This is a genomic window from Butyricimonas sp. DFI.6.44 (assembly GCF_022132345.1).
GTDB lineage: Bacteria > Bacteroidota > Bacteroidia > Bacteroidales > Marinifilaceae > Butyricimonas > Butyricimonas muris.
Map to the genome: position 1 here is coordinate 115344 of NZ_JAKNJD010000009.1, position 57202 is coordinate 172545.

Below are 57202 nucleotides of genomic sequence, written 5' to 3' on the forward strand. Positions count from 1 at the left end.
TACTGGCTGCGGGAAGTGATGAACCGGATGTACACGCCCGGACCGGACGGTTATTGCGGGGACGAGGATAACGGGCAGACATCGGCATGGTACGTGTTCTCGGCGCTTGGTTTTTATCCCGTCTGTCCGGGTTCGGAGCAATACGTGCTGGGTACACCGCTTTTCCCGAAAGCTACGATTCATTTCGAGAACGGGAAAAAGATGGAGATTGTTGCCCCGGGGACAGACGATACGCGTCGCTATATCGACCGGATGAAATTGAATAAACGAGTTTACACGAAGAATTACGTCACACATAAAGACTTGCATGGTGGCGGACGGATAGAGTTCCGTATGAGTGAAGGCCCGAATAAGTCGAGAGGAACCGGTGATACGGATTTCCCTTATTCTTTTTCTTTGGAAAAATAGGCAGGGCAAATGCGTCAAAACGCTTTTTGCCCTTTTAGTCAAAAGTTTATAAAGTCTATAAAGTTTATAAGGTTTATGGACCCTAGCGGGCGCTTTGTCCACGGCAGCTATGCTGCCGGTAAACCTTGTCCGAAGGACGCCCGTTACTTTATGAACTTTATAAACTTTATGAGCTGAAAGCTCAACTTTATGAACTGGGCGGGGCAAAAAGCGTTTTAATGCGTTTGCCCCGGAAAATAGAGGATATTGCTTTCTCGAAAGGAGTTTCTATATTTGTATGAATTATAAAACGATTTTATGGAGAAAGCAAATTTGACTCTTTACACGGTAATCGGTGATTTCGACCGGGTGGCACAATCTATGGAAAAGCGGTTCCGTGAGGTAACTAAAATATTCTCGCCTGACAATAATCGCTGGATGTTCGTGTTGCAGGACGATTCGGTGATTCGTTGTTCTATGATGCAGACCAAGGACGAGGCGGAGCGGGTGGCAGAACACACGAACGGGATGGCGAATTTTTTTGCGCAGGCGGAAACCGAATTGACCGCTATCAAGGAAGAAGTACTTCGTCAGGTCAATTGTTTCAATTGTGTCGTGGGTATAGAGTTCGAGGTTGATGATAATCGGGAGCGGACGAATTATATCGTGAATACTATTTTTGATGCTGCGGCAGATATAAACGGTTTCGTGCTTTACCCAAGCATGAGCCTGTATGACAGTAAGGGTAAACTGCTTTTTTCGGCACGGGGCGAGAGTGAGTACGAGACTTTTCGTCCGGTGGCAAACTCCGATTTGTTGGAAATCGGACGTTCGGCACCCGCAGATGTGGATCAATATCGTAGAGAGCGTTCCATCGTCCGTCTGGAAGAGGAAGGTGTACCTTATATAGAGCATTTGCCTTGCGAGGTATTGGACAGTGAAGCAGTTATTCGTACCCCGGAAGAAATAGCCCGTAGGGCGACAGCGTTGTTTGCCGTGGCATTGTATTCGGAGGTAATGTTGTCCGAGAATCCCGATCGGGAGGAAGGATTGAGTTTCGTGCAGAAAATAGATGAAAGTTATCATATTATGGACGAACTGACTCCCTTGGAGAAAACTTATCTTGAAAATCCTTCACCGGAACAGCATGACTGTATTCAATTCCTGTGGCGGTACGAGTGTTGTGCCGTGCTATTGTGGGCATTAGGGAGCGCGGAGTTGTCCTATCCCTCGGAGATTTGTGATGTCCCGTTTATAGCCCGGTTTTTCTTTGATAACCAAGAGAAAGGGACTATTTTAGGGGTAGGCGAAACACGGGGTAAAGAGGAGATTCTGGATGAGGCTGACTTGACATTGCGTTATGATTGGGCATGCGTGGATGCCCGTATCAAAGGGAAAGAAATGCCTGCTTCATTGGAAGGGGGAATAGTGATGGAACGTCATTACGCGTTTAACTGGTTGATAGGAGCGAATGGGGGTGCGGATTGGGATGATATTCGACCGACAACTTGACAAACTTCCAGCATATTTTGTTGTCCTGTCGTTTTATAGACGTTTGGAAACGGTTCAAGAACGGTTGAACAACGGTTCATGAACGACAGTACTTCTGGAAAAGGCTTGGAATGGTTCCCTTGCCATTAGCGTTTTGGGTGTTTAAGGTGTTGGATGCTTATTTTCTTTTTTCAGTCAAGTATTTCCAAAAGCGGGCGGGGAGATTCTGACGGTGTAGTTTCGGATTGAGGCGCTCTTTGATAGCGATCGTTTTAAAGTAGGTTTGCCAAAGTTGCTGAAAGAGCTTTTCGTCTTGGTCCATGATGCTCTCGTCGAGGAACCCGGTGAGAAGATGTCCCTCTTTTTGTTCGAAATGTACTTCCGTGACCGTGGTTAGATCATAGTAGTAACCGTACTCTCGTTTTAGGTCATAGAGTAACCATTGCTGGTCGGCAAAACGGTCTTGCAAGTAAGGGATAACCAACGAGAGAACATTATACAAGGGTTTCAAGGCGGCGAAGTACGTGCCGTCCGCGGCTTTTTGGAAACGCAGGAACTGGATAACTCGGAGGCGTTCGTTTTTCACTTGCTTGAATACTTTGGACAGTTCCAATACATCCGGATCGCCGAAGTTAAGTTCAATGGAGCGCGGTGCGTCTATCGCCTTGCGTATATAGCGGAATAACAAAAGATCAATCCCCGGCAGTTCCGATAACCAGCACGTTGTGAGTTGAGAAAGGGCTGGGGCTGACAATTTCTTTTGCAGTCCTTTCCATACCCGTTCACTCCTTTCCGTGTCCGTCGTTACCGTGAAACTTTTGTCATAAAATAGCGGTAGCGTTTCACCTTCCCCGAGCAAGACATCCGGATACTTTTTGTAACTATACGCGTCAAAAACCGTGGTCAGCAACCCTTCAAATGTCTTATCGTAGATGAAAATAACCATGTGTCAATTTTAGATTTAGTGATTTTTGATTTAAGATTCCAGCCACACAAGCTAACGCTTCTTCCTTTTCCATCTGCCAAGTTTTTTTAATCGTAAATCGTAAACCATAAATCATAAATTAATAAGATTTCAATTGACAAAGTCGAATGGAATAATCAGTTGCCCGTCGTCGATTTTCCGGGTTGCCCTTTGGGTTAGGATACGTCTAACATTCTCCGGTTTTAATTCATTGACGGTTTTGGTTGGCAATTCGTGGCAGGTGATGAAATATTGTGCTTTTTTCAACACGACACCTATCTGCTTGAGTTGAGCCATCCCTAAACGGGAATAACGGCGTGCCGTGACAATCATTTTAGCAGACTTCACGCCAAGCCCCGGGACCCGGAGCAGCATCTCGTAGTCCGCCCGGTTGACGTCCACGGGAAAGGCTTCGGGATGACGTAACGCCCATGCCAGTTTGGGATCAATCTCCAAGTCAAGATCGGGATAGGAATCATCCACGATTTCTTCCACCTTGAAATGGTAGAAACGAAGCAGCCAATCGGCCTGATACAATCGGTTTTCCCGAACAAGGGGCGGCTGTTTCAGAGCCGGTAACCGATGATCGTACGCGTTGACGGGCACGAATCCCGAATAATAAACCCGTTTCATGCTGGGGCGCTTGTACAGGGCGGAAGTAAGCCCGAGTATATCTTTATCCTTGTCGGGTGTGGCGCCGATGATCATTTGCGTGCTCTGTCCTGCCGGAACAAAACGGGGTGCATGTCGGTACTTCTTTCTGTCCTCTGCACTTTGCAACATCCCTTGTTGAATAAAGCGCATGGGAGTGAATACGCTCTGGAAGTCTTTTTCCGGGGCGAGAAGTTGCAGGCTCTGCTCGTTCGGAATCTCGATATTCACGCTCATCCGGTCGGCGTATAACCCCGCCTCGTTCACCAGTTCCTGACTGGCACCGGGGATACTTTTCATGTGGATGTACCCGTTGAATTTATATACTTGCCGGAGGTCTTTCACCACCCGAACCAATCGTTCCATGGTATAGTCCGGGTTACGAACGACTCCGGAACTGAGAAATAGTCCCTCGATATAATTCCGTCGATAAAACTCTATCGTCAAGTTGACCAACTCCGTCACGGAAAAAGTAGCCCGCGGCAGATCATTACTCCTGCGGTTTATACAGTAAGCACAATCGTATATGCAGTTATTCGTGAGCATGATTTTGAGCAACGAAATACAGCGTCCGTCTTCCGCGAAACTATGGCATATACCCCATCCCTCGGCACTTCCGATTTGTCCTTTTTTGTGAGAACGGGAAGTTCCGCTGGATGCACATGATACATCGTACTTCGCTGATTCAGCGAGGATTTTGAGCTTGTTGAGTACACTTTCATCCATGTCGAACGGGGTTTAGTCTTCCTCACAAAGATAGAATAAAAAATACTTGTCCGGATGGATGAAAGGGATTTTATCTTTTAGTTTTTCTATGCCAAAGTAATCGTTTTGTCCAGATACACATCTTGAATGGCGTTCAATAATTCTACGCCCTCTTTCATCGGTTTCTGGAAAGCCTTTCTACCGCTGATAAGTCCCATGCCGCCGGCTCGCTTGTTAATGACGGCTGTTATCACGGCTTCTTTCAGATCGGATGCACCTTTGGATTCTCCGCCGGAATTGATTAAACCGACCCGTCCCATGTAGCTGTTCGCGACCTGATAACGGCACAAGTCTATCGGGTGGGAAGACGTGAGGCGGGAATATACGCGTTCGTCCGTTTTCCCGAATTTTAAAGCGGTAAAGCCACCGTTGACCGTGGGGAGTTTCTGTTTCACGATGTCGGCTTGTATCGTGGCTCCTAAATGATTGGCTTGTCCGGTAAGGTCTGCCGCAGAGTGATAATCCGTGCCGTCTTTCTTGAAGTGTTCGTTTCGCAGGTAACACCAGAGGATGGTGGTCATGCCTAATTCATGGGCGTGAGCGAAGGCTTCCGAGATTTCCAGTATCTGACGCCTGCTTTCCGGGGAACCGAAGTATATCGTGGCACCCACGGCGGCGGCACCCATGTTCCAAGCTTCTTCTACCGTGCCGTACAAGGTTTGGTCATATTGGTTCGGGTAAGTTAGAAGTTCGTTGTGGTTGATTTTCACGATAAAAGGTATCTTGTGAGCGTATTTGCGGGCTACCGAGCCGAGTACGCCGTATGTTGAAGCAACCGCGTTGCAGCCACCTTCAATGGCGAGTCTTATAATATTCTCGGGATCGAAGTAGAGCGGGTTCGGGGCAAATGATGCACCTGCCGAATGTTCGATGCCTTGATCCACTGGTAGAATGGACACGTATCCCGTGTTTGCCAGACGTCCGTGTCCCAGAATGGATTGCAGACTGTTTAACGTGCGGGTATTTCTGTCGGAAGGTACCCATATATCGTCGATCGTGGTTGGCGACGGGGCGTGAATCAATGACTTGTCAATTGTCCTGCAAGTGTGATTTAGAAGAAATTCACTTTGATCTCCAAGGATTTCAGTTATTTTGTTTGTGTTCATACGGTAAAATTTTTACGTTACTCCCTATGAAACGTAAAAGTGGGAGAATATGTTGTCTGCATGAGAAAAAAAGTTTATTTTTACATTCATTAATTAACATTGATAATCATGGTGAAATCAATCTATATACTGGGGGTGTTATTGTGCACGTGTATTTTACCGGCGGGGGCGCAGAAGGGGAAGTTTTACGAGAAACAGGTATGTTTCCCGGGGCAGGCAACCTTGGAAGAGAAAGTGGATATGGCGTCACGGCTGATTCCCTCGAAAAAGCAATTGGCGTGGCAACAATTGGAGATGACCGCTTTTATCCATTTCGGGATGAATACCTTCACGGGACAGGAGTGGGGGGACGGTAAAGAGTTCCCCGCGATGTTCAATCCCGTGGCTCTGGACGCGGACCAATGGGTGCGGGTATTGAAAGCGGGTGGCTTCAAACTGGTGATCATTACCGCGAAACATCATGACGGTTTTTGCTTGTGGCCCACGAAGACAACCCGACATTCGGTGGCTTCTTCCCCGTGGAAAAACGGAAAAGGGGACGTGGTCAAAGAGGTGAAGAAAGCCTGTGAGCGGAACGGGATGAAATTCGGCGTGTACGTTTCCCCGTGGGACCGGAATGCTTCCTGCTATGGCGATTCCGTGAAATACAACGAGTTCTTTATACAACAATTGACCGAGTTGTTGTCCGACTATGGCAAGGTGGACGAAGTATGGCTCGACGGGGCAAACGGCGAGGGACCGAACGGGAAGAAACAAGCATATAACTGGGAAGCGATCATGAAGACAATCAATAAATTGCAACCCAATGCTGTCACGGCAATTTGCGGTGACGATGTCCGTTGGGTAGGGAACGAAAGAGGTCGGGGGAGAGATACGGAGTGGAGTGCCTCGGCATTGGTGCCGGAGGTGTTCCCGAGTGCCCGCGTGAGAAACGAGCGGTTGCATTTGGATTCCTATACCCGTGATCTGGGGAGCAGGCATGTACTTGCCCGTGCTACTGAGCTTTTTTGGTATCCGTCCGAGGTCGATGTGTCTATCCGTCCCGGTTGGTTCTATCATGATTATGAAGATAATAAAGTAAAGTCTTTGAAGGAATTGGTGGACATTTATTTCCATTCCGTGGGATGTAATTCTTCTTTGTTATTGAATGTACCGCCGGATAAACGGGGTGTGATTCACGAGAATGACGCGGCTCGCTTGAAAGAGTTCGGTGAATATATAGAAAAGACATTCTCGAAAGATTATACCTCTCGTTGGGCTCGTCCGTGGACAGCAAAACCGGGTGAGCAGAAAGAATATGCCTTAAATAAAGGTGCCGTGGTCAACACTGTTATGTTGCAGGAAGATATCAGCAAAGGGCAGCGGGTAGAAGCCTTCACCGTGGAAGTCTGCGTAAACGGGGAATGGAAACCCGTCGCGGAGGGCACCACGATCGGGTACAAGCGTCTTTTGCGCTTCCCGGATACGGAAACAGACGGCATCCGTGTAATAATCCGTGAATGTCGCGGTGTGGCAAATATATCGCGGGTAGGGGCGTTCTTGGCGCCGAAAATAAATTAGTTTATAAGGTTATTGACCCCGCGGGTGCTTTGTTTATGGCTGCAAAGCTGCTGATAAATTTTTCCGGGGAACTCCCGCGACCTTGTAGACCTTATGGTTTTCTACTTTATAAACTTTACAAACTTTATAACTTTACAAACTCATTTTACGTTTACCTGTAGAGATTAGAAAACAATATTAAAACTACAGGATATGGCGAAAAAAGTAGCAGAACAATTGGTCGAAATACTGGTAGAAGTCGGAGTGAAACGTATTTATGCCGTGACAGGCGATAGTTTGAATGAAATAAATGACGCCGTGCGGCGTAATGGTAAAATTCAATGGATACACGTGCGACACGAGGAAGTCGGGGCTTACGCGGCAGGAGCCGAGGCGCAGCTTCATGGGCAGTTGGCTTGTTGCGCCGGGAGTAGCGGACCGGGACACGTGCATCTGATCAACGGTCTGTATGACGCTCATCGTTCCGGGGCTCCGGTGCTGGCGTTGGCATCGACAATGGCGACCGAGGAGTTCGGTTCCCGGTATTTTCAAGAAACCGATACGATAAAATTATTTGATGATTGCAGTTATTATAATCAAGTGGCAGCTACACCGGCTCAATTGCCCCGTATGTTACAGGCGGCAATGCAAACGGCGTTATCCCGGCACGGTGTTGCCGTGGTCGGTATTCCGGGAGATGTGACGGCGAAAGATTCGGTAGATATTTTTTCATCTTTGCACCCTTTCCCGACTCAACCGTCTATCCGTCCTTCCGACAAGGAATTGGACGAGCTGTCAGCCTTGTTGAACAATAAAACGAAAATCACTCTATTTTGCGGGATGGGAGCGAAAGATGCTCATGCCGAGGTGGTGGAATTGTCACATCGGTTGAACGCTCCCGTGGCTTATTCTTTCAAAAGCAAAATGGAAATACAGTACGATAACCCGAACGAGGTCGGTATGACCGGGTTATTAGGTATGCCTTCCGGTTATGACAGTATGCACGAGGCGGAAGTTCTCGTAATGCTCGGTACGGATTTTCCCTATGCGCCTTTTATGCCGGAGAATAACACGATCGTTCAGATTGATATAAAACCGGAACGATTGGGACGACGGGCGAAGGTAGACATGGGACTTTGCGGCGACGTGAGAGCAACGTTGCAGGCTTTGCTGCCTCGGATCAAGCAAAAAGAAGACGATGATTTCTTGAAAAAACAATTGAAAGGGTACGAACGGGTAAAGGAGAATTTGAATGCTTACGTGGAAGTACACGGCGAGAAAGATCGGATTCACCCGGAATACGTGATGTCTGTCGTGGACAAGTTAGCGTCGAAAGACGCGATCTTTGCCGTGGATACCGGGATGACTTGTGTTTGGGGGGCCCGCTATCTGCACGGGACGGGACAACGGAAAATGTTGGGTTCGTTTAACCACGGTTCCATGGCAAATGCCGTTCCCCAAGCTATCGGGGCTTCGCTGGCGTATCCCGACAGACAGGTATGGGCATTGTGCGGGGACGGCGGATTGTCTATGTTGCTGGGAGATCTTTCCACGATTGTACAATATAAATTGCCCGTGAAAATCGTCGTGTTCAATAACCGTTCGTTGGGAATGGTGAAATTGGAGATGGAAGTTGCCGGGTTACCCGATTGGCAGACAGACATGGAGAATCCCGATTTCGCCCTCGTGGCAAAAGCCATGGGCATGGAAGGATTCACGGTAAACGATCCCGAGGAAGTTCAATCGACACTGGAAAAAGCGATGAAAATAAACGGCCCGGTGCTGGTGAACGTGATGACCGACCCGAACGCTCTCGCCATGCCGCCCAAGGTGGAGTGGAGCCAGATGCTGGGATTTGCGCAATCCATGTATAAGTTGATGCTCAACGGACGGACAAAGGAAATTTTGGATACGATCACGTCTAATTTCAGACACATGAAAGAAGTGCTATGAGATGAAAGATTGTATCTTTGTATTGTAATAAAGATAGAATTATATGATAGATTTTAAACCGATCAAAATTGAAGATAAAGAGTTAATAACGTCGTATTTTTTGGCCTGCGGGAACCGGGATTGCAACCTGTCATTCGTGAATTTGTACACGTGGCAGTTCCTGACTAACAGTTGCTATGCCGTGGTGGATAATTGCCTGATCGTGCGTTTCACGCTGGACGAGGAAAGTATCGTGTACACGATGCCCGTCGGGACAGGGGACGTGAAAGGAATCATCGGGATGTTGAAAGAGCAGGCAAAGGCTGAAGGGCATGTCTTGCGGATACATGGCGTGTTCCCGGAAATGGAAGAGTGGTTCAACCGGGAGTTCCCCGGACGATTTGATTACCGTCTGGATCGGGATTATTTTGACTATATATATCTAAGGAAAGAATTGGCGGAATTGAAAGGTAAGAATTTCCAGCCCAAGCGGAATCATGTCAACAAGTTCAAGCGGACGTACAATTATCGTTACACTCCCTTGACGGCGGACATGATTCCGCATTGCCTCGAACTGGAGGAGAAATGGTGCGAGCAACACGGTTGTGATGAAGAGCAGAGCTTGATTAACGAGCGAAAAGCATTGAACTCCGCGTTACGCCATTTTGACGAGTTGGAACTGACGGGCGGTGCGCTTTGGGTGGATGACGAGATTGTCGGTTTTACCTATGGCGCTCCCGTGAATAAGGATACTTTTGCCGTGCATATCGAGAAAGCGGATAGCCGTATCGACGGGGCTTATAATATATTGAATCAAGAATTTGCCTTGCATATTCCGGAAAAATATATTTACTTGAACCGGGAAGAAGACTTGGGATTAGTCGGCTTACGAAAGGCAAAGTTATCTTATCGTCCCGTGATTCTGTTGGAAAAAGGGTACGCTCAATTAATCGAAAATTGAAAATGGCATGAAACAAGAGGTAATGGATTTGTGGCGATTGTGTTTTGATGACACGGAAGAGTTTATTCGTTTCTATTTCAGTAAGAAATATAAAGACGAAAACACTCTTGTATATCGTGACCGGCAAGGTGATGCTGTCGCGGCGCTGCAAATGCCGCTTTACCCGATGACCTTCGCCGGAACCTTGTTGCAGACGGGGTATATTTCGGGCGCTTGTACCCACCCTCTGGCCCGTGCGCGGGGAATCATGACAAAGTTATTGCAGGAGGCCTTTGCCGTGATGAGAAAGCGGGATGTCCCCGTGAGTACTTTAATCCCGGCAAACGATTGGTTGTACGGCTATTACGAGAAGATGGGATATGCCGCTATTTTTGATTTCTCACCCGAACATTACACGATTTTCGCTCCTCCCGTGTCGGAGCATTACCGGGTGGAGGCGTTCCGTGACGAGGCTTTGTTGACAGACGAAGTGTTTCGTTATTTTGAAGATGCCATGCTCCGTCGTCCCTGTTGTATTCAACATGACCGGGAGGATTTTAACACAATTATGGAGGATTTGCGTATAAGCGAAGGTGCTTTGCTCGTGGCGTATAACCGTGAAGATCACCTTGTCGGCATGGCATTTGCCGAGCCGCGGGGGAATCATATTTTGGTAAAAGATTGGCTGTATGACTCCGGGGAAGTAAAACAGGCGCTCTTGTGGGGGATAATGACACGTTTGGATACTGCCGAAATATTCTGTCGTTCGCTACCGACGGGGAAAAATGACGAACATCGGGGGATGGCGAGAATCTTGGACGTGGAACAGGTGTTGCGGTTGTATGCTGTCCGTTATCCCGATCTGCATCTCGTGTTGAAAGTGACGGATGAACAAATCCCGGAGAACACGGGAATATATATCGTCGGTGAGGGCGCTTGTACCCGGAAAGTCGCCGAAGAAACACCCGTCGAATTGACCGTGCAAGAGTTAACCCGTTTGGTATTCGGTTATTACCCGGAACGTTTTCCCGGGTTAGCCTCTCGTTTCAAAGCCTGTCATCCTTTTATAAGTCTGATGCTGGACTGATTTTCCGATCCTGTTTCGGGTTTTTCGAGTTCACGATACCGTCGATCTCTTCGAGGGTAAGTTTCTTCACGTTTGTAATGATAATGTTTTCTTTCAGGAAATTACCATACGTGTTGCACTCGTTGATGATGGTTTCGAATATTTCTTTCAACCCGGCATCAATCGGCAACAAAAGGGTAAACATGATGTATTTATCGAAGTGCTCGGAACTCTCGATTTCTCCTTTAGCCTTGGTCACTACCAGTTCGGTTTCTTTCTTGGCAATATCCCATTGGAACGGTTGTATAACCACCCCCTCGTTGGCAATATAAACACAGAAATAACGTAATAGAGTCCCGTGGCCGCCCAATCCCGTGGAAACAAACACGGTAGATTCATCCAGCAGGGAAGATTGAATCAACATACGCGATTGTTGCAACGCCACGGTCGCCCATTTTTTCAACGGGGTGTCTTCCTTCTGGAATGCCTCAATCTTCCGGTATATCGCTATATCATTTATCGTGGCCAGTACAGCCAGAATCTTTCTCTTCTTGTCTTCACTGACGGACTCGTTGTACAATTCATCCGTCAACTGGGGAGCTTCTTCTATCAGCATCTTGAATTTCGTCTTGTCTTTCATCAAAAATTCAAGAAGTGCCATAAAGTGATGTTGCACCTCCACGTCTATTTCTTCTTCCATGATATTGAGTTGTGAAGCGTTTTTTGCCAAAAACTCGTTCACGTTACCCCATTTCTTCTCGTCTCTGTTGTCTTTATCTTCTGCTTTCATATTACAAAAATAAGCTATTTATTGATTATACGAATTAAAAAAGAAAAGTTTTCTTTTAATTCATGGAATGGTAATTCGATATTCTTGTATGCCCGGAAGAGAGCGAAGGAATTTCTGAAGAGAAAAGTTGCATCGGGGAATTGAATCTGCGCTTAAATCAAATTAAATGTCAATTGTTTTTTCATGTGAAAATTGTGTATATTTGTAATAGTCAGAAGTATTTTGTTTGACTATCAGTGTATTATATGAAACTCGCATGAGAATGGGCAACGGATAAGAAAAATGCAAACTGTTTAGAATCACTATATTCCTCATGCTGTCAAATAACTCTTTATCTTTCTGCAAAGATAATGTTTTTCCTCTGAATACCGGAATTTTCCGGGTATAATCTTCACGGTGATTTCAAAAATAATCCAAATCAAGAATGACATCTGTACCGTAGCCGAGTTCACGTAACTCACAGGCAAAGGTAACTCGTGTTCTTATCGTACAAGCAAGGTCAAGCCCTCCGGGTGGCGTGGAAAAATCATCCTCGCCCCGGAGGGCTTCGGTATTTTTCCCGCCAACCTTGCATGTACGGAACACGACCTTTTAAAGCCTGTAGTTACGGGAACTCCGGCCCCGAAAAGCCGGACTAACAAAAAAACAATGTCATGTTACAGGCAACAAAGAACAAGTACGGTATTGAAACGCTCAAGACACTGAATGTTTTGTACGACCATGAACATTGGCTGACGCAGGAGGATGTGGATATGGCCAACCGTTATGTCGAACTTATAGAGCAGACGCGCTCGGAAATCACACCGCAAACCGGTGACAGGCTGATTTATCTCAGCCGTCATGGGGACTATTACGGCAATGCACTCATAGACAGTATGGATGAAAAGAAAGGCCTGCTTTCCATCTGCGAACAGCCGTATGTCCCATTCGTATGGCAATCTGCGGATAATATCCGCCTGAGCGTCAGCGGTGGAGCTTTCCACCATGTAAAAACGGATGATCTGAAATTCAACGGTTGGACGGAAGGAGCATTCAAAGACTGGGGACATTGCGGATCGTGCGCTCACGGATCAGTTACATTCACGGCAAAAGTCCCACAATGGATTTACCGTGAGCCGGAACCGCTCTATGGTGATTTCACGACAGAGACATACCGCCGTTTTTATCTTCACAAAGACCTGGAAGCGAGAAACCTCTACCAAAGTCTTGATATCGCTTTTCACAATGAAGAGGACTTCCGGCAATTCCTGCAAGACTATGAGGGAACGGTATTCAAGGGGAATTGGAAAAACCAGATCGTGGTATGGTGCTTCCGCAGGGAATATGTCTTCCTGCCTCTGTCGGAATGGGAAAAGATTGATGTCCCGGCAGTGGAGCGAAGGCTTAATTTCCATCCCGAGCAGGTGAAGATTGTCAAGGACATGGAGAAGCACATCACCTATTTCCACCGTATCCAATCACAGGATTTCTAACACTTAAAATCAAACAGATATGCAAACGACAACATCATTCAAACCCGGCAACGCTCCCGACCTGCTTTCAGGAATATTGAGCGTACAAGTAAGAAACGAGGACAAGATTACCGAGCAAGACCGCCTGTTTTGTCAGAACCAGCAGGACATGCTCTACAAGACGCTTGACCGGATAGACCGCTGGTATACCATCTTCAAGGAAGAGGCGGAACAATACCGAACAGAACGGGACTTCTCATACGACGACAATGGGAAAATATCCATGCGTGACCTTTACTCGCTCAGAAACGGTAAGGACGATTATTCGCACAACGAGTTCAAGCCGTTCGATGTGCTGAACGATTTGGTAGACAAGAACCACAATGCCAACTCTAACTTCGCCAACCGTATCATCGCCTACTTCAACAGGACGTACAACGTGTCGGTGCCGGAACAAAGGATAAACGAAAAGACACTCCGCATGGGCTTCCGTCCGGTCTATGGGACATACGTGGATGCGGTTATCGAGCATTTAGGTGGCAAGAGTTTCCGGGAAACGGCAGTGGAAGAACTGCTTGCCAGAGTCGCAAAGGTAGTCAAGCCTTCCTGCTGGAGCAAGGTCAAAACGGAGCTGAAGAAGGACAAGATTGTCTTTCCCGAAATCATTCGCTTCGATGATTATTACATACAATACCACCAACGGTGCAAAATCAGTTACAATTACAGTGGAGAGCTGGAAACCCTATGCGCGGGTATCGCTTACGGTGCGGATGATGTACTGTGCGGCAACTCGAAAATGATTATCCGTTTCGATGACAATGATGTGTCTGTCAATGACTGGTACGACCTCACGACCACCAACGCCGAGCAAATCCGATTCTACAAGAACGGACGTATCGACGTCAAATTCAAGGACAGCGCGGCAGCCGAGAGCTGCTTCAAGCGTCTCCGATTGGATGAAATCACATTACCGGAGAACTGACCATGAGAAGAATCCCACAGCACCCCGTAAGGCAACTCTTGCGGGGTGTCTTCATTTCCAACCGTAAACTATTAAAGATATGTACGCCATCATACCCCAACAGATACCACAGGACAGGCGGGCCGAGGTCAACGAGAAGATTCTTTTCGCCATAGACTCCGGCAAGGATCTGATTCCGGCGGAGAGCATCTACAACTGCTATACCGGCATCGGCGGGCTGCACAACCTGAAACAGTCCGACTTTGCCAATTACAACGAGTACGCGGAGGCCAAGAAAGAGTATGAGATGGGACAGTTCTTCACCCCGCATGAAGTATGCAGAGACATAGTGGATATGCTGTCTCCGGCCTCTTCCGAGATGATACTCGACATGTGCTGCGGCATGGGAAACTTCTTCAACCACCTTCCGAACCATCATAACACCTACGGTTTCGACATAGACGGAAAGGCGGTGGCCGTTGCAAGGTATCTCTACCCGGACGCCCATATCGAGAAATGCGACATCCGGCAATATTACCCGGAACAACGCTTTGACATCATTATCGGCAATCCGCCTTTCAACCTGAAATTTGATTACAGGCTGTCACAGGAATACTATATGGAAAAAGCCTACGATGTGCTCAACCCGGCAGGCATCCTGATGGTCATTGTTCCCAGCTCGTTCATGCAGAGCGAGTTCTGGGAGAAGACACGCATAACGGGCATCAACAGCCGGTTCTCGTTCATCGGGCAAGTGAAGTTAAATCCCAATGCCTTCGCTTCCACGGGAGTCCACAACTTCAACACGAAAGTAATGGTGTTCCTGCGCAAGTCGCTGCATATCGAGATGCAGGCCTACAACGCGGAAGAGTTCATCTCCATGTCTGAATTGAAAGAGCGCATCCGCGAGGCAAGGCTGATGAAGCACAAAATACGCTTCGACCTGATGCGCGAGACCAACCGGATTGACAAGGAGGAACTGGAGGTATTCGAGTACAAACTCGCCAAGTACATGTACGAGTTGAAAGCCCACACCAAGCTGAACAAACACATAGACAAAGCGGAAGCACTGGTCACGAAGTTCCGTAACCAGAAACCGCCGGAAAATGCCACCCGGGAACAGGTAAACCAATGGGAGAAGAACAAGCTGACCACGACCAAAGTCCTCGGTATCATCCGCAGGTATATCACCTCGCAGAATACCGTACCACGCAAGGAAGTGGCCCTGGTGAAGACCTCCTACGGCTTCAAGCTGAAACAGTATGCACCCCGTCTGCTGGATAAGGTTTCACACAAGGCGGCAAGTATCAATGACCTTGTGCTGGGACGGAGCGAACTTCCCTTACCGGAACTGCCGACTGAAAAGAACATGCGCCAGATACGTGCAGCGGAAAAACTGATACGCAAGAAACGCAGGCAATACGAAAACCAGAACCGGCAGTTTACAGAAATGCAACCAGACCCATTTCTGCAAGAATACCTCGATCGCACCACTTTCAGAAACAAGGACGGTGAGATATGTGAGTTTACATCACTTCAAAAACACGACCTGAACCTGGTCTTGCAGAAGCGTTATGCTTTGCTGAACTGGCAGCAAGGTTCCGGCAAGACGGCAGCCGTGTATCATCGGGCAAAATACCTGCTTAAATTCCATAAGGTACGCAATGCCGTCATTCTGGCTCCGGCCATTGCCACCAATATGACTTGGATACCGTTTCTGACAATCAATCGGGAGAAATTCCGTATAGTCAGAAGTAATGCCGATTTGGAAACAGTACCTGAAGGTGTATTACTCATCCTCTCCACCTCCATACTCTCCAAACTGAAGCGTGGACTGTCAAAATTTGTCAGACGCACATCCGGGAAACTCTGCCTGGTTTTCGATGAATCCGATGAGATAACCAACCCGTCTTCACAACGGACAAGGCTTGTCTTGAGCATTTTCCGCCGTCTCAAATACAAGATACTCGACACGGGAACCACCACGCGGAACAACATCGCGGAACTGTACAGCCAATTTGAACTGCTGTACAACAATTCCGTCAACATGGTCTGCTGGTGCGACCGGATATACCACGAGAACAGAGACAAGGAGATAGAGGAAGAAAGCAACCGGCATTACGGAGAGCCGTTCCCGGCTTTCAGAGGCCATGTGCTTTTCCGTTCCTGTCATTGCCCCGGAAAATCCACCGTATTCGGCATAGAGAAGCAGAACCAGGACGTGTACAACAAGGAGGAACTGGCGGAGCTTATCGGAAAGACCATCATCACCCGCAAGTTCAGGGACTTCGCAGGCGAGAAGTACAAGATACGTACCCATACGGTCAGCCCGGCTGAAGGCGAGCACGAGGTTTACCGCGTCATTATCGAGGAATTCTGCCGCATTTGCGAGCTGTATTACAACAGTACGGGAGACGCGAAGAAGGATGCCGGGCTTAGGCTCATGCGACAGATCAAGCTGCTCATCAAGGCGTGCTCCGTCCCGCACCTGATAGATGGCTATTTCGGCGACGGGATTCCGAACAAGACAAGATATATCGAGAAACTGATACGGAAGATTCCCGGCAAGGTGGCTGTCGGCTGCACCTCCATAGCGGCGTTCGACCTTTACGAGAATCATCTCCGCGAATGCTTTCCGAACCGTCCGGTGTTTGTGGTCAAAGGCGACGTGACCTTCAAGAAACGGCAGAGCATCGTGACTGAGTTCGATTCCACCGTCAACGGCATACTGGTCTGCACACAGCAGAGTCTGAGCAGTTCGGTGAACATCCCGACCTGTAACGATGTGATTCTGGAATCGCTCCAATGGAATATCCCGAAGATGGAGCAGTTCTACTTCCGCTTCATACGTCTTGATTCCAAAGAACTGAAGGACGTACATTATGTCACCTACAAGGATTCCGTGGAGCAGAACCTGATGGCACTGGTACTTACCAAGGAGCGGCTGAACGAGTTCATCAAAAGTGGTGAGGTGAAAGAACAGTCAGACATCTTCGAGGAGTTTGACGTCACTATGTCCGTCATCGAGAGCCTGCTGGTCAGGGAACGTGACAGGGAGGGCAAGATACATATCAGCTGGGGAAGCCAGCGCATAACCGGCTAAAAATGAAAAAACATGAATAACCGCAGATTCCATTCCACAGGCAAAGGTAACTCCGCGCCTTTACCGGCTGGGCAAGGTCAAGCCGCAAGCGGTTTTCGGGAAAATCATCCTCGCCGGAGGCTCCGGTATTTCCCCGAAAAACCCTGCACAGCCGGGGCCCGGACCTTTTGGAGCCTGTGGAATAAAATCCCCGGTTCCGCATCAATAACTGTAATGAAAAAGATTATGGACTTGAATCAGGCAGAAGTGGCAGTGACCACGCAGCATCTCATCGACATCCGGCAGGAAAGGGACAGCCTGCTGCGTATGTCCGATTTCGGCGACATGGGAGAATTCCTATGCACCTGCTCCGAATTGTTTCCCGAAGAGGAAACACCGGAGTACAGGTATACGAAATGGGAGGAAATCCCGGACCCGCTTATCAACAGGGAATGGCTTTGTCCCAACTTCTTTGATATAAGGGAGGCAATGGAGCAGCTGGAGGAACCCGACAAGGATTTTTTCTTCGACTGGTGTGACCGTTACGGACACGATATCAGTACGGAAGACCCGCACCTGCTGGTAGCGCATTACCTGGAACTGTTCGGGAACGTGACCTATATCGACGATGACTCCTGCCCGGACAGCGGGGATGACAGCCTGCTGTATTATCCGGGCATATCAGGCAACTATTTCGATAACTGTTTCCCTCGTTTTGAAGTATTCGATGACAATTACGATTAAAAGACAAACGCTTATGAACATCAATTTTCTCGGACCGGTCTTACCGACAGACAGTTTCACGCAGATGGCTTTCGTGGAAATCCTGAACATCATCCTGACCTCCGACAACATCGTGGACGTGAACCGGATGCTTATCGGAAGAAACGTCAATCCCACCTTCGGCTCGCTGTCGGGACATTTCCGCTGGTCTTACGCAAACGACCATTTCACGCTGTGGCAGCGCATGGAGTACAATTCACCAATCTGCTTCGGACAGCGCATATTCAGCATCCATTTCGGTATGCTGGCAAGCCGCGACAGGAAAAGGAACAATATGATAATGAACTGAAAACATATATATCAACATGAGTTACCAGATAATCACAAAAATGGCATACAATGCCAAAAACAAGCAGATTGAGACCTGGCAGCATTCCAACAACGTATGGCCGAAAACAGACCATTTTTATGACTTGGATGTAAAAACGGACAAACAGATGTTTGAATTCATAAAATTGGTAGCAAGCGGTTCGTGGCAGGTTCGCAAATGGAGAAAAGCGTTCAATATCCTTTTTGAGGAATATCCGGAATTGGTCATGTCATCATACGAACACGAGCTTGAAGGCAGGCCCTGGAAGGAATATTGTGCTATTTGCCGAAAACATGAAGGGCTTGCCGAAAGCAAGTGCAATGAGATCGTAGCGCGGTTCAAACAACTGGCCGGGATTGTCTGACCCAAACAGATGAATATATGGAAGAGTTGAAGATTTCAAACCGGCAAATTGCAATGATGGCTTTCGACAGGCTTCGCAAGGAAAACAAGAAGGATTCCGCGCTCCGGCTTGCCCGTTGTCTGTTGCAAGGCACAAGCATATCACTCGGCATTGGTGATATTGACTGGGATATTGACACGGCAATACGACAATGCGGCGGAGAGCCAAGTACCGGTTACAGGTACACCGCATATTTTCACTTCAACCGTAAGACGGAGATGGTAAAGGAAAGGTATGACGAGATAGTGAAAGAACTGTATGGGTAATAGTAATACGGAGGCGGCCGGAAGGTCGCTTCTGTCATTTATAACGGTATGTACGGGAAACAGAACCCTGCCGTACACAGGTAAAGAAAAATGGAAGAACAGAGAACGCTTACGTTGGATTTCGTGAAATCCCTCATGGAACCATCCTACACGCTGGTATGGACGGATTATAACGACAACCTTGACAACCACCTTGACATCATCCGGAAATGTCTGGACAGGCGGAATTGCGATTGCCTGTGGGAAAAGGCGGGCGAATGGTATGGCGATGCGGAATATGAAGCTGTTCATGGGATTATGGAAAAGCTGAAAGAAGAATGCTTTGTATTCAACGACTTTGACGAACACGAGGTCGATGCCTTTTTCGATGAACATGAGGATGCAATCCGGGACGAGATTTACAGCAGGAACGATTCGGACGTAGTGAAAGACCTGATAAGGTACACGGATGACATTCCCATCCGGGTGGAGATGCTTTCCGACTACGACTGCATCAACTCCAACTGGTTTGAATCGCAGGGCGGTTACAGTTACGAGGAATCCTATTTCGGGGACATGGTAGACAGCCTGAACCTCAATCCGGCGCAAGTAAAGAAACTGCTGACGAGCCACGGCTACAAAGTTTACGGGCGTTTCCCGAACCGGAAAAGCAGGAACGGGAAAGAACAGGTCTCATACGAGCAATTCTACGAGGAACTTATCAATTCCTGTTGCGGTGCGAACCTGCTGACCTATATCGGAAAGGTAAGTCTGAAAGAGTTGTATGATGCAGACTTCTCGCTGAAAGAGGTCATTATCCCCAAAGGGAACTGTTGCGGGCTGTTCAGTTCCACGTATGGCGGCGGAAGCCTGCTTGAAATGGAACTGAAACAAGATGTGAAGCTCAAGCTGGAAGTCAAAGGCTGTAACGGCTTCCGTTTCCGTCTGGACGATGAACGATCCAAGTACGACTATTCCATACAGCATGTGTATGGCGTGGACGATTCATTTTTCAACAATCCTGTCAGCATAGTCTCTTAATGTTAAATCAATTACAAACAATCAAATCATAAGAATTATGGCAAAGTATGATGTAAGAGTAAGGTATGCCTTCGAGGGCACTTACACGGTAGTGGCTGAAGACCACGATGAAGCAAGACAAATGGTGTCTGAGGACTGTGGGCTGGTTCTGGGCGGCAATATCCACACTACTCTCGATGATGAAGATGTAGACTGGAATTTCGGGGTTCACCCCGACACACAGATTCTTTCTGTGGCTCAACGAAACGGGAAAGGGACTTCGGCATCCATTGATTTTAGCGGGAGAATTGAGGAATTACGAGCGGATATCATTGAAGCGATACGACAATTGCTTCAAGCACACTGCATGACCGAGATACGGTTCCCTGAAGATGATGGATACGACCCGGTCTGGGTGATATGGTTCAGTAAGAACGGTGATCCGTATGAATGTATGGTAACAGGACTTCGGGTAACGGAAAACAGCCTGACCGTTTTTGCCGAGGAGAAAGAGAGCGGTTATGAAGTGGAATGTCACAGTCCGTTTGAACTCGGAACGAGGAACATCGACTGGCTCCACGAAATGTATGATGTCGTATGGAGGCAATTGGAAGGCAAAGAAAATGTTGAACCTGAAACTGAAAAATCATGAAATACCACGCAGAAAATGCAGTCTCCAGCTTCTTCTACTATATGTGGAACGCATGGAGCAAGGAGGAATGTAAAGTCGTGTTCGGAGGTGACTACCTGCACTTTTGGGAAAAATGGAACGCACAGGCTGAAAATTCCATTTATGGTGCGGCGGAACGGTTCTATACCGAATTATCGGAATGCAGCCGGACTTTGCTGGTGGAACGTGCCGTATCGCTTTATGACGGCAAGGCTTTTAGAAAAGAGCCTGATGATTCTAAAGTTCTGGTATGCGAAGAATGTGGTTCAAGGCAAGTGGAGACACAGGCCTGGATAGATGCGAATACAGAAATGTATATCTGCGATACGGCACATGATTGTGATGGCAAATGGTGTGAAGAATGTGAGGAGAATGTTGACTTCTGTTCGTTGGAAGAATTCAAGCAGATAATGCAAAGTTGGTGGACCGGCAATGACATCAGGACTTTGGAAGGCATTACAGGACTGAAAGAAACGGATTATCTTTCCAACAATAGTTCACAGACATTTGCCGGTGCTACCGATAAATGGTGGTATAATCTGGATTACGACGGAAAGCGAAATGTCTATAACAAACATACCTCTAACAATGAATAATATGGGAGAAAATATCATTGACTTAATCTGCAACTCATGCAGTTGCGACAAGACAGAAGCGCAGGAGTATCTGGATTCCGAACTTCAATACCTGCACGAATTACAGGATGTGGATGATTTGAGGGAAGGCGACATTGAACTCGCTTGCAGCAATCTCGGTCTCGACCTCGACTATCAGGAATATTTTATCAATCGCCTTGCAGGGGCATAAAAACTTACGGTTATGACTTATTTTCAGAACATACACAGTCTGGCGGACTTGAAGAAAGAGTACCGCCGTCTGGCATTGCAGCACCACCCGGACAAGGGTGGTGACACTGCCGTCATGCAGCAGGTGAACGTCGAGTTTGAAAAACTTTATGACGTGTGGAAGGACTCCACTAATATGTCCGCTGACACCACCGGCTACGAATATGACTATTCCGGGGCCACGGCAAAGGAATATGCCGAGTATGTATATAACGAATACCGGTGGAAAGGCCGCAATTACAAGGGACAGCACGCTCCCGAGATTGTGGAACTGGTGCGGACCTGGCTCAAGGAAACCTATCCCAGATACAGGTTCTCCGTCAGACGGGAGAATTACAATTCCATTTACATCAAGCTGATGAGCGCGGACTTCGAGGCGTTCACCAAGGAATCCGGCAAGGTGCAGGACACCATCAACCACTACAACATAGAGTGGAATCCTGACCTTACAGACCGTGCGAAGGAGGTGATGATGAATGTCTGCGACTTTGTCATGTCGTACAACTTCGATGACAGCAATGCCATGACGGACTATTTCCACACCAATTTCTACCTGACATTGGGCATAGGCAGCTACCGGAAACCTTACAAGGTGGAATTGCCGAAACTCGCCTGCAAGGGAAAGGAGAAGCAGGAAGTGTTCAAGCACCCCGAAGGTACGGCGCACAAGGCCCTGCGGCAGGCATTGGGTACGGCACGGTTCGGTTTCATCGAACACAGGAGGCATATCGGCGAGATGATACTCGGGGAAGACCATTACGGCTCACAAGGCGAGCATTATTTCTGGCCGAAAGAGTATTCAAGTGCCAAAACCGCGCAAAAGCGGATTGACAAATTAGAACAGGCCGGAATGCGGTGCAGACTCACAGGGTATAATGGCGGATACATCCAATTCCTCGGATATACCCCGGAGACGAAGACTTTGCTGGAACAAGAACGCGAAGAGGTCATTATTGCACATCAGGCATGGCAGGCAAGGCGAATACAAACCAACTGAGACAACTCGAAATGTCAAAACAAGAATGAATCATGAAAGCGAAAGTATTGAAATACAAGTTTGACGGAAATACCGTCGTGGCTCCGTACATGGAACTGGAAGCGTATGCGGAAAACATCTATCTCTCGTTATCGGACAAGAACGAATACGGGAATGAAAACTATGATTATTTCTATGTGGTCTGCAAGGTTGAAAACATCTATTTCTCTTGCGGGCAGTATTCCAGGGAAATGCTTGGAAGGGAGGAACAAAAAGAAAAACTTGTCAAGTATTGCAAAAACTGGATTGCGAATATGCTTCAGGATGCGGAAAACGGGAACCATGTCTCCCTTTTGTCGATCCGTGTTTTTGAAGAACTCGGACTTGACACAGTTCCTTTGCTGCAAGCCCGTGAAGCGTACCGGAAGAAACAGGAACAAAGACGGCAGGAGCAAAAAGAACAGGAAGAGGAGAAACGCAGGCTGGAGGAAGCGAAGTGGCAACAGGAACTTGACGAGGAGAAACAAAAGTTTCTGAACGGGGAATACATCCCGGCAAATATGTTCCTTGAAATAACCAAACGGGACGGCTTTGAAATCCATATACGGACCAAAGGGACATTGAACCGTCATGTATGCGGGTTGAATAAGTCCGGGAGCATTCGTTTCTACAAGAAACGCGGTTGTCGCACGCCTGATTTTTCCGGCTGCCACAAGGCTATTGCCGCTTACCTGACATTTCTGGAAACAATTACCGAAAGCTGACCTTTCTCGATATGGCACAGGAACGAATGGACGACTGGATGGAATATGCCAGGGAACTGGCACGTGCCGAGCGTGAACTGCGGGTTGAACGCTGGGTATTCATTTCCATCGAATGCAAGGATGAAGCCGGCAATCCAATCCGGCTTCATTCGTATGACCTTCCGAGGGAACTGCACAAGCGTTACCGTTGGGTAGTCCGCTGGCGTGAAGCCCGGTTGCAATGCCTGTACCCCAAAAGGCAAATCAATACCTATTACAGCTATTATGACAGACGTACCGGACTGCGTACCAATTTCAACTCCTCACTGTCAAGACTGTCAGCAGCCAAAGCCCAAATCTCCATCGCGGAGCGTAAAGAACGTGAGTATATCCAATACCAGCGTACAAACAACCTGTTCTTTGATGAAAATACAGATGAACAGCTGGTAGGGTTTCGTGAAAAACTGCGTATGAAAAAGGAAAAATACACGGCATTGGAACATGAAATCCGTTCTGAGATGGAATCCATGCAAAAATTGAATCGTATCTGACAAAACAGGCAACAACGGGGCTATTATTTTATTTCCCACCCTGCAAAGGTAGCCCCGTGTCCTGTGTATCCTGCAAGGTCAGGTCCCTTCGGGGTTGGCTGAAAGAAAATCATCCTCGCCGCTGCTGCGGTATTTTCTTTCGCCAAACCTTGCCGGATGCGGACACGGGACAGTCAGGCAGGCGAGAAATAAAAATACCGGCTCCCGGAGCCGGACGTGTTTAACAGATAAAATGCAAAAGTCATGAAAATCCTGAATGAAGAACATTTCGAGAATGTAAAGCGCTATGCCGAGTCCATCGGCGACACCTCGTTCCAGAAGTGCCTGGACAGGCTGGAAAGCTGGGAGAAGAATCCCGACCATCCCAATGAAATATCGCTCTACTACGACCATGCCCCGTATTCGTTCGGCTTCACGCAACGCTATCCCGATGGAAGAACCGGCATCGTGGGAGGCCTGCTTTATCACGGAATACCGGACAGGTCTTTTGCCGTCACACTGGAACCGTTCCACGGATGGCAGATACATACCTGACCGGAACAAAAGGAAAAGTAACATCAACATAGTATTAACTTAATAAACTTCAAGATTATGGCAAATCTGGCAGTATTGGAAAGACAACAGCAGTTTGATTTCCAGCAGAACGGAATCGAAGTGATGGACTTCGAGACATTACAGCGTACCTACAAGGAGAATGACATTTACAACAATCCGGTACAGGGCATCTACCATTACCAGGTCATCCAGCGCATGATGGATATCTGTGAAAAGCACAACCTTGACTACGAGGTGGAGGAAATCTTCGCCGCACAAAACAGGAACAAGACACAACCCGGCGTGAGCATACTCCCGCAAGTGGAACAAATCCACGGGGAAAAGGCGGTGGAAGCGCATATACTCCGCCGTATCTTCACCACCATCCGCATCAAGGACTGGGAAACCGACGAGCTGACGACCACGCTTGTCGTAGCCTACCACCAGGACGGGGTACAGGCGGCCATAGGCCCTTGTGTGAAAATCTGCCATAACCAGTGCATCCTTTCTCCGGAAAGAAGCGTATGTAATTATGGAAAGAAAAAGGTGACTACAGAAGAGTTGTTCGACACCGTGGATGGCTGGATGGCAAACTTCGAGGTGAACATGAACGAGGACATCGAACGGATACAGAGATTGAAACGCAGAGTTATCCCTTTGGAAGAAATATATATGTATATAGGACTGTTGACGGCATTGCGTGTTTCCCACGACAGCGCGGACAAGAACCTTTCCTCCACCGTGGAGACCTATCCCTTGAATCAGGGGCAGATATCGGTATTCACGGAAGAGGTGCTGAAGCTGGTAATGACAAAGGGACAGATTACCGCCTGGGATCTTTACAATGTCGCTACGGAGATATACAAACCTGGTAAGACGGACTTTCCGGCTTTGATTCCGCAGAACGGGGCGATGGCGGAGCTATTGCTGTCACGCCTGCCAGAAGAAGCGGAAATCATGGACGCCATACCGGTAGGCTGAACGGATGGATTCCATTGAAATCACAAAAGAGGGAGAACCTGGCGGTCTGATGCCGAATGATTCTCCCTCTTCTTTTTTACTTCTTAAACAGTAGCATATATTCCACTTTTCTTCTCCGTTCAATGCTCGGTACCACTTTCCCCTTGTAGCACCGGAATGAGACATACTCGTTGTAAATGTCCCTGTCCCCGGCTTCCAACTTTTGAATAAGCCTGCTCTTGGGTATCTTGCCATAGCCGACCACACGGTAATATCCCACATTATAAGACAAGGTGGCGACTAAAAGGGCATCCTTTCCGAAACGGCTGCACATCCTGCACAGTTTCCTCAAATCCGCTCTGAGCAATGAATCCGCCTGTGCCTTGCTCATATCCGGTCTGAACGTCTCTCCCGGCAAAAGTTTGTGACCCCAGCCCACATAAGGCAGATGTTTTCCATGCCAACCCTCGAACCGCTTGATGCAGGCGATGGCCTGCTCGAAAAGCGAATCCGGGATTTCCGTGGCAGTGGGAGGCGAGCCACCGCCTCCCCGTGGATGAGCCGCCAGACAGTTACAGGTTAGAATCAGGCATATAGCCGCTACAATCACTCGCATACCGTAACCGTTTCAATGTTCACCAAAGGATTTTTCACAAGTTCCCCACCGGTTCGGGGAATTCTGCCGGTTCCTCCCGTATCATCTTCTGCGTCATCCTTTTTCTCGTTGTTGAAATCAAAACTAAGCAGGAATAATTGTGCAGGGGCACTGTTGTCCTCGAAATATATGTCAATACTCTGTTGGTCCTCGCACTCGGAAGTGTAGTACAGCCGGAACACCTCCCTGTCAAGCGGATAACGGTCGTTGGGCAGCAACACCATCCCGTCGTCCATGCGGAGCGAGCCTTTGCCGTCAGGCTGGAAATAACGGACGGTGTACCGTGCATCGGAGAACCGGCCCTCACGCTTGAGTTCGCACCGTATTTCCACGGTCTCGCCTTTCACGATACGTTTGGGTACTGGCATCGTCTCCACTGTGAAGGGATATCCCTGCTGCACATCCAAATCATTGTCACAGGATACCAGGGCTATTGCTACTACAGTCGCAAGCATTGCCGAAAAGATAGCGGCAAACGCGTTCATCTTATTTTTCTTTTTCATGTTCATTGTCATTTTAATGGTTTTTCTATTGTTCAATAATTCCTTCCCAATATTGCAGGTATTCGTTCAAATCCTTGAATCCCTTGTACAGGGAAGAACAGTCCTCTATCTTGTTGCCGTAGCGTTTGCGGAGGGCTTCCAGTGTCCTTCGCCCCGCTTCGTCACGGTCCAGGTAACAATTGACCCGGTCGTACTTGTCAAGGAAACCATACGAGCGTTCCAATAAAGCCACCGAGTTCAGCACGAGGTAGTCATCGCCGCATCCCAGGCCGAGCACCATCCATGAGAGATAGTCAATGAACCCCTCGAAAATGTTACAGGTGTCCGAACCGTTGTCGATGAGCGATATGTCCTTCGGCGACATACTGCCCTTGAACAGGCGGCTGCGCAACTCATACCCACCGCTGATGTTCCTGAATCCGATGGAGAAGTACCGCTTGCCATGCAAGGTATATCTGACTTCCTCACAGTTCGGCAATGCCACATCGCTGCAAATGCCACGCTCTTTCAGATAATTGAGCAGGATTTTGTTGTTCAATGGCTCAATGCGTACATTCACGAAGCAATTCTCTTCACCAGGTGTGGTGTCGAAACATTTTTCTTTCGGACGGAAAACTATTTCCGGAACAATACCACCCAATGATTCCGAAATGAATTTAGCCTGCGACTTGAAATCACCGCTGCCAATGATTTCTCCTGCAAGCGAGAATATATCCCCGCCACGCCCGATGCCGAAGTCCTGCCACACATTCTTTAGAATATTCACCCTGAACGACGGTGTCCGTTCTTCCCGATAAGGGGCGGAATACCACCATTCATTCCCTTTCCGGGCCGTCGGCTCATGTCCCATCCGTGCCAGAAAATCCGTAATGGGAATCTTCCTTATATCTTCTATATTCATAAGCCGTGATGTTTTAATTGATGATAAATTTCACGCCCAGCCCGAATTGCATAGTGAACACGGATAATGAACCTCCCCACATGGCGCGTTCCCGGACGCTGGCAAGCAGCACGATACGGTCCGTGACATAGGTTTCAAGCTCCAGTGTTATCGCCCCGCCATAGATAAAGGCATCCTTGGCGAGCAACTTCGAGCCGTCATACAACATCTTATTCCCCCAATTCACGGTTTCGTAACCGGCCAAAGCCGAGCCGCCGATGGAAAGGAACAGTGTTTTGGAAGGGTCGGACAGGAATTTCAGATAGTACCCACCCTCGGCAGTGAACTGCGCACGAGGAACGGACACGTTACGGTACTCGTAATTCTTCAACAGGTATTCCGCACCGACAATCCAGCGGTTGGCTTTCTTGGTATATCCCGATACCGCGAATCCCGCATAATGGTTCAAGGGTGATTTCGAGCCTTCCGCAAATCCGCCCCGCAGCTCCACGCCTTTCATGCCGGGGAGACAGCGTTGGGCGTATGCCTGCCCTGAAAACAGGGCAAGCGATACGACCGCTACTAACATATAGATGACCTTACGCATGGCTACTTCACTTTAAGTTCGTTGATCACTTTGGCTCTCACGATGTCCTCGCTCTCCACGGTGAACGACTGGTGACGCCCGCCGCTTTTCTCGTTCAGTTCCACGACCAGCACCTTACCGGCAGGGATGGTGAACTTGTCAAAAGTGAACATGGTACGTTCGTCCTTATTTCCAGCTACCAAAGTGGCATAGTTATAGGCTCTGAGAGGAAAAACAATCTGCTCCTGGATGGCTGTACGCTTCATTACCTTCTTATCCACAATCTTGAACGTCACGAAATCCACCTCGAAAGGCACATTCGACTGGTTGCGTACCTGCGTGTGGAAATAGAGCAGCCCGTTATGGGTATAAATACCGCGCAGGAGGTACTGGATGCCGAAAGCCTTGCTACCGATGTGCTTGACATGGCGTTTGTTCTCTTTGTGGATACTCTTGTTGATCAGTTGCACGAGTTTGGGGGATTCACTGCCCAGTTCCTTTAGATATATGTCAAGCGCGTTGTTCGGACGGTTCACCTTGCTGCCGTCATGGATGAAGTCCTTCATCTCGATGTTCAGCAACAACGGCTCGTCCGCATACTTGACATTGAACGTGTAGAAACTGCCGCTTTCGGTGATGACCGACATGTTCGTCTCGTCACGGAAATTCCTGACCACCGCCTTTACGCGGATAACATTCTCCGCACCGTCGGCCTTTCCCGCCACAAGATTCGGGGAACCGAGGTCCACATAGCGGACGGCGGAGGGGAAAATGATGTGCGTGGTCTTGTCGTAGGTCACTTCCAGCCCATACGGGGGAACCATCCTGTCAAAGGTGAGCTTCCGGGTCAGACCGTGGTAGAGGTCGCCATCCTCCTGCCCGGGATAGAGTTCCCTGGTCATTGTGACTCTGCCTGTTTCTGCCGATATAGAATCGGCTGCATTCTGTGCAAAAGCACTCACTGCGCCCGTCATGAGGGCAAACATTACAAAAATCTTTTTCATACTTTGTGAATTTTAATGGGTTATTGATTATCGTTCTGGTAAAGCATCAGGGTATAACCGGATTTGAGGTGTACTTTTTCCTCCCGCATCTTCCGGGATATGTATTGCGACACTCCCTGTATGGCACCCCTGCCGAGTTCGGAGAGCAGCTGGTCTCCGGCTGACTGGTTGGTGATGGATATGCTCGTGCCAAGGTTTTGTCCCAAGTTGGCCGCTACCTCCTTGGCGGCATTCGCTTCCATCGAGCCGGGAATGAAGATGCCCTCCTGTCCGTCATTGTCATACACGGCAAGCTCCACGGGAATGATGATGCCGTCGTGCTCCACCTGTATGATTCCAATGCCGAGCCTTTCGCCTTGTATGCGCCCCTCGCCCGTGACAAGGGAGTTGCGTGGAAGGACATACCTGCCGACACGCATCGGTTCCAAAAGCCTTAACCTAACGCTCTGCCCGCTTCTTATGGTCTGGTCACCATGCACGCAGGCACGGATGGTATTCCTCGTATGCCCGTCAGCCGTCTTTCCCACGGCGGTATGGAATCCAGCATATCCGGTCTGTGCCATCCGTGCCAACAGTACGGAATCACTGACGGGTTGCGGAAGCGATGACACCACCGGTGTGGAGACCTGTCCCACGGGAACGGCTCTTGCCTTCCTGCCGTTGGCGGCAGGTTCGGTTTCTTCCCGTTTTTCCGTACCTGCGCCATCCTTGCCCGGCGTATATTTGGCGGCCAGTTCGTAAGATTTTTCCAGCAATGCTACCTGCTCCTCGTAGGTCATCTGTGCGGGTTGCTGTACCGCGGCAGCCTGCTTCAACTGCTCCACCTCGGCTTTCAATGCCTCCTTTTCGGGGTCTTCTCTCGGTGCCTCATAGAAACTGCCGAGCGTGGAGTTGATATCGTTATAGGCGGATGTGGACGAAGATATGGCCCCATTCCTGCGGTTTCCGCTGCCACGATAGGATGATGCACTTTCGGATTCCCGCTCCTGCGGTATTTCCACGACAGGACTGCTTGTTTCATTCTGCCTGTTTTCATCGGCAAGCGCGGAGAAATCCTCCAGCGTGCGCATCTTCTCTTCCTGCCTGCGTTTCATGTCCGCCTGCTCGTAGGCGGCAATCTTGTCCGCCTCGATACCTGCCCCTCTCGGGTCGGGCAGTTCGGAATTGAAACCGGCATTCCTTTCCTCCCTCTGCCGTTCCTCCTTGGACGGCGCGAAAATCAGCCACATGCAGCCGACAAACAGGAGGAACATTCCGGCAAAGACCAGGTATTTCCTGATTTCCTGCCTCTGTCTCAATTTGTTTGCATCGTTACTCATTGTCTTCTTTGTTGAACTGGTTAAAAAACTCTTCCATCTCGCGGATTTTACTGTCCGTAAGGGTGTCCGCCTGAATAAAGTCCGGGATATCCAGCGGGGTTATCTCGATGACCTCACGTTTGGCATCCTCCCGTCCAATGTCGTATATGGCGCGGAAAATCATGTAGAAATTCCCAAGCGCGAACAGGACGGTCAGCACGACGATGGTTATCACTCTCTTTTCAGGACTCAGCCCGGCGCAGACACCGCGCAGTTTTTCTTCGGCCAAGTCCCTGATTTTTACAAGCATCTTTTTCATACATTCAAAATTTAACGGTCATATACTCTGATGTCCCTGTTTTCCACCACACGGAAGGCTTCGAGGATGAAGCCGTGCGGATTGTTGTCGCTGCGGGTGGAATTGAGCAGCCTGCCCCGCGTGACGAGGCTGCGCTCCGTCACGCTCTTCTCCCGGATGATGGAAAGGCGGGCATACGTCACTACCTCATACGGGTAGCTGTTGAAGTCGCATTTCACGCTGTCAATCCCGATGCGCTGGCTCATGTTGCCGGAGATGATCCGGTTGTAGTAGCCCTGTTCCGCCAGATCCCGGTAATGGGCATAGGCAGAGCGGTCGCTCAGGAACATGGCACGCTGGATATTGCCCTCTATCGCACTCTTGTCAGGAGCCAGCGAGAAAAAGAGTTCATGGAAGCGTCTGACATGCTCCCTCGCCTCCACGGGACGGTTCTGCTCCAGGTCCTGCGAGAGGGCGAGCATGAGCGACTTCCCCTCGTCCAGCACATAGATTTTCTGCCTCTGCGCCTCGGCAAAGCCGTATGCCTTCCACACCGAATATCCCACAAGCAGGGTACACGTGCAGAGATAGACGATACCGAACAGGCGCAAATGCCTGAAACTGGTCTCGATGTTTTTTAATGATTTGAATTCCATTCCAATGTCGTTTTAAGATGGTTATTACTATTTGATAAGCCTTCCTGCGATGTTGCCTACCGCCGCACCGCCGGCTCCTGCCACCACGGAACCGGTCTTGGATGCCGTCTGGGTCACGTTCTTGCCGTAATTGCCTGCACCGCCTCCTGCCTGGATAATCCAGTTGGCCACTGTCGGGATGGTGAAATACCCGATGATACCGATAATCAGAAAAGTGATGTAAACCCCGTTGGAGCCGTCCGGGATGAAGTTCGGGTCGGAAAGCTGTTCGATGTCCTGCCGGAGCATCAACACCTGTATCCGTGCCAGCACACTGCTGAAGAGGTCACTCACCGGAAGCCACAGGTAGATGCTGATATAGCGGACGAACCATTGGCTGAGCGAGGCCTGGAAACCGTCCCAGCAGGACAGGGCGAACGAAATCGGTCCCAGTATCGAAAGCACGATCAGGAAGAACGTCCGCAGCGTGTCGATGACAAGGGCGGCCGCGTTGAACATGAGTTCCAGCAGTTCGCGGAAGAAATTCTGAACCGCCTTCTTCATGTTATACATTGCCCGGTCCACATACATTCCGCAGGCCTCTATCGCGTCCATCACCCCCAGTTCGTCCAGTTTGTTGTCGAAGGACTCCTTGTCGACCAGATAGGCCGTCTCGGGATTGCGCTTCATCGCCTCGAACTCCAGCCTGTCCTTCTGCGCCCGGTACTCGTTCATGTCGAAGGTCTGTGCCTCCAGTATTGAATGTGTACCTTTCACGATAGGCGACATGACACTGTTCAGCGTGCCCAGCACGATGGTCGGGAAAAACATGATACATAACCCCAACGCAAACGGACGGAGAAGGGGAAAGACATCCACGGGCTCCGCCCTTGCCAGAGACTGCCATACCCGGTAGGCCACATAGAACAGGGCACCAAGCCCCGCGAGTCCTTTCGCCACACCCGTCATATGCGAGCAAAGCGGCATCATATCCGTGTAGAGGTTTTGCAGGATCTGATGCAGGTTGTCGAAATTTATTGCCAACAATACCATAAGCGAATCGGATTAGGAATTACCAGTAACGTTCATTCGGTGAGCCGTAAAGGGCCATCACACGGTCCAGGTCGTTCCGTTTCTTGGCACGCAGGTAGGAAACGCCGATGTTCTTGTTGGTGTAATATTGCACCAGGCTGCGATATTGCAGCATATCGGTGTAGCAGCGGTCGATGATATCCATCCGCTCCTTGTCGTTCATCGAAAGTCCGTTCTCGTTGACCACCGTTTTCAGGTCGTTCAGCAGGTGTGCACTCTCTTCCAGCAGCTTCGTGTAACCAATCGCGATGGCACTCAGCTCTTCCGGCGTGAAATAAGGGTCGCTGAGCATACGCTCGAAACTGTTCACATAGATGTCCGTGATGTCACCGACCATGAGGATGGTCTGCTGCACCTTACGCGCGTCACGGACAAGGTTCTTGATCTTGCGAAGCCCGTCGTAATACTCTTTGCCTTGCTTGTAAATCTTCACGGTCTCCTGAAAATTGTTGAGCATATTGCTCGCGGTGGAAGATGTGTGAACGATATTCTTGGCGGCATTGATGATACCCTGGGCAAGATTGCCGGGATCGCTCACGACCCATTGCGCTTTCGCTGTAAGGCTGATGAAGAAACAGCCCATACACAGCATGAGGATTTTCTTTTTCATGATGTAACTGTTTTAATTGGTGAATAAAATTCTGTTGAAATTCAAAGTCCCATTTTCCGCCCCTTGGACGGCGGGTTGCGGAGGATAGGCTTGTGTACCTGCTTCGGACGTTTCGCCTCCGGCGTCTTTTCCTTCCCTTGTCTGAGGGAAGCGAAAAACTCATTGGCATACGGTTCGCGTCCTGTCATCTTCACAAACCTGGCATCCAGTTCCCGATATGCTTTCTCCGCCTGACAGGAGCGTTCCGTGGCAGAGGCATTTTTGTCTATGCCGTACTTGACGAGAAATGCCGGAGTGATATGGAGGATGTCATGGACGGAATCCGGCAAGGCGGCAATCTGTCCCAGATTCTCCAGTTCCTCGTTCATCTTGTCAAGATACGGTGCAGGAGGTTTACCACACAAACTCTCAAAGACCTTTTCGACTGTGCGGGTCAGCCTTGCATCCACTTCCAGGATGTCGGGAACTTCACCGGTTTCTCTTTTCCGCTTGTATTCGGCAGGCTCCAACTCTTCAAGTTGATGGAACAGCCGGTAATCCTCTGTAAATCCGTAATGGTCACAAATGGATTTCGGAATGTCCCAATTCTGCATCAATGACCAATAAAGGGACGAGATGACTTCCTCGCGTTTCCTCTGGTCTGATTTCAAATCGCTATACATACTTGTGATTTTTAGATGGTTTATAAGATGTTCTTCTCACGTTTGCTCTCCGCCAACTGCTTGATGGCAAGCTCGATATTGCCACCCAGTTTTTCCGTAAGCCGCATGAGTTCAAGTTTTTCGGTCTCTTCGGTGGTGTAGCATACATATTCCTCAAGCGACACCTCGGTGGCATATACCGCCGACTGTGTACCGCCCAGACCAATCCAGACCTCCTTGTACTTTCTGGAAGGATTGTTCGCCATGTTGATGGAAAGAATTTGCGCACGTTCCTTGTCAGTCAGACCGAGCAACTCCTGTATCTCATCGAACTTGTTCATGTACTTGCGCTGGTCAAGGAGAATCTTGCAGTCGCTGTTGTTGATGATGGTACCCTTCACAATCGGCGATGAGATGATGTCCTCGACCTCCTGAGTTACGACAACGGCCTCGCCGAAGAACTTTCTGACGGTCTTAAAGAGATACTTCAGATATTCCGCCATGCCCTCCTTGCTGATGGCTTTCCAGGCTTCTTCCAGCAATATCATCTTACGGACACCTTTCAACTTCCTCATCTTGTTGATGAAGGTTTCCATGATGATGATGGTCACAATCGGGAACAGTACCTTGTTGTCCTTGATATTGTCCAACTCAAAGACAATGAAGCGTTTACCGAGTAAATCAAGCTGCTTGTCGCTGTTCAGAAGGTAGTCATACTCGCCGCCCCGGTAGTAAGGTTCAAGCACGTTCAGGAAGTTGAATACATCGAAATCCTTCTCGCGGGTGCGCTTCTCCTTCAGAATGTCCTGGTACTCGTCACGGATGAACTCGTAAAAGGTATTGAAGGAAGGTCTGTTGTCCCTGTCGTTGCGGATGTTCGCTAAAAAGAGGTTCACTGCATTGGAAAGCGCCACCTCTTCAGCTCTCGTGGGCGGTTCATCGTCACGTTTCCACAAAGTGAGGATAAGCGTCTTGATGGATTCCTTCTTCTCAATGTCGAACACACCGTCCTCCACGTAGAAAGGGTTGAAGGCTATCGGGTCATCCTCCTTGTAGGTAAAGTAGATGCCGTCCTCACCGTGTGTCCGCGCATGGATAAGGTTGCACAGTCCCTGATAGGAATTTCCGGTATCCACCAAAAGCACGTGGGTCCCTTGTTCATAATATTGGCGCACCATGTGGTTGGTGAAGAAAGACTTGCCTGAGCCGGATGGTCCGAGTATAAATTTATTCCTATTCGTGATTGTACCATTCTTCATCGGCAGGTCGGAAATATCCAGATGAACGGGCTTTCCCGTCAGCCGGTCCACCATGCGGATGCCGAACGGTGATAGCGAGTCCTTGTAGGATGTCTCCCCGATGAACAGGCATAATGCCTGCTCGATGAAGGTGTGAAAGCTCTCCTCGAACGGGAAATCACCGGCATTGCCGGGTATCGCCGCCCAGAACAGCGTCGGGACATCTACCGTGTTGTGGCGCGGCTTCGCCTCCATGAGTGCCAGCTGGCTGCCGACGTCGTTCTTGATGCGCTTGAGTTTCTCCCGGTCATCGCTCCATGCCATGACATTACAATGTGTCCGGATAGAAGTCAGCCCCTTGCTGTGCGCCTCGTTCAGGTATTCCTCGATCCATTCGCGGTTGATCTGGTTGGAACGGCTGTAACGGGAAAGCGAGTGCATGTTCCTCGCGGTCTGCTCGAACTTGCGCAGGCTCTCCGCCGAATCGTCGATGAAGAGGTACTGGTTCACGACATGGTTGCATGTGAGCAGGATGCCTATCGGCGCGGCGAAGGAGAGACGGCAGTCGCTCCGGTCGGTGGACAACCGTTCGTAGCGGCAGTCGGTAGCCACGTTCGAGGGCAGGTCCTCCGGGTCGGAAAGGGTGTGCAGGCAGAGGTAGTTGTCGCCTATCTTCATCTCCCCGGCACCGAGTGACAGGTCCTGCAAGCAGGCGGTGTCCTCCTGCGAGAGCGAGAAGTATTTCTCGATGATTCCCGCAGAGGTGTCCGTTCCCGTGATTTCCTCATCCGTCAGACGTGTCATGCGAAGGAGGCCGCTGTCGTTGACGATACGCTCGAACTGCTCACAACTCTCCATGAAACGGGTGACAGTCTCCCTGTCCGTCATTTCCTTCGGGATGATGAAATTCCGCGTGAGGGCGTTGAAGCTGCTGGTAGTGCGACTACGCTCCTTGGTCGTCTTGGTCAGGAACAGGTAACAAGTGTGCTGCAAATACGGACGTTCGTTGAAATGCCGCTCGAAACTGCGGCTGAGAAAACTCAGGTCGTCCTTGCAAATGTCGGGACGGTAGCTTTCCTCGATGAAGAAGTCCTGCTTGTGCACGATGCTGTAGTTCGGCAGCACCTTGACCGCTTTCGCCCATGTCGAATGGACGGCCTCGTATTCCGCCTTTGTGAGCGTGAAAAGTTCGGGCAGTTCCACCTTATAGGCCACGGTAATGTCCGCATCCTTGCTGACGATACACCCGTGCTCTACCGAGAGCAACGGAAATTTGCTTTCCAGCGTCGCTGTTTTCATTACGTTTCTCATACTTTTCCTTTTTTTGAGGTTGGAGAAATCAACCGAAGGAACTTCCTCCGGTTGATGATGTAGCGGGGATGGCTGCGCAGCGCGTGGAGTTTCATAAGCCCCCATTCGCCGTACTTCGCGTTCATTCGGAATGTCGCCCAGACAAGCACCGAAGCGGAAACGACACCGAAACCGATGCAGACCCACTGGTCGATACCCACCATGTACATGATGACGAACACCACGAACAGGGCGAGCAGCCCGCCCGCGAAGATGAACAGGTACTGGCTCTTGAGCCCTTTGAACTCCAGGCTGCGGCCTATCCCCTTATTGACCGGATACTTCGCCATGTTACAGGAAGAATGAGCGTAAGATGGTAGCAGCCACGATAAGGAAGATACATGCTCCGAACCAGCTGGCGGCGGTCTTCGAGGTGTCAGGGTCGCCCGACGAGAACTTGGAATAGACCTTCACGCCCCCGATCAGGCCGACAACGGCTCCGATGGCGTAAATCAACTTGGTGCCGGGGTCGAAGTAGGAAGTGACCATGTTGGTGGCTTCCGTAATGCCGCCGATACCGTTACCCTGGGCGAAAGCCCCGACTGTCGCAAGCAGCATGAAAGCTGCCGAAAAGAATCTTTTTTTCATGTGTCGAAAATTTTAATTGGTGAAACAAAAAATCATTTCGACAGCGAATATATAGCGTTTAATTCATTGATTTACAAACCTTACGATGCGTGTCATCGTATGTCATCACGTTACATCAGCAAGGATTTTCCAAACGATAAAAAAGAGGATTTTGGGCAGGGAAGGATGGGAAAAACAGAAAATAAAAACGGGCACTCTTCATGAGGAATGAAAAAGCGACAATTGGTTCGAATCACCAAAAAAGCGAAGCCTGAAAACCGGACGGCTTTCAGACTTCGCTTCATGTCATGTGAACGCTGTTTACTCTGCTGCGGAATCGGAAGAGAGGGCACGCTGTTTCCTCCGTTCCTCCTTTTTCTCTTTTTGCAGCTTCTTCTTGGTCTCCATTTCCTTCAGAATCTGTTTCAGCGGCTTGACCGTTTCCGGTTTCTCACGCTTGAACCGCTTGAAATAGATGTGCTCTATAAGCTGTGGAAGCGGCACTTTCCTCGGTTCCGCTCGGGACTTGAATCGAGCAGTTCACAAGTCTTAAAATCAATATTTTAGCGTACCTCAATCTTTTGATGGATACGAATTAGGTACTTTTTTCAAAGGACATTTGGCTTCCCTTGTCGGGATTGTGTCTGCCTTTATCTTCAGTTCAAAGATACCATTCTATTTCTACAAACACAAATCATTGAAAATAAACTTTTTACGATTGGGTCGAGTAGGTTTGGGCTGAAATGCCCAGGCATACTCGACCTAAATTCAAAGCTGAATTTGCATGGCATAAAATAATTCACTACCTTCGCTCGCATGAAGAAAACAAACCAATCGGATATTGTGTTGTAAGCAATCTGCATTTCTAATGTAGATTGTTCTTTACGTTTACTCTCGGATAATTCTTTTCGGGGGCTATTTTCGTGTGCTTATATTATAATTTTAATCTGTGTATAGGTAAGGTATCATCATATTTTCCCTGTACGCAATATATACAATGAAAATGAATAACGATAACAACACAATTTACGGTTTCGATGTAAATTTAATTTGTGAATTTTTTCTTAATACTAAAAGGCAAGGTCCGGGAAGTCCTGATGTTACATTAAAGGCTTTAAGTTTCATTGATAATCTGAGCGATACTGCGCAAATTGCAGACATTGGTTGTGGAACGGGAGGTCAAACTATGGTTTTGGCACAAAATGTATCAGGAACTATTACAGGACTTGATTTCTTTTCAGGGTGTATTGATAAGTTCAATCATGATGCCTTAAAACTGAATTTGCAAAACAGAGTGAAGGGGATTGTCGGCTCAATGGACAATCTACCTTTTGAAAAAGAATCTTTAGACTTGATATGGTCGGAAGGTGCTATTTATAATATCGGCTTTGAGAGAGGTATAAATGAATGGCGTGATTATTTGAAACCTAATGGGTATATTGCAGTTTCGGAAAGTTCATGGTTTACAGAAAAGCGTCCGGCTGAAATACACGATTTTTGGATGCAGGGGTATCAAGAGATAGATACAATTCCTGTTAAAGTCGCACAAATGCAGAGAGCTGGCTATCTCCCAGTTGCTTCATTTGTGTTGCCGGAAAAATGCTGGACGGAACATTACTATCAGCCTTTGAGTGAAGCCCGTAAACTAATGCTGAAAAAATATCCCCATAATGAAACCGTAAAGAAACTCATAGAGTTTCAGCATCTTGAAGAAGCATTATACAATAAGTATAAAGGCTTTTATGGCTATGTATTTTATATCGGAAAGAAAATCTAAAACTTTCACTGTCAGTGAAAGTTAACAACAGGGAGGGGGCAACAACGTGTGAAGTTGCACCCTCTAAAATGTCCCCTTCGTTCTATCCAGTTCCTTATGCCAATCGTAATTTTGCACTGTCTTAGCGCAGGACAAAATAGCAACTAAAAGAAAAAGAACGTGAAAAATTTAATCGCATTCTTTGAAATTCCCGTTACCTACTTCTACCAATCAGTAAATTTCTATCAAACAATCTTGGGAGTTGAACTTATGGTAGCCGAATATAATAACGAGAAAATGGCTTGTTTCGTGCAGGACGGACAAACGGTAGGTACTATATCTTATGCACCGAACTTCAAACCCTCAGAGCATGGTGTATTAATTCACTTTAACTGTGAAGACATTGACAGGTCAATCCGGCAAGTAATGAAGCAAGGTGGCAGCATAGTTATCCCAAGACTAAAATTCAAGCCGATGGGAAATGGTATTTTGCCGTATTTGCTGACCCTGCGGGCAATCACATTGGACTTTACACTGACTAATTTGTGTCGAAAGATATAACTGCAAGTTGATATGAAGTAACTTTCTGGGGAAAAATAAACTGATATTTCTTTGTCAATTCAAAAATAACGCTTATGTTTGCAGTGACCAATAATAATAAAATAGTCACACGGTATGGCAAAAGCATTTGATGACAACGAAAGGAAGCTTATAAAGGATAAACTCAAAGAAGGAGCTTTGCTATTTATCCAGCAACAAGGGGTACGTAAAACTTCTGTAGATGAGCTTGTTAAATATGCTAATATTTCTAAAGGAGCATTTTATCTATTCTATACATCAAAAGAACTTCTTTTTTTTGATACAATAATAGACTATCATAAGAAATTGGAAAAAGAATTTCTTAATGCCATAAATAAGCATACCGATAATATTACGGTTGATACATTGACAGATATTATATCTGACTTGCTAATCAACAACAAGCCATACTTTGTATCTGTCTTTGTGAATAGTGACGTGGAATATCTAAGTAGAAAGCTCCCTCAAGAAGTACTTTCACAACACGTAGATGATGATGTCATGCTGGCAAACGAAGTGCTGAAATTTATTCCAGAAAGTAAATCAATTGACACAAAGGTATTTGCAGGGGCTTTAAGAGCTGCATTCTTGACTATTCTAAACGAGAAAACAATTGGAACAGATATTTACAATGAAGTTTTCAAGTTTATAGTTAGGGGAATAGTAAAGCAACTACTTAAAGACTAATCCAACACAATAAGATTATATAATATCAACTGACTATGTGCAAATATGCTACATGGCGATGCTCTGAATTCACAATATGACCATATAGACTAATTTAGTCATAAAATATAAAAATTAAAAATTATGATTACAGTAAAAAACTTATCGTTTAGTTATTCTCAACTACCATTTATTGAGAATATGAATTTTCAAGTAAGAAGCGGAGAAATATTTGGCTTTTTAGGACCTTCTGGAGCAGGAAAAAGCACTCTTCAAAAGATATTAATAGGTATGCTCCCTAAATATAAGGGGAGTGTTTCTATTAATAATAATGAAATTAGAAATAAGCCTGACCATTTCTATGAGAGTATTGGTGTCGATTTTGAATTTCCTAGTTTTTATGAGAAATTCACCGCATTGGAGAACTTAAAATTCTTTGGCTCTTTATATGACAGCAAGCTTATTCCTGCCGAACAACTATTAGAAATGGTCGGACTGTCACAACATGCCAACAAGAAAGTGGCAGGTTTTTCTAAAGGAATGAAATCCAGATTAAACTTTGCCCGGTCAATCATTCATCAACCCAAAGTGTTATTTTTGGATGAGCCAACATCAGGTTTAGACCCCTCAAACTCCCAAGTGATGAAAGACATTATTCGTGAGCTTAAAAATAAAGGAGTGACAATCATTCTGACTACTCACAATATGCACGATGCGACCGAACTTTGTGACCGTGTGGCATTTATTGTCGATGGCAACATTAAAGCTATGGACACTCCTCATAATCTTATCATGTCAAGGCGTTATAATGAAGTGACATATTCATATTTGGAGAATCAACAAGAATTGAATACTACAATCGCACTTGACAAAATAAGTACAGACAAAAAGCTGCAATCTCTGATTCAAGCTAATGCCTTATTGTCAATACATAGCAATGAGCCGACATTAGACCATATATTCTCAGAAATAACAGGGAGGAAATTACTATGAAACTTAAAGGTTTAATACTTGGCGATATTCGGCAACAATACAAATATGGTTTTTATGCCCTATATACGCTATTTACACTGGTGTATATTGCTGTATTGCGCATTCTTCCTATGCAGTGGAAAGAACTATGCACAACTACCCTTATATTTTCAGACCCCGTGCTGATTGGATTAATGTTTATGGGAGCAATCATATTATTCGAGAAAAGCGAAAAAGTAATGCAGGCATTAGCTGTTTCGCCCATATCGATACACGCATACATTTTGTCAAAGGTAATTTCCATTGGACTAATTTCTTTGCTAAGTGGAGTTCTCATCGCATTGTTCTCAGGCATGGAACATTCTTACATACATCTTGCTGTTGGAATTATGTTAGGTTCAGCATTATTCACACTGGTTGGAATATCACTTTCCGCTTTCATTTCAACCATGAATAACTTTATGCTGATTATGGTTCCCACTTTAATAATATCCGTAGCTCCCATATCTGTTTATACAATGGGCTATAAATCGGGAGTTATGCTATTACATCCAAGTATAAGTCTGATAGAACTTATGTCTGGAAATATCAGTGTCATATCTCTAATGGCAATAAGCATTTGGTGCATTGCGATGTATATTTTTTCTTGTCTGTCAGTAAAAAAAATGATGACGATATAATTATGAATCAGAATATTATTTCTTTCAAAATGTTTATCAGAAACATATTCTCAGATGGTATGTTATCTGCAATAATATGTATTCCGTTACTATTAGCGGCAATATATAGGTTTGTTTTCCCCTTAATTGTACAGCATTATCCGATGCTAAAGGATTTCAGTCTATATTATCCGATATTGGATTTATTCCTTGCAATTATGTGTCCTTACATGATTTGCTTCGCTTCGGTCTTGGTGGTATTGGATGAAACAGATATGAAAATCAACAGGTATATCACAATCACCCCACTTGGGAAGAAGGGTTATCTTATATCAAGATTGATTATTCCTGTTTTATTTGCAGCCATTGTTTCTTTCGTGCTGCTTTCTTTCTGTTCCGTATCAGATATGTCATTATGGACTACATTTATCATATCCATATTGGCTACAATACTAAGCGTTGTGGCTGCTATGATTATTTTAGCATACGCGGGGAATAAAGTGGAAGGTATGGCACTTGCAAAAGTATCTGCTTTGGTTATGGTGGGATTGATCATACCTTTTGTCATTACAGATAGTACCCAATATGTATTTTCATTTCTCCCTTCTTTTTGGATAGCCAAGTTTCTGATAAGTAACAACTATTGGTTTATTCTGCCAGCTATCTTTCTTTCCGGGGGGCTGATTTGCATATTATATAATAGGTATAGCACAAAAATATAGTTTCTCCTAAAACTGCTAATTGATAGTTTACAGATACAAATTCAGGGAAAAACGCTATCTTTGTAGCCCTAACAGAAAAAGAATAGTTGTTCAACAATATGAAATGGCAGTTGTGCATATAGCTACGCCGGGCGAATAGCGCCCTCGATTAACGCTATTCAGCAATAGACAGGCTTATCGTTTAAGTTTGTCTATTACTGCCTTGTCATTATCCCTAATTGTAAATCTACAAGATTGTTGTGCTGTCCAAGCGGCATGGCTTATTGTATCATATTGGTTTGAACAAATGGATTATACCTATAAGAAAATTTGGCTCATCGCTTTTCCTGTAATGATGAGCATCCTTATCGAACAACTGATAAATATTACCGATGCCTTGTTCTTGGGGCATGTGGGTGATGTGGAACTGGGCGCATCCGCCATTGCCGGAATATGGTTCTTGGCGATTTATATGCTCGGCTTCGGGTTCAGTTTGGGGTTGCAAGTGGTAATTGCCCGCCGTAACGGGGAACAGCAGTATTCGGAAACGGGAAGAACATTTTGTAGGACTCATCTTTTTCTTGTCGCTTTTTGGCTTTTCTTTTCGTGATCCTGCTTGTGGTTATCTATCTTTCCGAGCTTGCCAGGGTTCAATCCCAGTTCACGGGCCATCTGCACCTGTTTGTCGAAAAGGCGGTGGCGTTTCTGCTCCACCATCCATTTCTCCAATATCGCTTTTGTCACTGCCATAATCATTCATTTTTTGCAAAGGTACGAATCCTGCCATTATGATAACGATATGATTATTTGAATTTTATCCGATGATATTCTCTGAAAATGAAAAGGCACACCGATATCACATCGACATGCCTTCAAAAACTATGACAGCAAAAAGAAACAATTAAACGAATTTATCTATGTTGAAAGCCTCCACCTTCTTGGATGCGGTCTTTCGTTTTGCCAACGGTCTGCCCGATTCATCCAGACATTCGCTGACCAGGCGGTTTACCTTTTCCTGATTACTCAACTTGTCCGTGAGAAAAGATAGTATAACCGTATCGTGCATCTTGTGATGTATGGTAGTGGCTGCACGTATGGCTTTCTCTTCATCCGGATTTTCAGATATCAGCACCTCTGCCACATTGTTTATATCCTCAAAGGTCATGGCTGTGTCAAAATCCGGGTCAGGTTCAGCATCCACAGGAGCCATCAATTCTTCTTTTTCCTCTTTGGTGAGACCTTTTTCTTCCTGTATTACATCATCCGGACCGATTTCCTCATCCTCCTCTATCGACTCTTTTTCCATAGGTTCGGAACGTGTCGGAGTTTTTCTCGCCACTTCCGGGTCTTCGAGATAGACAATTTTTGTCTTGCCGATTACATCTTCAGTAACAGCAGAAGACGGCTGTGCCGTATGCCTGTTGTGTGCGTCGGTCTTTTCCCTTCGCCTTGCCTTTTTATTGGCCTCACGCGCTTTTTGTTCCGAACGTTTCTTCCGGTATTTCCATAGATTGATGCGGACTATGCGCATCAAGCGGTAGGCTTTCTCCCAAATGCCATACATTTCCCGATTGAAGATGAATATCCACAGTTGCCGGAATATGAAAACCGCACACACGAGTTTTATCGTGAAATAAATTTTTGCTTCCATGGCTACAGGGGTTTATTTATGGCTTCCGTGTATAATTCAGACATCTCATCCTCATATTTTGTCAGATGCTCATCAATGATTGTGCTTACATATCCTGACATGGATGTCTCCGGAGCGACAACTGCCAAAAAACGTTTGATGTAGGCATAGCTGTCCCTGTTTATGTAAACCTGGATTCGATTACCTATAGGGTGATTTACCAGATATGTCGTTCGATACGATGGATCTTCAACGATTTGAATTGAAGACGTGTTGATGACATCCTTTAAGGCAGATGTACAAGCGGTGTCTTCCCAGGTATCCGGTTCCGCTTTGCCGGAAGTTTCGGGCGGAGGAACGTGGACGTGCTTTCCGATGTTTTTGTTCTTGCGCATTCTTTTGTGAATGAACAATCCGAAACGGCAAACTGTGTAAACGATGCAGGCAATGGCCGCAATGTGAAAGATAATCTGTGTCATGACTAAAATGGTTTTAATGGTTTGTAATATTCTTTGTTATACAATTCGCTGATTTCCTCCCAATGCTGCTGGATATGGTCAACGAGGATATTGCTTATATACCCCGATATGCTCATGTCCGGGGCAATGACCGGAAGGATGCGCTTGATACATTCGGCCACCTCGCGATTTATATAGACATGGGAACGGTTAGATGCCGGAATGTTTACCAGATACTTGTCTCTATAGCTACCCGCTTCATCTTTCTTTTTTCGAGGTTTTACAGGGGACGTTTTCTCAGACTGTATCTCAACCGGTTCCGTAGCTGGAGCCGGTCCCGTATTTTTGACGGGTACGGATTCCTGTCCGGGTTGTTCCGTATTCTCGTTCATGGGTTGCGCCCTGCCGAATACAGGAATATCCCCGACAATGATATTCTTGAGGATATCCTCATTCACTTCCACCTTTTTCTTTGTCATGCGTGTTCCAATTTAAGTTTGACAATAAGCTCCTCCGCCAGTTCCTTCAGACCGCTTCCTTCCAATTGCTTGGGAGGCGGAGGCAGCAGGGTGCAGCGGAAAAAATCACGTTTTGCATGTGTGATTTCCTTCTCGTAACGGCATAAATCGGGAAGTTTGGTGTCAAGGACAGTCAGATGCAGTTCCCTCATGACCTCTGCATAGGATTTGTAAATTTCCACGTTGGTACGTTTTTTCAACTTGTTCCAGAAGAAGAGAATATCCTTGAGCGGCACATCTTTCGTGTTCTTGACATAATCAAGAACCGTCGTGGAAAAAGCGAGCGTGCTCTGCATGATGATAAGATCGGGAGTGGTGGGAGTCAGGACATAATCCATATTGACGATGGTGCGGAACACCCCCGTGGATTCCACTGTTCCGGGCAAATCCACAAAAATCAGATCATAGTCACCGCTTGCGGCAAGCTCGTCCGCGGCTTCCCTTGCCTTTTCCGAAGTAGACCCGACAATCGGATAAGCTTTCTTTGGTACGCGATTCCATTGCTGCTGTAACAATTGTTGAAAATAGGCACTGTTGGCAATGGCTTTTTTATCCCGTTCTCTCATGCGCACGAGGCTGTGCTGTGGAGAATCACAATCAATGATTGCCACGTTCAGGTTTTTCTCGAAATGGAGGTAGCTGGAAAGCACTACCGTCAAGGCCGATTTCCCGACCCCTCCCTTTTGGTTGCTGACTGCAACGAATAAAGGCTCTTTGCTCATAATCTTTTCTTTTAATGGGTTATTGAATATATATCTGTTTCATCCGTCAATCCGTGAACGCTTCCTTCCAACCGACCACGATATGCTTCATCCGTTATTCCGACCGGTAACTTATCCGTTATAGCATCTTTCCGTTAATGGTCGGTCTGTTGGTCATGACATTCCGATAACTGTCATATCCGACATTGCTTCCACTATCCGGACCGATAACGGAAGCATCAAACAATATGACCATTATACCATTATCGGAAGTGCGGTTTCATCCGTTCACGCTGCAAATAAAAGGGTATTTTTTCATACCGGCACCATGTTTCAAGGGAGGTGACGACCTGTGTCATCGTTTGTCATCACGTTACATATAACTCACTATTTTACAGTAGTATATACCGCCGTAACTTTGCACCGACAACGGAACGGACACCGCTGCGGGGCTTTCCCGAAGCCGAAGAATGAGGCCGGAGGGTCAAACACAATTTGACGGAAGGAAAATTCATGTTCAAGCGAACATAGCAAGTTGTGTTTTGAGGCACCCGAAATAAATTCGGGCACTCAAAACAACTTGCCGCTCGCCTGACGGCTCGGGAGGGATTCACTCCAAAGTCGTGAATCCGGGACGGAAAATCAGAAACAGAAAATATCAATGCATATGGAAGAAAACAAGAGGAAAAAATCAAAAAAAGGAGTGGGTAGAAAACCAAAATCCGACCCTGCCGTGCATCGTTATGTAGTGCGGTTGAACTCGGAAGAGAACGGACGTTTTGACATTCAATTCCAAAAATCAGGATTAAAGGAACGCTCCAAGTTTATCAAGACAATGATTTTCGGTAAAGAAATCAAGGTAGTAAAAATCGACAAGGCAACGATGGACTATTACATCCGTCTGACCAATTTCTACCATCAGTTCCAGAGTATCGGAAACAATTACAACCAGACGGTAAAAGCCGTAAAGACCAACTTCGGGGAGAAACGGGCCTACGCCTTGCTCCGCAATCTTGAAAAGGCAACGATAGACCTGGTGCTGCTGAGCAAGCGGATTATCATGCTCACCCGTGAATTTGAAGATGCCTATCTGATAAAGAGGAAAAGGGAGGAGGAATGACATGGTGGCGAAAATCAACAGGGGTGTCTCGCTCTACGGAGCAATCACCTACAACCAGCAGAAAGTGAATGACACCACCGCGCGTATCATTGCGGGAAACCGTATGATTACCGATGTGGCAGGCAATCCGGATCGTGTCATGCAGCAGACCCTTTGGGCGTTTGACAACTACCTCCTCGCCAACAAGAACACGGAAAAGCCCATCCTGCATATTTCCCTGAACCCTTCTGTAGATGACCGCCTCACTGATGCCCAATTCGCGGAATTGGCAAAAGAGTATATGCAGCGAATGGGCTACGGTGACCAGCCCTACATTGTATATGTACACGAGGATATAGACAGGAGACATATCCATATCGTTTCTACCTGCGTGAACGAGAAAGGGGAAAAGATAGACGACACCTACGAGTGGAACCGCTCGATGAAAGCCTGCCGGGAGCTGGAAAAGAAATTCGGGTTGAAGCAGGTGGAGGACAAGCGGAAGGAGTTGCTGGAGCCGTACATGAAGAAGGCGGACTACCAAAGCGGTGATGTGAAACGGCAGGTTTCCAATATCGTGAAGAGCGTGTTCGGCTCGTACCGTTTCCAGTCTTTTGGCGAATTCAGCGCCTTGCTTTCCTGTTTCAATATCGAGGCGAAACAGGTCAGGGGCGAGTTCGATGGTACACCCTATAACGGCATCGTCTATACCATGACTGACGATACGGGAAAGCCGGTATGTACTCCTGTCAAGTCTTCCCTTATCGGGAAACGGTACGGTTACGAGGGACTGGAAAAGCGTATCGGGTACAACGCCCGTGAATACAGGAACAAGAAATGGCAACCGAAGATACGGAACGAGGTGGCACTTGCCATGCACGGATGCCGTGGAGACAGGGACGAGTTCGTCCGTCTGCTTGCCGGAAAAGGCATTGATGCGGTATTCCGTGAAAATGACGAGGGACGTATCTATGGAGCGACTTTCATCGACCACAAGAACCGGGAGGTGTACAACGGCTCCCGGCTCGGCAAGGAGTTCTCGGCAAATGCCTTCGAGCGGTTGTTCAACAGTCCGGTCAATATTCCCGATTTGGACGCGCCTGTGCCTGACCTTGACCGGCAAGGCGGTTTCTCCTCCGATATGGAAAGTTCCATCGAGCAGGCTTTCGGAATCTTCGGCATTGAAACCAACGGTCCCGACCCGCAGGAAGAGGCTCTTGCCCGCAGGCTGCAACGCAAGAAGAAAAAGAAGCGCCGCTCCCGTGGAGTATCCTGATTACAGAATTTATAAACGAACCATTAAAATTATATCATTATGCAACAAGAAGATGATTTGAGAGGACTGGCCAAGGTCATGGAGTTCATGCGTGCCATATCCATCGTGTTTATTGTCATCCACGTCTATTGGTACTGCTACCGTTCATTCGTGGATATGGGTATCAATATCGGGGTAGTCGACAGGATACTCCTGAATTTCCAGCGGACGGCAGGGCTTTTCAGCAACCTGCTCATAACAAAGGTCTTTGCCGTCATATTCCTCGCCCTCTCGTGCTTGGGTACAAAAGGCGTAAAGAACCAAAAGATGACATGGCAGAAAATATATGCCTCTTTCCTTGCCGGACTGGTGCTGTTTTTCATGAACTGGTGGATGCTCGACCTGCCGCTCAGTCCGATGGTCAATGCCGCCTTGTACACGGCAACACTTACAGCCGGGTATATCCTGCTGCTGATGTCCGGCGTGTGGATAAGCCGGATGCTGAAGAACAATCTCATGGAAGATGTGTTCAACACGGCCAATGAGAGCTTCATGCAGGAGACACGGCTCATGGAGAATGAGTATTCCGTCAACCTGCCGACAAAGTTTGTCTATCAAGGCAGGGAATGGGACGGATGGATCAATATAATCAACCCCTTCCGCGCTACCATCGTGCTTGGAACGCCCGGTTCGGGCAAGAGCTACGCGGTAGTAAACAATTACATCAAACAGCAGATTTCCAAAGGATTCTCTCTTTATCTGTATGATTATAAATTCGATGACCTTTCCATTATAGCCTATAACGAACTGCTGAAAAATCTTGATAAATACAAGGTCAAACCGGAATTTTATGTCATAAATTTCGACGACCCGCGACGCAGCCACCGGTGCAATCCCATCAACCCGAAATTCATGGTGGATATCAGTGATGCCTACGAATCGGCATACACCATACTCTTAAATTTGAACAAGACCTGGATACAGAAACAAGGTGATTTCTTCGTGGAATCCCCGATTATTCTTTTGGCGGCTATTATATGGTATTTGCGCATCTATCAGGACGGTAAATACTGCACGTTCCCTCACGCGATAGAATTTCTGAACAAGCCGTATGCCGATATTTTCACTATTCTTACCTCGTATCCGTCTTTGGAAAACTACCTATCCCCGTTCATGGACGCCTGGCAAGGGGGCGCACAAGACCAGTTGCAAGGCCAGATAGCAAGTGCGAAAATCCCGCTTTCAAGAATGATTTCCCCACAGCTTTACTGGGTGATGACCGGCGATGATTTCACACTCGACCTGAACAACCCCGAGCACCCCAAAATCCTGTGTGTCGGCAACAATCCCGACAGGCAGAACATCTATTCCGCAGCCCTCGGATTGTATAACAGCCGTATCGTGAAATTAGTGAACAAGAAGGGGCAACTCAAATCATCCATCATCATAGATGAGCTGCCGACCATATATTTTCGCGGCATCGACAACCTGATTGCCACCGCCCGTAGTAACAAGGTGGCGGTCTGTCTCGGCTTTCAGGACTTCTCGCAGTTGACCCGTGACTACGGTGAGAAAGAAGCGAAGGTCATCCAAAACACAGTGGGCAATATCTTCAGCGGTCAGGTTGTGGGAGAAACAGCAAAGAATCTTTCGGAACGCTTCGGAAAGATACTCCAACAGCGGCAGTCCATTTCCATCAACCGGCAGGACACCTCCACCTCCATCAACACACAGATGGACTCCCTCATTCCGGCATCGAAAATCGCCAACCTCTCACAGGGTACGTTCGTGGGCAGCGTAGCGGACAACTTCGGGGAAGAAATTGACCAGAAGATTTTCCATGCCCGCATTATTGTCGATAACGAGAAGGTAGCGGCGGAAACCAAAGCCTACAAGAAAATACCCGTCATCAACGAATTCAGGGATGCGGACGGCAACGACATCATGCAACAGCAGATAGACCGAAACTATTCCCAGATAAAAGCGGACGTGGTGCGGATAATCGAGGATGAGATAACCCGTATAAAGAACGACCCTGATTTGAAACACCTGATACCACAGGAAGAAAATGACAAGGATAATGAATAGCCATTGAAAGGCCGCTTTTTTATTTCAGCCTGCAAAGGTCGTCCCGTGCCTTTTGGATTGAGCAAGGTCGAGCCCTACGGGTTTTCGAGGAAAATCTTCCGCGCTTCGCTTGCGGTATTTTCCCGAAAAACCTTGCACAATCCGACACGGAACGGTAAGGCAGGCGAGAAATAAAATACCGGCTCGCCGAGCCGTGGATGTTTAACTTAAAAAAAGAAATTATGGGCAGAAGCAACTTCACACCGATGAAAAGATTCCATGAGATTCTTGACAATTATGGTCTGAAACTGATGGAGGTGGGAACCAACCACCTGAGAGTATTTTTTGGCAACCGGAAATTGTTCGACTACTATCCGCTGAGAATGAAACTGTTTGATTACCGGCAGTGGCAGCAACTGACCTATCCGTCGGTCATGGACGGTACGGACAAATGGGAAACGGAACTGGAAGGAATCATCAACAGCCTTATGGTATCACCGCAATAAACATTGACATTATGCACAAGAAAAACAGACAGACGCTCGTTTGGGATAACATTCCTGAATGGGCGATTTTCGCATTGGAGTACGGCATCGAGGAAGAATTGTTCCTGCCGAACGAGGATTTGGAAATGATAAGCCGGTTCATCGGCGAGAATTTCCCGAACGGCTACACGATGAGTGTGGATTGGGAATCATGCACGGAGTTCAACCCACGTCCGGCATTCGGGAAACCGTGCAAGACTCACAAGGTGACTTTTGTAACAAACTAAAACTACCTGCTATGAGAAAGATAACATTAAGCGAATACAATTCTATCCCGAAGGATTATCGCGGGACTTGGACTGTGGAGCGTTGGGACTTACCCAATTGGGGGGAAATACGCGAAAAACACATGGGAAAGCGCACCATGATGGTGTATGACAAGGGAACGTGCCTGTTGGTGGAAGGACTCGGATTTGAAATCGTAGACGATAGCACTTGGAAAAAGCCGGAGGAAGTCAAGAAAGAAATAGGTAGTCATTACCTGAAATTCTACAGCGAGCAAGAATGTGAACCTCATTATGCGGACTGCATTATCCGGTGGTGCGACACGTTGGAAACGGAAGTAGTGAGGATTGCGCTGGTGATGGATTCCGACAACGAGAAGGATGATGAGATATTCTTCTACTGCGACAGCTTGGAAGATTTGAAATCACTGGCGGACAAAGGTAAGGAGGATTTCATCATAGCCGGATGCATTGGTTTCGGGATATACGAAGAACTGTTACTAACAACTTAAAACATCGGATATGAGAATCGAATGTCAGGGACATTATGAAAAGACCGTCAAGTATGCTGAGAGCATCGGTGACGAAACGCTGAATAAATGTATCGAGCGGCTCAAGCAATGGGAAGCCAATTCCAATGGCAGGTGCGAAATAGAATTGTACTATGATTCCTCGCCATATTCATTCGGTTTCGCAGAAGTGGCGAAAGATGGGACAAAAGGAATTGTCGGAGGGCTGCTCTATCATGGCAAGCCGGACCGATCCTTTGCCGTAATGATTGGAGGACCGTTTCACGGGTGGAGCATACATACCTAAATTGTATAGTACCATACACAGTATTGAGTCAAAAAAGTGCAGAGGTAATCATAAACTGATTACCTCTGCACTTTTTTGACTCGCTTTATTTTTAATGGCTGTTTCATGATTTCAAAAATCAGAAAACCAAAAATTCTTATTAACGAAATTAAAATTCAATTTTTGCAGAAAAACCACAAAATTCAACTATTAAATTCCTATATAGCAAATTTAGGTAACAGCAATATCTCTTTCTCGGGTGTGACTTTGATGGAAATGACTTGGGTAGGTTCCAGTTGGCAAGGTAGCAGTTTCATTTCACCAGATTGAATCAAAAGCGCATTGTCATTTAATTCACGTCCAAGTTTTTCTTCCCAATCATATATGACGAACATTCCCTTTCTAAAAAGTTCAACCCCGTCTTTGCTATTTGTCACAATCAAACCATCTTTGCCGAACCTGACAGACCAGTCACAGCCATGTTCTTTATATTCAAATGTGCTGTCATAACTGACGGTTTCCTTGCCAATCAGCCTGCCGATAAGGATATCCACATTTGTATATGGATTTCTGTTGTAAACAGGTTCTTCCGTGTTCGCGTCACTTTCAGCCCTTAACCTGCAAGCATTGACCATCCCTTTCAACAGATTATCCTTGACAAGAGGGAATGTTGATTCTGAAGATTTGGTTTCCTGCCAATATCCTTGTTTTCTTGCGTAACCGTTTATGCAGTTCTTGCCGCCACAGTCTTTTTCGGGCTCTTTTCCAGTGCCGCATTCAAATATGTGTTTCTTGCCCCGGATCTTTTCCCCGCATTCCGTCTCATTGAAACAATAGTAAATGTACTCAAAATGGAGAAGCAGATAATATTCAAAGCTGCGGCTGGAAAATGCGATATTGACTTTCTTCCCGTCAATTACCTTATCGGCTTCAGCCAAGGCTTCTTCATGCTTCGGATGCTTGTCTTTGTCATAGACAGCCCAAGATTCGTCAACCCCTTCCGACAAGATTTGCCGTGCGTACAAGACCCACTTTAACGGTGGGGCTCCGGTTATTACCACATCTTCAGCGGCGTCTTTCCCGTCTGTCTTGATTTTGCGTTTTTTCCCTTTGTAACTGCCTCTGGGGGAATTATCCGTTTCTTCATCCTGTGGAATGTGAGGCTGTGGAATGGTGCGGACATCCATGCCGTCATTGTCTTTACAATACAGGTCGCACAGGCTCGTAAAGAATAGCGGCTCGGTCTTGTCCCCTTCGCACACTATCCTGATTACATAGTTGCTGTGACGTGTATTTTCGTTATTTCTTGCCATCCTCCACAAAGAGTTTTTCCAATGATTGCAATGAAGGCACTCCTCCAAATTTGTTGTTCAAATACCATTTGGCAAACAGGGTATCTTCCCTCACATCATCAAAGTCCGAAAGTGTGAACATTTCCGATACGCCGAACTTGTCTTTCTCCGTAAACCAGACCTGGTCCTTACGGATGGTATTTTGGTCAAGAAGGTTTACATCATGCGTAGTGAAAACCAACTGCGCATCCTTCTTGTTTATCCGTCCATTCCTGAATATATCAACAATCAACTGTGTAATGTAAGAGTGAAGACCGGAGTCCATCTCGTCCACAAAGAACGGACTGCCACTCTGCAACGCCTGCAATATATGGCAACCGATGATGAACAACGCCCTTGTTCCAAAGGATTCCTCCTTCAATGGCAAATCAGTCTTTCCGATGTTTTCGCCATCCTTGTATAACCCATGCTGGCTTGTTACTTCCACATCGCCGCTTCGCTTTTCCAATTGAAAATCTGCCAGTCCGGTATCCGCGAAAGCCAGAAATTCAGCAAGCATCTTCTTGTTGTCAGGACGGGAATAGAGCCACCTGAGTATTTCCTTGTCTTCCCCAAGTACGGTATCTTCATGGAAACCGTTGGAAATAACCATATCCGCCAAATACTTTGCGGCATTGGTTATAGGCTCGCAGGGCGTATCCTTCAAGAACTTTGAAATCAACAGCTGGTTCTTGAATACGTTGAACGGTTTGGACGTGGAAAGACTTGAACCGAACTTGATGGTGTCCGATTCCTTATCCTTCGGAAGCAATGCGCGTTCATAAAGTAACGTCTGCTTGCCGTTAGGATAGGATATCAATGACTCAGATTCGATTTGCAGTCTGGAAAAACAGACTTCATACTTATACCTTACTCTTTGTGCAATAAACTCCATAGAGAATTCTATCGGTGCGTCTGCCGTTGCACTGTCGAACTTGAAAGGCTGGTACAAAGCGATATCTTCACCGACACGGTTATCCAGATTCAATACCCAACGCCTGAAACCGTACAGGAATTTTATAATGTTGGTCTTTCCTGAAGCGTTGGCACCAAAAATCAAGGAAATTTTCAATGCCTTTTTGTTACCCTCCGCTTTAGTTTCAACCTCACACAGATTTTCGACCTTTGCTTTTGAAGAGGTCGGTTCGGTTGTAAACGAGCATGTGCCCTTGAACGAACGATAATTCTTAAATTCTAAGTTTAATATCATAATTCTGCTACTTTTCTGCAAAAATAGCGTTTTAATTTCTCATGGACAACTTTTTTATCCGATTTTTACGGATAATCCGTAAAAATAAGACTTAAATCGGGGATGTTCATTTCTAAGCCATGTTCATTAAAAATGAACTATACCATAAAAATGAACATGAAAAGTACCGCTTCCATGCAATGATTATGCGAAAGTAATGATTTTCTGACTATTTATATGCACCCGTTACACTTTTCCATATCATGCAAGAGCTTGTTTCCATATTCTTCTATAAATAACCATCCTAAGTCACGCTTCACTCACTAAGTCCCTTTGAGAAGATAACTCGGAGGACGATACCTTTCACGTTCAGGCCTCCGGTTTTCGCGCAAAAAATTCCCTGCGGTAATTTTTCTTCGAAAAAACGTTCCGGTATCGCCGTCCGAGTTGGGTGAAAAGGTCGGGACTTAGCAAGCGAAGCGACCTACGACGCATAGGACAAGGTCAAGACAAAAACTGATGGCGGTATTTTACAAAATCAGGCCGTCTCAATTGGAACATTTTTCTAATTACTAAATCATTTTCCTTTCAGCCGCCTGTCTTATGAAAAATACAAGGAAGTGGGGACAAAAGCAGCTCGCTCTCAACTCTGCATAATACAGGTTTCCTTTTTTCTACTTCGTCCCCTTTCCCTGCCTCGGTTTCTCTATGCCTCCCCGTACCTTGTTCCGCCCTTTTTCTTCCGTTTTTCCCTTTTTTTGTCCTCGTGCTGTCACCCCTGCGGTGAAACGTGATGACAAGCGATGTAATGTGTAGTACAACGTGTTGTAAACCAATTATTTATCAAAATTTGCTATATATATTTGCGGTGACAATAGTAGTTATCAACTCTAAAAACTCAAAGTTATGGCAAAGAAAAATGTGAGGGACGAACCCCTGAAGCCGCAAGTGAGCGAGAACGAACAGATGAGTGACATCGTGTTCATCCTCGACAAGATGGAACTGATTTTACAGGCGGTGTCAAAAATCGGAAAGGACGGGAAATACAGCACCGTTCCGGCAGACAAGGAACACAGCAATTCCTTCCTGAAAATCGACCGGTACGCCAACATGTTCGAGAATTTCGTGAAAAACTTCTGGAGCCAGCTCAAAGACCCGACCCGTTTCGGCATCCTCTCCGTCAAGGCGGATACGCTGGACAGCCCGGAAGTGAAGCAGGCCATCGAAGACCTCGCCGCCGGAAAGCAGACAAAAGCCGTGGAAGACTTCCTCAAAAAATACGAAATCGTTCCACGCGACAAGGAAAACCAAAGTATCAACAATCAAAATCAAGAAGAAATGGCAAAGAAAAATGAGACACAGCAGCAGGCCGCCCAAGGTGACGGCACGCAGCAACCCAAGTACCGCTACAACGAGTCCATGATCAACTGGGAGGAACTGAAGAATTTCGGACTTTCCCGTGAATACCTCATGGAGCGCGGTCTCCTTGACCAGATGCTCAGGGGCTACAAGACCAACCAGGTGGTACCCATCAGCATGAATTTCGGCTCCGCCGTATTACGTACCGATGCACGACTGTCATTCCAGCAGTCCGTGGGAGGCCCTATCGTATTAGGTATCCACGGCATCCGCCAGAAACCCGAACTCGAACGCCCGTACTTCGGTCACATCTTCTCCGAAGAGGACAAGAAGAACCTGTTGGAGACAGGCAACATGGGACGTGTCGTGGAACTGAAAGGGCGCAACGGCGAATACATCCCTTCTTTCATCAGCATCGACAAGCTCACCAACGAGGTGGTCGCCATGCGCGCGGAAAACGCCTACATCCCGCAAGAAATCAAAGGTGTGAAACTGACCGACCAGGAAATCAACGACCTGCGGGAAGGCAAGAAGGTGTTCATCGAAGGCATGATTTCCAATAACGGCAAGGAGTTCGACGCCCACATCCAGGTCAACGCCGAACGCAGAGGCATCGAATACATCTTCGAGAACGACAAGCTCTTCAACCGCCAGTCATTGGGCGGCGTGGAACTTACCAAGCAGCAGATTGAAGACCTCAACGCGGGCAAGGCCATCTTCGTGGAGGGTATGGAGCGCAAGGACGGTGAGTTGTTCTCCTCGTATGTCAAGCTGGACGAGGCCACGGGCAGACCTTCCTACACACGCTACAATCCCGATTCCCCGGAGGGAGCGCGTGAAATTTACATTCCCATGGAGATTAACGGCGTGAAGATCACCGCCGAGGAACAGCAGCAACTGCGCGAGGGCAAGGCCATCTTCCTCAACGACATGGTGAACCGTAAGGGTGAGGAGTTCTCCTCCTTCATCAAGGCGGACCTGGAGACGGGACGCCTGAGTTACTCACGCACGCCGGACGGCTTCGAGCAGCGTGCCGAGTTCAAGATACCGGAAAAGGTATGGGATGTGAAACTGACGAGAAACCAGCGTGCCGACCTCCAGAGCGGCAAGGCGGTACTGGTCGAGGGCATCAAAGGCTACGATGGAAAGACCATCTCGCAGTATGTCAAGGCGAACTTCAACCAGGGCAGGCTGGACTTCTACAACGAGAACCCGGACCGCAAGCGTGATGCATCGCAGCGCAACGTGGTGGCGAACGCCCAGAAGCAGGGACAGGAACAGGCTGGCCGCAAATCCAAGGGGGCAAGCATTGCCTGAGCGTGAATCAGAATGAATGTCAAATCAAAAAAAACAGGAATATGAACGTAAACAATAAAAACAACACGCCATTCAAGGCGGAAGACGTGAACTGGGAAGAACTCGCGGGAATCGGTATACTGAAGGACGAGCTGGAAATGTCGGGGGAACTTGACACGCTTCTCAAGGGGGAAAAGACAGGAGTGATGTCGCTCAGCCTCGTGCTGCTGGGCGTGGACGTGGTGATGGACGCCACCCTGCAACTGGTGCGCAAGGACGACGGGGCACTGATTGAAATCCTCGGTGTCAAGCCGGTGGCTTGACAAACGCCCATCCATTATAACAAGTAAAAAATGTCAAACCGCCGTTTCCCGTTTTCCGGTTCCGGTAGCGGGGAACGGCTTAAATTTTATCCGAACATGAAAGCAATCATAGCAGAAAAGCCGAGTGTCGGCATGGATATAGCCCGTGTGGTCGGGGCTACCGACAAGAAAGACGGCTACTGTACAGGCAACGGGTATATGGTCACGTGGGCGTTGGGACACCTGGTGTCGCTCGCCATGCCCGGTGCGTATGGCTACACGAAAACCTCCGCCGAAAACCTCCCGATGCTGCCGGACCCGTTCCGTCTGGTGTCCCGCCAGGTCAGGACGGACAAAGGGATGGTGACGGACATCGCCGCCGCCAAACAACTGAAAATCATCGACAGCGTGTTCGACCGGTGCGACAGCATCATCGTGGCTACCGACTGTGCCCGTGAAGGGGAACTTATCTTCCGCTGGATATATTCCTACTTAGGCTATACCAAACCGTTCAAACGCCTGTGGATCTCCTCTCTCACCGACGAGGCCATCCGCGAGGGTTTGGCGAACCTCCGGGA

At 47.4% G+C, this 57202-nt stretch carries 61 protein-coding genes and 4 pseudogenes (2 of these 65 only partly in view); 39 read left to right on the forward strand and 26 right to left on the reverse strand.

Annotated elements, in window-relative coordinates; translation table 11 throughout:
* On the forward strand, nt 1–408 hold the 3' portion of the coding sequence (locus tag L0M98_RS13450; protein ID WP_227216640.1) for a GH92 family glycosyl hydrolase. 1872 nt of this gene lie to the left of the window's left edge; 408 of the gene's 2280 nt are visible here — the last part of the coding sequence; its start codon lies beyond the left edge, outside the window; it ends in the stop codon at nt 406–408.
* 297 nt (nt 409–705) lie between these two features.
* Nucleotides 706–1899, forward strand: coding sequence for a DUF4272 domain-containing protein (locus tag L0M98_RS13455; RefSeq protein ID WP_227216639.1), 1194 nt, complete (start codon nt 706–708; stop codon nt 1897–1899).
* Nucleotides 1900–2056: 157 nt separating this feature from the next.
* Here the strand turns inward: L0M98_RS13455 and L0M98_RS13460 are convergent, their stop codons facing one another.
* The 3 genes from L0M98_RS13460 to L0M98_RS13470 all read right to left on the reverse strand — a co-directional run bounded on the left by L0M98_RS13460 (nt 2057) and on the right by L0M98_RS13470 (nt 5364).
* Entirely contained in the window at nt 2057–2824 is a 768-nt protein-coding gene (locus L0M98_RS13460) for a TIGR03915 family putative DNA repair protein (protein ID WP_227216638.1), read from the reverse strand.
* A 129-nt stretch (nt 2825–2953) separates the two neighbouring features.
* Nucleotides 2954–4219: a putative DNA modification/repair radical SAM protein gene (locus tag L0M98_RS13465; protein WP_186978413.1), complete on the reverse strand. Its 1266-nt coding sequence runs from the start codon at nt 4217–4219 to the stop codon at nt 2954–2956.
* A gap of 86 nt (nt 4220–4305) precedes the next feature.
* Nucleotides 4306–5364, reverse strand: a complete 1059-nt coding sequence (locus L0M98_RS13470; protein ID WP_227216637.1) for a class I fructose-bisphosphate aldolase — start codon at nt 5362–5364, stop codon at nt 4306–4308.
* A gap of 111 nt (nt 5365–5475) precedes the next feature.
* Here L0M98_RS13470 and L0M98_RS13475 point away from each other — a divergent pair.
* From L0M98_RS13475 to L0M98_RS13490, 4 genes and pseudogenes are all read left to right on the forward strand, one after another.
* A pseudogene (locus L0M98_RS13475) lies at nt 5476–6909 on the forward strand (alpha-L-fucosidase); the annotation flags it as partial.
* A gap of 207 nt (nt 6910–7116) precedes the next feature.
* Nucleotides 7117–8856: a thiamine pyrophosphate-dependent enzyme gene (locus tag L0M98_RS13480; RefSeq protein ID WP_227216635.1), complete on the forward strand. Its 1740-nt coding sequence runs from the start codon at nt 7117–7119 to the stop codon at nt 8854–8856.
* Between the two features lie 43 nt (nt 8857–8899).
* Nucleotides 8900–9796 (forward strand): DUF2156 domain-containing protein, encoded by an 897-nt coding sequence (locus L0M98_RS13485; protein ID WP_227216634.1) that lies wholly within the window; start codon nt 8900–8902, stop codon nt 9794–9796.
* Nucleotides 9797–9803: 7 nt separating this feature from the next.
* Nucleotides 9804–10862, forward strand: a complete 1059-nt coding sequence (locus tag L0M98_RS13490) for a GNAT family N-acetyltransferase (protein WP_227216633.1) — start codon at nt 9804–9806, stop codon at nt 10860–10862.
* On the opposite strand, the gene L0M98_RS13495 is transcribed toward L0M98_RS13490, so the two are convergent.
* The gene (locus tag L0M98_RS13495) at nt 10840–11631 is read right to left on the reverse strand and encodes a hypothetical protein (protein ID WP_099293822.1); all 792 of its coding nucleotides are present in this window, start codon (nt 11629–11631) and stop codon (nt 10840–10842) included. The two genes, L0M98_RS13490 and L0M98_RS13495, sit on opposite strands and share 23 nt — an antisense overlap.
* A gap of 653 nt (nt 11632–12284) precedes the next feature.
* Here L0M98_RS13495 and L0M98_RS13500 point away from each other — a divergent pair.
* The 16 genes from L0M98_RS13500 to L0M98_RS13575 all read left to right on the forward strand — a co-directional run bounded on the left by L0M98_RS13500 (nt 12285) and on the right by L0M98_RS13575 (nt 25186).
* Nucleotides 12285–13103 (forward strand): DUF4121 family protein, encoded by an 819-nt coding sequence (locus L0M98_RS13500; protein WP_008766242.1) that lies wholly within the window; start codon nt 12285–12287, stop codon nt 13101–13103.
* Between the two features lie 19 nt (nt 13104–13122).
* Nucleotides 13123–14064 carry a hypothetical protein gene (locus L0M98_RS13505; RefSeq protein ID WP_008766243.1) on the forward strand — a complete coding sequence of 314 codons (942 nt, stop codon included), beginning with the start codon at nt 13123–13125 and terminating at the stop codon, nt 14062–14064.
* A 79-nt stretch (nt 14065–14143) separates the two neighbouring features.
* On the forward strand, nt 14144–17146 hold the full coding sequence (locus tag L0M98_RS13510) for an N-6 DNA methylase (RefSeq protein WP_008766244.1): 3003 nt from the start codon (nt 14144–14146) through the stop codon (nt 17144–17146).
* Nucleotides 17147–17371: 225 nt separating this feature from the next.
* Nucleotides 17372–17869, forward strand: coding sequence for a hypothetical protein (locus L0M98_RS13515; RefSeq protein ID WP_032559782.1), 498 nt, complete (start codon nt 17372–17374; stop codon nt 17867–17869).
* A gap of 13 nt (nt 17870–17882) precedes the next feature.
* The gene (locus L0M98_RS13520; protein WP_008766246.1) at nt 17883–18197 is read left to right on the forward strand and encodes a hypothetical protein; all 315 of its coding nucleotides are present in this window, start codon (nt 17883–17885) and stop codon (nt 18195–18197) included.
* Nucleotides 18198–18213: 16 nt separating this feature from the next.
* Nucleotides 18214–18582 carry a hypothetical protein gene (locus L0M98_RS13525; protein WP_008766247.1) on the forward strand — a complete coding sequence of 123 codons (369 nt, stop codon included), beginning with the start codon at nt 18214–18216 and terminating at the stop codon, nt 18580–18582.
* Between the two features lie 17 nt (nt 18583–18599).
* A complete protein-coding gene (locus L0M98_RS13530) occupies nt 18600–18887 on the forward strand; it encodes a hypothetical protein (RefSeq protein WP_008766248.1) in 288 nt (95 codons plus the stop codon).
* Nucleotides 18888–18977: 90 nt separating this feature from the next.
* Complete coding sequence (locus tag L0M98_RS13535; RefSeq protein ID WP_008766249.1) at nt 18978–19907, forward strand: hypothetical protein; 930 nt, start codon at nt 18978–18980, stop codon at nt 19905–19907.
* Between the two features lie 37 nt (nt 19908–19944).
* The gene (locus L0M98_RS13540) at nt 19945–20538 is read left to right on the forward strand and encodes a hypothetical protein (RefSeq protein WP_008766250.1); all 594 of its coding nucleotides are present in this window, start codon (nt 19945–19947) and stop codon (nt 20536–20538) included.
* Entirely contained in the window at nt 20535–21152 is a 618-nt protein-coding gene (locus tag L0M98_RS13545; RefSeq protein ID WP_008766251.1) for a hypothetical protein, read from the forward strand. The genes L0M98_RS13540 and L0M98_RS13545 overlap by 4 nt, the downstream gene beginning before the upstream one ends.
* Nucleotide 21153: 1 nt before the next feature.
* The gene (locus tag L0M98_RS13550; protein WP_008766252.1) at nt 21154–21363 is read left to right on the forward strand and encodes a hypothetical protein; all 210 of its coding nucleotides are present in this window, start codon (nt 21154–21156) and stop codon (nt 21361–21363) included.
* Between the two features lie 12 nt (nt 21364–21375).
* Nucleotides 21376–22398, forward strand: a complete 1023-nt coding sequence (locus tag L0M98_RS13555; RefSeq protein WP_008766253.1) for an LPD29 domain-containing protein — start codon at nt 21376–21378, stop codon at nt 22396–22398.
* A 32-nt stretch (nt 22399–22430) separates the two neighbouring features.
* Nucleotides 22431–23141, forward strand: a complete 711-nt coding sequence (locus L0M98_RS13560) for a hypothetical protein (RefSeq protein ID WP_032559777.1) — start codon at nt 22431–22433, stop codon at nt 23139–23141.
* Nucleotides 23142–23152: 11 nt separating this feature from the next.
* Entirely contained in the window at nt 23153–23671 is a 519-nt protein-coding gene (locus L0M98_RS13565; RefSeq protein ID WP_008766255.1) for a hypothetical protein, read from the forward strand.
* Between the two features lie 243 nt (nt 23672–23914).
* A complete protein-coding gene (locus tag L0M98_RS13570) occupies nt 23915–24205 on the forward strand; it encodes a DUF4120 family protein (RefSeq protein ID WP_016270778.1) in 291 nt (96 codons plus the stop codon).
* Between the two features lie 57 nt (nt 24206–24262).
* Nucleotides 24263–25186, forward strand: a complete 924-nt coding sequence (locus tag L0M98_RS13575) for a hypothetical protein (RefSeq protein ID WP_008766256.1) — start codon at nt 24263–24265, stop codon at nt 25184–25186.
* A 76-nt stretch (nt 25187–25262) separates the two neighbouring features.
* Here L0M98_RS13575 and L0M98_RS13580 read toward each other — a convergent pair whose 3' ends face one another.
* The 15 genes and pseudogenes from L0M98_RS13580 to L0M98_RS13650 all read right to left on the reverse strand — a co-directional run.
* Nucleotides 25263–25781, reverse strand: coding sequence for a glycoside hydrolase family protein (locus L0M98_RS13580; protein ID WP_016270779.1), 519 nt, complete (start codon nt 25779–25781; stop codon nt 25263–25265).
* On the reverse strand, nt 25772–26275 hold the full coding sequence (locus L0M98_RS13585) for a DUF3872 domain-containing protein (protein WP_370645661.1): 504 nt from the start codon (nt 26273–26275) through the stop codon (nt 25772–25774). Before L0M98_RS13585 ends, L0M98_RS13580 begins: the two co-directional genes overlap by 10 nt.
* 73 nt (nt 26276–26348) lie before the next feature.
* On the reverse strand, nt 26349–27224 hold the full coding sequence (locus L0M98_RS13590) for a toprim domain-containing protein (protein ID WP_008766644.1): 876 nt from the start codon (nt 27222–27224) through the stop codon (nt 26349–26351).
* Nucleotides 27225–27237: 13 nt separating this feature from the next.
* The gene (locus tag L0M98_RS13595; protein ID WP_008766645.1) at nt 27238–27810 is read right to left on the reverse strand and encodes a conjugal transfer protein TraO; all 573 of its coding nucleotides are present in this window, start codon (nt 27808–27810) and stop codon (nt 27238–27240) included.
* Between the two features lie 2 nt (nt 27811–27812).
* A complete protein-coding gene (traN, locus tag L0M98_RS13600; protein WP_008766646.1) occupies nt 27813–28793 on the reverse strand; it encodes a conjugative transposon protein TraN in 981 nt (326 codons plus the stop codon).
* A 20-nt stretch (nt 28794–28813) separates the two neighbouring features.
* Nucleotides 28814–30112, reverse strand: coding sequence for a conjugative transposon protein TraM (gene traM / locus L0M98_RS13605; protein WP_032585284.1), 1299 nt, complete (start codon nt 30110–30112; stop codon nt 28814–28816).
* The gene (locus tag L0M98_RS13610; protein WP_022140287.1) at nt 30105–30410 is read right to left on the reverse strand and encodes a TraL conjugative transposon family protein; all 306 of its coding nucleotides are present in this window, start codon (nt 30408–30410) and stop codon (nt 30105–30107) included. The genes traM and L0M98_RS13610 overlap by 8 nt, the downstream gene beginning before the upstream one ends.
* Nucleotides 30411–30421: 11 nt before the next feature.
* Nucleotides 30422–31045, reverse strand: a complete 624-nt coding sequence (gene traK, locus L0M98_RS13615; protein ID WP_032559772.1) for a conjugative transposon protein TraK — start codon at nt 31043–31045, stop codon at nt 30422–30424.
* Nucleotides 31046–31072: 27 nt separating this feature from the next.
* A complete protein-coding gene (traJ, locus tag L0M98_RS13620; RefSeq protein WP_022140289.1) occupies nt 31073–32077 on the reverse strand; it encodes a conjugative transposon protein TraJ in 1005 nt (334 codons plus the stop codon).
* 19 nt (nt 32078–32096) lie between these two features.
* On the reverse strand, nt 32097–32726 hold the full coding sequence (locus L0M98_RS13625; protein WP_008766651.1) for a DUF4141 domain-containing protein: 630 nt from the start codon (nt 32724–32726) through the stop codon (nt 32097–32099).
* A 41-nt stretch (nt 32727–32767) separates the two neighbouring features.
* Nucleotides 32768–33388 (reverse strand): hypothetical protein, encoded by a 621-nt coding sequence (locus L0M98_RS13630; RefSeq protein WP_032559769.1) that lies wholly within the window; start codon nt 33386–33388, stop codon nt 32768–32770.
* Between the two features lie 20 nt (nt 33389–33408).
* A complete protein-coding gene (locus L0M98_RS13635; protein ID WP_032559768.1) occupies nt 33409–35916 on the reverse strand; it encodes a TraG family conjugative transposon ATPase in 2508 nt (835 codons plus the stop codon).
* The gene (locus tag L0M98_RS13640; RefSeq protein WP_227216632.1) at nt 35913–36245 is read right to left on the reverse strand and encodes a DUF4133 domain-containing protein; all 333 of its coding nucleotides are present in this window, start codon (nt 36243–36245) and stop codon (nt 35913–35915) included. Before L0M98_RS13640 ends, L0M98_RS13635 begins: the two co-directional genes overlap by 4 nt.
* Before the next feature lies 1 nt (nt 36246).
* Nucleotides 36247–36543 (reverse strand): DUF4134 domain-containing protein, encoded by a 297-nt coding sequence (locus tag L0M98_RS13645; protein WP_008766654.1) that lies wholly within the window; start codon nt 36541–36543, stop codon nt 36247–36249.
* Between the two features lie 300 nt (nt 36544–36843).
* Nucleotides 36844–37044 (reverse strand): annotated as a pseudogene (locus L0M98_RS13650) (hypothetical protein); the annotation flags it as partial.
* A gap of 481 nt (nt 37045–37525) precedes the next feature.
* On the opposite strand from L0M98_RS13650, the gene L0M98_RS13655 reads away from it, so the two are divergent.
* From L0M98_RS13655 to L0M98_RS13685, 7 genes and pseudogenes are all read left to right on the forward strand, one after another.
* Complete coding sequence (locus L0M98_RS13655) at nt 37526–38299, forward strand: class I SAM-dependent methyltransferase (protein ID WP_227216631.1); 774 nt, start codon at nt 37526–37528, stop codon at nt 38297–38299.
* Nucleotides 38300–38458: 159 nt separating this feature from the next.
* Nucleotides 38459–38820, forward strand: a pseudogene (locus tag L0M98_RS13660) (VOC family protein).
* A 133-nt stretch (nt 38821–38953) separates the two neighbouring features.
* Nucleotides 38954–39544 (forward strand): TetR/AcrR family transcriptional regulator, encoded by a 591-nt coding sequence (locus L0M98_RS13665; RefSeq protein ID WP_008766657.1) that lies wholly within the window; start codon nt 38954–38956, stop codon nt 39542–39544.
* A 123-nt stretch (nt 39545–39667) separates the two neighbouring features.
* Nucleotides 39668–40516, forward strand: coding sequence for an ABC transporter ATP-binding protein (locus L0M98_RS13670; protein ID WP_016270784.1), 849 nt, complete (start codon nt 39668–39670; stop codon nt 40514–40516).
* A complete protein-coding gene (locus L0M98_RS13675) occupies nt 40513–41175 on the forward strand; it encodes a fluoroquinolone export ABC transporter permease subunit (protein WP_016270785.1) in 663 nt (220 codons plus the stop codon). The genes L0M98_RS13670 and L0M98_RS13675 overlap by 4 nt, the downstream gene beginning before the upstream one ends.
* A gap of 209 nt (nt 41176–41384) precedes the next feature.
* Nucleotides 41385–41876, forward strand: a complete 492-nt coding sequence (locus tag L0M98_RS13680; RefSeq protein WP_237961726.1) for a hypothetical protein — start codon at nt 41385–41387, stop codon at nt 41874–41876.
* Nucleotides 41877–42162: 286 nt separating this feature from the next.
* Nucleotides 42163–42441, forward strand: a pseudogene (locus L0M98_RS13685) (MATE family efflux transporter); the annotation flags it as partial.
* On the opposite strand, the gene L0M98_RS13690 reads toward L0M98_RS13685, so the two are convergent.
* From L0M98_RS13690 to L0M98_RS13710, 5 genes are all read right to left on the reverse strand, one after another.
* Entirely contained in the window at nt 42426–42605 is a 180-nt protein-coding gene (locus tag L0M98_RS13690) for a hypothetical protein (protein ID WP_008766665.1), read from the reverse strand. The pseudogene L0M98_RS13685 and the gene L0M98_RS13690 sit on opposite strands and share 16 nt — an antisense overlap.
* Before the next feature lie 151 nt (nt 42606–42756).
* A complete protein-coding gene (locus L0M98_RS13695; protein ID WP_008766666.1) occupies nt 42757–43506 on the reverse strand; it encodes a DUF4122 family protein in 750 nt (249 codons plus the stop codon).
* A 2-nt stretch (nt 43507–43508) separates the two neighbouring features.
* A complete protein-coding gene (locus L0M98_RS13700) occupies nt 43509–43964 on the reverse strand; it encodes a DUF3408 domain-containing protein (RefSeq protein WP_016270787.1) in 456 nt (151 codons plus the stop codon).
* A 2-nt stretch (nt 43965–43966) separates the two neighbouring features.
* Nucleotides 43967–44422 (reverse strand): DUF3408 domain-containing protein, encoded by a 456-nt coding sequence (locus L0M98_RS13705; RefSeq protein WP_008766668.1) that lies wholly within the window; start codon nt 44420–44422, stop codon nt 43967–43969.
* Entirely contained in the window at nt 44419–45183 is a 765-nt protein-coding gene (locus L0M98_RS13710; RefSeq protein WP_008766669.1) for a ParA family protein, read from the reverse strand. Before L0M98_RS13710 ends, L0M98_RS13705 begins: the two co-directional genes overlap by 4 nt.
* Nucleotides 45184–45823: 640 nt before the next feature.
* Here L0M98_RS13710 and mobA point away from each other — a divergent pair.
* The 7 genes from mobA (at nt 45824) to L0M98_RS13745 (ending at nt 51168) form a co-directional block, all read left to right on the forward strand.
* On the forward strand, nt 45824–46282 hold the full coding sequence (gene mobA / locus L0M98_RS13715) for a conjugal transfer protein MobA (RefSeq protein WP_065539553.1): 459 nt from the start codon (nt 45824–45826) through the stop codon (nt 46280–46282).
* Nucleotide 46283: 1 nt separating this feature from the next.
* A complete protein-coding gene (gene mobB / locus L0M98_RS13720; protein ID WP_065539552.1) occupies nt 46284–47537 on the forward strand; it encodes a conjugal transfer protein MobB in 1254 nt (417 codons plus the stop codon).
* A gap of 39 nt (nt 47538–47576) precedes the next feature.
* Nucleotides 47577–49604 carry a conjugal transfer protein MobC gene (mobC, locus tag L0M98_RS13725; RefSeq protein ID WP_065539551.1) on the forward strand — a complete coding sequence of 676 codons (2028 nt, stop codon included), beginning with the start codon at nt 47577–47579 and terminating at the stop codon, nt 49602–49604.
* A 221-nt stretch (nt 49605–49825) separates the two neighbouring features.
* On the forward strand, nt 49826–50089 hold the full coding sequence (locus L0M98_RS13730; RefSeq protein WP_065539550.1) for a hypothetical protein: 264 nt from the start codon (nt 49826–49828) through the stop codon (nt 50087–50089).
* A gap of 11 nt (nt 50090–50100) precedes the next feature.
* Complete coding sequence (locus L0M98_RS13735; RefSeq protein WP_008766675.1) at nt 50101–50355, forward strand: DUF6926 domain-containing protein; 255 nt, start codon at nt 50101–50103, stop codon at nt 50353–50355.
* Between the two features lie 11 nt (nt 50356–50366).
* On the forward strand, nt 50367–50864 hold the full coding sequence (locus tag L0M98_RS13740; RefSeq protein WP_065539549.1) for a hypothetical protein: 498 nt from the start codon (nt 50367–50369) through the stop codon (nt 50862–50864).
* Nucleotides 50865–50874: 10 nt separating this feature from the next.
* Nucleotides 50875–51168: a DUF4120 family protein gene (locus tag L0M98_RS13745; protein ID WP_065539548.1), complete on the forward strand. Its 294-nt coding sequence runs from the start codon at nt 50875–50877 to the stop codon at nt 51166–51168.
* 197 nt (nt 51169–51365) lie between these two features.
* Here L0M98_RS13745 and L0M98_RS13750 read toward each other — a convergent pair whose 3' ends face one another.
* Together L0M98_RS13750 and L0M98_RS13755 are read right to left on the reverse strand one after the other, a co-directional pair.
* The gene (locus L0M98_RS13750; protein WP_065539547.1) at nt 51366–52460 is read right to left on the reverse strand and encodes an RloB family protein; all 1095 of its coding nucleotides are present in this window, start codon (nt 52458–52460) and stop codon (nt 51366–51368) included.
* Nucleotides 52447–53688: an AAA family ATPase gene (locus tag L0M98_RS13755; RefSeq protein ID WP_065539546.1), complete on the reverse strand. Its 1242-nt coding sequence runs from the start codon at nt 53686–53688 to the stop codon at nt 52447–52449. Before L0M98_RS13755 ends, L0M98_RS13750 begins: the two co-directional genes overlap by 14 nt.
* Before the next feature lie 885 nt (nt 53689–54573).
* Here L0M98_RS13755 and L0M98_RS13760 point away from each other — a divergent pair.
* From L0M98_RS13760 to L0M98_RS13770, 3 genes are all read left to right on the forward strand, one after another.
* The gene (locus L0M98_RS13760) at nt 54574–56343 is read left to right on the forward strand and encodes a DUF3945 domain-containing protein (RefSeq protein ID WP_151875309.1); all 1770 of its coding nucleotides are present in this window, start codon (nt 54574–54576) and stop codon (nt 56341–56343) included.
* Nucleotides 56344–56384: 41 nt separating this feature from the next.
* Nucleotides 56385–56645 (forward strand): DUF4099 domain-containing protein, encoded by a 261-nt coding sequence (locus tag L0M98_RS13765; RefSeq protein WP_008766681.1) that lies wholly within the window; start codon nt 56385–56387, stop codon nt 56643–56645.
* A gap of 96 nt (nt 56646–56741) precedes the next feature.
* A protein-coding gene (locus L0M98_RS13770; RefSeq protein WP_172774812.1) for a type IA DNA topoisomerase crosses the window boundary here: on the forward strand, nt 56742–57202 show its start. Its footprint extends 1636 nt past the window's final position; the window shows 461 of its 2097 coding nt (coding positions 1–461); it begins with the start codon at nt 56742–56744; its stop codon lies beyond the right edge, outside the window.

Bases quoted from the DNA above. Each gene is read 5' to 3' on its own strand.
- L0M98_RS13455 (WP_227216639.1), top strand. From the start codon at position 706: ATGGAGAAAGCAAATTTGACTCTTTACACGGTAATCGGTGATTTCGAC.
- L0M98_RS13460 (WP_227216638.1), bottom strand. From the start codon at position 2,824: ATGGTTATTTTCATCTACGATAAGACATTTGAAGGGTTGCTGACCACG.
- L0M98_RS13465 (WP_186978413.1), bottom strand. From the start codon at position 4,219: ATGGATGAAAGTGTACTCAACAAGCTCAAAATCCTCGCTGAATCAGCG.
- L0M98_RS13470 (WP_227216637.1), bottom strand. From the start codon at position 5,364: ATGAACACAAACAAAATAACTGAAATCCTTGGAGATCAAAGTGAATTT.
- L0M98_RS13480 (WP_227216635.1), top strand. From the start codon at position 7,117: ATGGCGAAAAAAGTAGCAGAACAATTGGTCGAAATACTGGTAGAAGTC.
- L0M98_RS13485 (WP_227216634.1), top strand. From the start codon at position 8,900: ATGATAGATTTTAAACCGATCAAAATTGAAGATAAAGAGTTAATAACG.
- L0M98_RS13490 (WP_227216633.1), top strand. From the start codon at position 9,804: ATGAAACAAGAGGTAATGGATTTGTGGCGATTGTGTTTTGATGACACG.
- L0M98_RS13495 (WP_099293822.1), bottom strand. From the start codon at position 11,631: ATGAAAGCAGAAGATAAAGACAACAGAGACGAGAAGAAATGGGGTAAC.
- L0M98_RS13500 (WP_008766242.1), top strand. From the start codon at position 12,285: ATGTTACAGGCAACAAAGAACAAGTACGGTATTGAAACGCTCAAGACA.
- L0M98_RS13505 (WP_008766243.1), top strand. From the start codon at position 13,123: ATGCAAACGACAACATCATTCAAACCCGGCAACGCTCCCGACCTGCTT.
- L0M98_RS13510 (WP_008766244.1), top strand. From the start codon at position 14,144: ATGTACGCCATCATACCCCAACAGATACCACAGGACAGGCGGGCCGAG.
- L0M98_RS13515 (WP_032559782.1), top strand. From the start codon at position 17,372: ATGGACTTGAATCAGGCAGAAGTGGCAGTGACCACGCAGCATCTCATC.
- L0M98_RS13520 (WP_008766246.1), top strand. From the start codon at position 17,883: ATGAACATCAATTTTCTCGGACCGGTCTTACCGACAGACAGTTTCACG.
- L0M98_RS13525 (WP_008766247.1), top strand. From the start codon at position 18,214: ATGAGTTACCAGATAATCACAAAAATGGCATACAATGCCAAAAACAAG.
- L0M98_RS13530 (WP_008766248.1), top strand. From the start codon at position 18,600: ATGGAAGAGTTGAAGATTTCAAACCGGCAAATTGCAATGATGGCTTTC.
- L0M98_RS13535 (WP_008766249.1), top strand. From the start codon at position 18,978: ATGGAAGAACAGAGAACGCTTACGTTGGATTTCGTGAAATCCCTCATG.
- L0M98_RS13540 (WP_008766250.1), top strand. From the start codon at position 19,945: ATGGCAAAGTATGATGTAAGAGTAAGGTATGCCTTCGAGGGCACTTAC.
- L0M98_RS13545 (WP_008766251.1), top strand. From the start codon at position 20,535: ATGAAATACCACGCAGAAAATGCAGTCTCCAGCTTCTTCTACTATATG.
- L0M98_RS13550 (WP_008766252.1), top strand. From the start codon at position 21,154: ATGGGAGAAAATATCATTGACTTAATCTGCAACTCATGCAGTTGCGAC.
- L0M98_RS13555 (WP_008766253.1), top strand. From the start codon at position 21,376: ATGACTTATTTTCAGAACATACACAGTCTGGCGGACTTGAAGAAAGAG.
- L0M98_RS13560 (WP_032559777.1), top strand. From the start codon at position 22,431: ATGAAAGCGAAAGTATTGAAATACAAGTTTGACGGAAATACCGTCGTG.
- L0M98_RS13565 (WP_008766255.1), top strand. From the start codon at position 23,153: ATGGCACAGGAACGAATGGACGACTGGATGGAATATGCCAGGGAACTG.
- L0M98_RS13570 (WP_016270778.1), top strand. From the start codon at position 23,915: ATGAAAATCCTGAATGAAGAACATTTCGAGAATGTAAAGCGCTATGCC.
- L0M98_RS13575 (WP_008766256.1), top strand. From the start codon at position 24,263: ATGGCAAATCTGGCAGTATTGGAAAGACAACAGCAGTTTGATTTCCAG.
- L0M98_RS13580 (WP_016270779.1), bottom strand. From the start codon at position 25,781: ATGCGAGTGATTGTAGCGGCTATATGCCTGATTCTAACCTGTAACTGT.
- L0M98_RS13585 (WP_370645661.1), bottom strand. From the start codon at position 26,275: ATGCTTGCGACTGTAGTAGCAATAGCCCTGGTATCCTGTGACAATGAT.
- L0M98_RS13590 (WP_008766644.1), bottom strand. From the start codon at position 27,224: ATGAATATAGAAGATATAAGGAAGATTCCCATTACGGATTTTCTGGCA.
- L0M98_RS13595 (WP_008766645.1), bottom strand. From the start codon at position 27,810: ATGCGTAAGGTCATCTATATGTTAGTAGCGGTCGTATCGCTTGCCCTG.
- traN (WP_008766646.1), bottom strand. From the start codon at position 28,793: ATGAAAAAGATTTTTGTAATGTTTGCCCTCATGACGGGCGCAGTGAGT.
- traM (WP_032585284.1), bottom strand. From the start codon at position 30,112: ATGAGTAACGATGCAAACAAATTGAGACAGAGGCAGGAAATCAGGAAA.
- L0M98_RS13610 (WP_022140287.1), bottom strand. From the start codon at position 30,410: ATGAAAAAGATGCTTGTAAAAATCAGGGACTTGGCCGAAGAAAAACTG.
- traK (WP_032559772.1), bottom strand. From the start codon at position 31,045: ATGGAATTCAAATCATTAAAAAACATCGAGACCAGTTTCAGGCATTTG.
- traJ (WP_022140289.1), bottom strand. From the start codon at position 32,077: ATGGTATTGTTGGCAATAAATTTCGACAACCTGCATCAGATCCTGCAA.
- L0M98_RS13625 (WP_008766651.1), bottom strand. From the start codon at position 32,726: ATGAAAAAGAAAATCCTCATGCTGTGTATGGGCTGTTTCTTCATCAGC.
- L0M98_RS13630 (WP_032559769.1), bottom strand. From the start codon at position 33,388: ATGTATAGCGATTTGAAATCAGACCAGAGGAAACGCGAGGAAGTCATC.
- L0M98_RS13635 (WP_032559768.1), bottom strand. From the start codon at position 35,916: ATGAGAAACGTAATGAAAACAGCGACGCTGGAAAGCAAATTTCCGTTG.
- L0M98_RS13640 (WP_227216632.1), bottom strand. From the start codon at position 36,245: ATGGCGAAGTATCCGGTCAATAAGGGGATAGGCCGCAGCCTGGAGTTC.
- L0M98_RS13645 (WP_008766654.1), bottom strand. From the start codon at position 36,543: ATGAAAAAAAGATTCTTTTCGGCAGCTTTCATGCTGCTTGCGACAGTC.
- L0M98_RS13655 (WP_227216631.1), top strand. From the start codon at position 37,526: ATGAATAACGATAACAACACAATTTACGGTTTCGATGTAAATTTAATT.
- L0M98_RS13665 (WP_008766657.1), top strand. From the start codon at position 38,954: ATGGCAAAAGCATTTGATGACAACGAAAGGAAGCTTATAAAGGATAAA.
- L0M98_RS13670 (WP_016270784.1), top strand. From the start codon at position 39,668: ATGATTACAGTAAAAAACTTATCGTTTAGTTATTCTCAACTACCATTT.
- L0M98_RS13675 (WP_016270785.1), top strand. From the start codon at position 40,513: ATGAAACTTAAAGGTTTAATACTTGGCGATATTCGGCAACAATACAAA.
- L0M98_RS13680 (WP_237961726.1), top strand. From the start codon at position 41,385: ATGATTTGCTTCGCTTCGGTCTTGGTGGTATTGGATGAAACAGATATG.
- L0M98_RS13690 (WP_008766665.1), bottom strand. From the start codon at position 42,605: ATGGCAGTGACAAAAGCGATATTGGAGAAATGGATGGTGGAGCAGAAA.
- L0M98_RS13695 (WP_008766666.1), bottom strand. From the start codon at position 43,506: ATGGAAGCAAAAATTTATTTCACGATAAAACTCGTGTGTGCGGTTTTC.
- L0M98_RS13700 (WP_016270787.1), bottom strand. From the start codon at position 43,964: ATGACACAGATTATCTTTCACATTGCGGCCATTGCCTGCATCGTTTAC.
- L0M98_RS13705 (WP_008766668.1), bottom strand. From the start codon at position 44,422: ATGACAAAGAAAAAGGTGGAAGTGAATGAGGATATCCTCAAGAATATC.
- L0M98_RS13710 (WP_008766669.1), bottom strand. From the start codon at position 45,183: ATGAGCAAAGAGCCTTTATTCGTTGCAGTCAGCAACCAAAAGGGAGGG.
- mobA (WP_065539553.1), top strand. From the start codon at position 45,824: ATGCATATGGAAGAAAACAAGAGGAAAAAATCAAAAAAAGGAGTGGGT.
- mobB (WP_065539552.1), top strand. From the start codon at position 46,284: ATGGTGGCGAAAATCAACAGGGGTGTCTCGCTCTACGGAGCAATCACC.
- mobC (WP_065539551.1), top strand. From the start codon at position 47,577: ATGCAACAAGAAGATGATTTGAGAGGACTGGCCAAGGTCATGGAGTTC.
- L0M98_RS13730 (WP_065539550.1), top strand. From the start codon at position 49,826: ATGGGCAGAAGCAACTTCACACCGATGAAAAGATTCCATGAGATTCTT.
- L0M98_RS13735 (WP_008766675.1), top strand. From the start codon at position 50,101: ATGCACAAGAAAAACAGACAGACGCTCGTTTGGGATAACATTCCTGAA.
- L0M98_RS13740 (WP_065539549.1), top strand. From the start codon at position 50,367: ATGAGAAAGATAACATTAAGCGAATACAATTCTATCCCGAAGGATTAT.
- L0M98_RS13745 (WP_065539548.1), top strand. From the start codon at position 50,875: ATGAGAATCGAATGTCAGGGACATTATGAAAAGACCGTCAAGTATGCT.
- L0M98_RS13750 (WP_065539547.1), bottom strand. From the start codon at position 52,460: ATGGCAAGAAATAACGAAAATACACGTCACAGCAACTATGTAATCAGG.
- L0M98_RS13755 (WP_065539546.1), bottom strand. From the start codon at position 53,688: ATGATATTAAACTTAGAATTTAAGAATTATCGTTCGTTCAAGGGCACA.
- L0M98_RS13760 (WP_151875309.1), top strand. From the start codon at position 54,574: ATGGCAAAGAAAAATGTGAGGGACGAACCCCTGAAGCCGCAAGTGAGC.
- L0M98_RS13765 (WP_008766681.1), top strand. From the start codon at position 56,385: ATGAACGTAAACAATAAAAACAACACGCCATTCAAGGCGGAAGACGTG.